Source organism: Natrialba aegyptia DSM 13077, assembly GCF_000337535.1.
Lineage (GTDB): Archaea > Halobacteriota > Halobacteria > Halobacteriales > Natrialbaceae > Natrialba > Natrialba aegyptia.
Genome location: NZ_AOIP01000015.1, coordinates 339,009 through 394,896 on the forward strand (window position 1 = coordinate 339,009; position 55,888 = coordinate 394,896).

General features: G+C 65.4%; 55 protein-coding genes, 1 tRNA gene and 1 pseudogene (2 of these 57 only partly in view). 37 read left to right on the plus strand and 20 right to left on the minus strand.

The genetic code is table 11. The features are described from left to right. Window positions 1–687, minus strand: partial view of a bifunctional phosphoribosylaminoimidazolecarboxamide formyltransferase/IMP cyclohydrolase gene (gene purH / locus C480_RS05690; protein ID WP_006664667.1) — the 5' portion only. It extends 957 nt beyond the left edge of the window; the window shows 687 of its 1,644 coding nt (coding positions 1–687); it begins with the start codon at window positions 685–687; its stop codon lies beyond the left edge, outside the window. Window positions 688–863: 176 nt separating this feature from the next. On the opposite strand from purH, the gene purB reads away from it, so the two are divergent. The 3 genes from purB to C480_RS05705 all read left to right on the plus strand — a co-directional run bounded on the left by purB (window position 864) and on the right by C480_RS05705 (window position 4,482). Continuing rightward, on the plus strand, window positions 864–2,276 hold the full coding sequence (gene purB / locus C480_RS05695; RefSeq protein ID WP_049903264.1) for an adenylosuccinate lyase: 1,413 nt from the start codon (window positions 864–866) through the stop codon (window positions 2,274–2,276). 188 nt (window positions 2,277–2,464) lie between these two features. Further along, window positions 2,465–3,652: a hypothetical protein gene (locus C480_RS05700; protein ID WP_006664669.1), complete on the plus strand. Its 1,188-nt coding sequence runs from the start codon at window positions 2,465–2,467 to the stop codon at window positions 3,650–3,652. A 173-nt stretch (window positions 3,653–3,825) separates the two neighbouring features. Continuing rightward, the gene (locus tag C480_RS05705; RefSeq protein ID WP_006664670.1) at window positions 3,826–4,482 is read left to right on the plus strand and encodes an ArsR/SmtB family transcription factor; all 657 of its coding nucleotides are present in this window, start codon (window positions 3,826–3,828) and stop codon (window positions 4,480–4,482) included. Window positions 4,483–4,591: 109 nt separating this feature from the next. On the opposite strand, the gene C480_RS05710 is transcribed toward C480_RS05705, so the two are convergent. Next, window positions 4,592–5,230 carry a hypothetical protein gene (locus C480_RS05710; protein ID WP_006664671.1) on the minus strand — a complete coding sequence of 213 codons (639 nt, stop codon included), beginning with the start codon at window positions 5,228–5,230 and terminating at the stop codon, window positions 4,592–4,594. A 142-nt stretch (window positions 5,231–5,372) separates the two neighbouring features. Here C480_RS05710 and C480_RS05715 point away from each other — a divergent pair, with 142 nt between their 5' ends. The 3 genes from C480_RS05715 to C480_RS05725 all read left to right on the plus strand — a co-directional run bounded on the left by C480_RS05715 (window position 5,373) and on the right by C480_RS05725 (window position 7,870). Beyond that, complete coding sequence (locus C480_RS05715; protein ID WP_006826573.1) at window positions 5,373–5,591, plus strand: hypothetical protein; 219 nt, start codon at window positions 5,373–5,375, stop codon at window positions 5,589–5,591. Between the two features lie 80 nt (window positions 5,592–5,671). Beyond that, the gene (gene gatD / locus C480_RS05720) at window positions 5,672–6,934 is read left to right on the plus strand and encodes a Glu-tRNA(Gln) amidotransferase subunit GatD (protein ID WP_006664673.1); all 1,263 of its coding nucleotides are present in this window, start codon (window positions 5,672–5,674) and stop codon (window positions 6,932–6,934) included. Between the two features lie 6 nt (window positions 6,935–6,940). Continuing rightward, complete coding sequence (locus C480_RS05725) at window positions 6,941–7,870, plus strand: GNAT family N-acetyltransferase (protein ID WP_006664674.1); 930 nt, start codon at window positions 6,941–6,943, stop codon at window positions 7,868–7,870. 16 nt (window positions 7,871–7,886) lie between these two features. Here C480_RS05725 and C480_RS05730 read toward each other — a convergent pair whose 3' ends face one another. Then, window positions 7,887–8,171: a ubiquitin-like small modifier protein 1 gene (locus C480_RS05730; protein WP_006664675.1), complete on the minus strand. Its 285-nt coding sequence runs from the start codon at window positions 8,169–8,171 to the stop codon at window positions 7,887–7,889. Window positions 8,172–8,311: 140 nt separating this feature from the next. Here C480_RS05730 and C480_RS05735 point away from each other — a divergent pair, with 140 nt between their 5' ends. The 3 genes and pseudogenes from C480_RS05735 (at window position 8,312) to C480_RS05745 (ending at window position 13,594) form a co-directional block, all read left to right on the plus strand. Continuing rightward, a complete protein-coding gene (locus tag C480_RS05735) occupies window positions 8,312–9,493 on the plus strand; it encodes an NAD-binding protein (protein WP_006664676.1) in 1,182 nt (393 codons plus the stop codon). Between the two features lie 367 nt (window positions 9,494–9,860). Next, window positions 9,861–12,131, plus strand: coding sequence for a cation:proton antiporter domain-containing protein (locus C480_RS05740; RefSeq protein ID WP_006664677.1), 2,271 nt, complete (start codon window positions 9,861–9,863; stop codon window positions 12,129–12,131). Window positions 12,132–12,313: 182 nt separating this feature from the next. Further along, window positions 12,314–13,594: pseudogene (locus tag C480_RS05745) on the plus strand (sodium:calcium antiporter). Window positions 13,595–13,674: 80 nt separating this feature from the next. On the opposite strand, the gene deoC reads toward C480_RS05745, so the two are convergent. Continuing rightward, window positions 13,675–14,334: a deoxyribose-phosphate aldolase gene (gene deoC, locus C480_RS05750; protein WP_006664678.1), complete on the minus strand. Its 660-nt coding sequence runs from the start codon at window positions 14,332–14,334 to the stop codon at window positions 13,675–13,677. Window positions 14,335–14,405: 71 nt separating this feature from the next. On the opposite strand from deoC, the gene C480_RS05755 reads away from it, so the two are divergent. From C480_RS05755 to C480_RS05775, 5 genes are all read left to right on the plus strand, one after another. Then, window positions 14,406–15,386, plus strand: coding sequence for a ribose 1,5-bisphosphate isomerase (locus tag C480_RS05755; protein WP_006664679.1), 981 nt, complete (start codon window positions 14,406–14,408; stop codon window positions 15,384–15,386). A 201-nt stretch (window positions 15,387–15,587) separates the two neighbouring features. Beyond that, window positions 15,588–16,409, plus strand: coding sequence for a DUF63 family protein (locus C480_RS05760; RefSeq protein ID WP_006664680.1), 822 nt, complete (start codon window positions 15,588–15,590; stop codon window positions 16,407–16,409). 32 nt (window positions 16,410–16,441) lie between these two features. Continuing rightward, window positions 16,442–17,377, plus strand: coding sequence for a carbohydrate kinase family protein (locus C480_RS05765; protein WP_006664681.1), 936 nt, complete (start codon window positions 16,442–16,444; stop codon window positions 17,375–17,377). Window positions 17,378–17,515: 138 nt separating this feature from the next. After that, entirely contained in the window at window positions 17,516–17,815 is a 300-nt protein-coding gene (locus C480_RS05770; protein ID WP_006664682.1) for a HalOD1 output domain-containing protein, read from the plus strand. 56 nt (window positions 17,816–17,871) lie between these two features. Then, window positions 17,872–18,600, plus strand: coding sequence for a nucleoside phosphorylase (locus C480_RS05775; protein WP_006664683.1), 729 nt, complete (start codon window positions 17,872–17,874; stop codon window positions 18,598–18,600). A 38-nt stretch (window positions 18,601–18,638) separates the two neighbouring features. Here C480_RS05775 and C480_RS05780 read toward each other — a convergent pair whose 3' ends face one another. The 3 genes from C480_RS05780 to C480_RS23425 form a co-directional block, all read right to left on the minus strand. Then, a complete protein-coding gene (locus C480_RS05780) occupies window positions 18,639–19,652 on the minus strand; it encodes an HNH endonuclease (RefSeq protein ID WP_006664684.1) in 1,014 nt (337 codons plus the stop codon). 115 nt (window positions 19,653–19,767) lie between these two features. Further along, on the minus strand, window positions 19,768–19,959 hold the full coding sequence (locus C480_RS05785; protein WP_006664685.1) for a hypothetical protein: 192 nt from the start codon (window positions 19,957–19,959) through the stop codon (window positions 19,768–19,770). Between the two features lie 110 nt (window positions 19,960–20,069). After that, window positions 20,070–20,231 (minus strand): hypothetical protein, encoded by a 162-nt coding sequence (locus C480_RS23425; RefSeq protein WP_161606996.1) that lies wholly within the window; start codon window positions 20,229–20,231, stop codon window positions 20,070–20,072. On the opposite strand from C480_RS23425, the gene C480_RS05790 reads away from it, so the two are divergent. From C480_RS05790 to C480_RS05810, 5 genes are all read left to right on the plus strand, one after another. Then, on the plus strand, window positions 20,230–20,925 hold the full coding sequence (locus C480_RS05790; RefSeq protein ID WP_006664686.1) for an amphi-Trp domain-containing protein: 696 nt from the start codon (window positions 20,230–20,232) through the stop codon (window positions 20,923–20,925). The two genes, C480_RS23425 and C480_RS05790, sit on opposite strands and share 2 nt — an antisense overlap. Before the next feature lie 311 nt (window positions 20,926–21,236). Beyond that, window positions 21,237–22,256: an AI-2E family transporter gene (locus tag C480_RS05795; protein ID WP_049903349.1), complete on the plus strand. Its 1,020-nt coding sequence runs from the start codon at window positions 21,237–21,239 to the stop codon at window positions 22,254–22,256. 68 nt (window positions 22,257–22,324) lie between these two features. Beyond that, entirely contained in the window at window positions 22,325–23,578 is a 1,254-nt protein-coding gene (locus tag C480_RS05800) for a tRNA (N(6)-L-threonylcarbamoyladenosine(37)-C(2))-methylthiotransferase (protein WP_006664688.1), read from the plus strand. A 249-nt stretch (window positions 23,579–23,827) separates the two neighbouring features. Further along, entirely contained in the window at window positions 23,828–24,817 is a 990-nt protein-coding gene (locus C480_RS05805; protein WP_006664689.1) for a S1C family serine protease, read from the plus strand. Between the two features lie 91 nt (window positions 24,818–24,908). Continuing rightward, complete coding sequence (locus C480_RS05810) at window positions 24,909–25,151, plus strand: glutathione S-transferase N-terminal domain-containing protein (protein WP_006664690.1); 243 nt, start codon at window positions 24,909–24,911, stop codon at window positions 25,149–25,151. 30 nt (window positions 25,152–25,181) lie between these two features. Here C480_RS05810 and C480_RS05815 read toward each other — a convergent pair whose 3' ends face one another. Then, window positions 25,182–25,721 (minus strand): HIT family protein, encoded by a 540-nt coding sequence (locus C480_RS05815; RefSeq protein ID WP_006664691.1) that lies wholly within the window; start codon window positions 25,719–25,721, stop codon window positions 25,182–25,184. A gap of 327 nt (window positions 25,722–26,048) precedes the next feature. Between C480_RS05815 and C480_RS05820 the strand changes: the two genes are divergently transcribed. Then, window positions 26,049–26,249 (plus strand): DUF7835 family putative zinc beta-ribbon protein, encoded by a 201-nt coding sequence (locus tag C480_RS05820; RefSeq protein ID WP_006664692.1) that lies wholly within the window; start codon window positions 26,049–26,051, stop codon window positions 26,247–26,249. Window positions 26,250–26,645: 396 nt separating this feature from the next. On the opposite strand, the gene map is transcribed toward C480_RS05820, so the two are convergent. Beyond that, window positions 26,646–27,548 (minus strand): type II methionyl aminopeptidase, encoded by a 903-nt coding sequence (gene map, locus C480_RS05825; RefSeq protein ID WP_006664693.1) that lies wholly within the window; start codon window positions 27,546–27,548, stop codon window positions 26,646–26,648. Between the two features lie 60 nt (window positions 27,549–27,608). Next, a complete protein-coding gene (locus C480_RS05830) occupies window positions 27,609–28,604 on the minus strand; it encodes an isoaspartyl peptidase/L-asparaginase (RefSeq protein ID WP_006664694.1) in 996 nt (331 codons plus the stop codon). Window positions 28,605–28,722: 118 nt separating this feature from the next. On the opposite strand from C480_RS05830, the gene C480_RS05835 reads away from it, so the two are divergent. From C480_RS05835 to C480_RS05845, 3 genes are all read left to right on the plus strand, one after another. After that, window positions 28,723–29,025, plus strand: a complete 303-nt coding sequence (locus C480_RS05835; RefSeq protein WP_006664695.1) for a hypothetical protein — start codon at window positions 28,723–28,725, stop codon at window positions 29,023–29,025. A 407-nt stretch (window positions 29,026–29,432) separates the two neighbouring features. After that, entirely contained in the window at window positions 29,433–30,695 is a 1,263-nt protein-coding gene (icd, locus tag C480_RS05840) for an isocitrate dehydrogenase (NADP(+)) (RefSeq protein WP_006664696.1), read from the plus strand. Between the two features lie 153 nt (window positions 30,696–30,848). Continuing rightward, window positions 30,849–31,355, plus strand: coding sequence for a GNAT family N-acetyltransferase (locus tag C480_RS05845; RefSeq protein WP_049903270.1), 507 nt, complete (start codon window positions 30,849–30,851; stop codon window positions 31,353–31,355). A gap of 86 nt (window positions 31,356–31,441) precedes the next feature. Here the strand turns inward: C480_RS05845 and C480_RS05850 are convergent, their stop codons facing one another. From C480_RS05850 to C480_RS05865, 4 genes are all read right to left on the minus strand, one after another. Beyond that, window positions 31,442–32,494 (minus strand): SDR family oxidoreductase, encoded by a 1,053-nt coding sequence (locus C480_RS05850; protein ID WP_006664699.1) that lies wholly within the window; start codon window positions 32,492–32,494, stop codon window positions 31,442–31,444. A gap of 259 nt (window positions 32,495–32,753) precedes the next feature. Beyond that, entirely contained in the window at window positions 32,754–33,416 is a 663-nt protein-coding gene (locus tag C480_RS05855) for a sensor domain-containing protein (protein ID WP_006664700.1), read from the minus strand. A 73-nt stretch (window positions 33,417–33,489) separates the two neighbouring features. Further along, window positions 33,490–34,851 carry an NRAMP family divalent metal transporter gene (locus C480_RS05860; protein WP_006664701.1) on the minus strand — a complete coding sequence of 454 codons (1,362 nt, stop codon included), beginning with the start codon at window positions 34,849–34,851 and terminating at the stop codon, window positions 33,490–33,492. 62 nt (window positions 34,852–34,913) lie between these two features. Continuing rightward, window positions 34,914–35,255, minus strand: coding sequence for a cupin domain-containing protein (locus C480_RS05865; protein ID WP_006664702.1), 342 nt, complete (start codon window positions 35,253–35,255; stop codon window positions 34,914–34,916). 151 nt (window positions 35,256–35,406) lie between these two features. Between C480_RS05865 and C480_RS05870 the strand changes: the two genes are divergently transcribed. The 3 genes from C480_RS05870 to C480_RS05880 all read left to right on the plus strand — a co-directional run bounded on the left by C480_RS05870 (window position 35,407) and on the right by C480_RS05880 (window position 37,378). Beyond that, a complete protein-coding gene (locus C480_RS05870) occupies window positions 35,407–36,357 on the plus strand; it encodes a zinc-binding dehydrogenase (protein WP_006664703.1) in 951 nt (316 codons plus the stop codon). A 78-nt stretch (window positions 36,358–36,435) separates the two neighbouring features. After that, a complete protein-coding gene (locus C480_RS05875) occupies window positions 36,436–36,960 on the plus strand; it encodes a DUF5817 domain-containing protein (RefSeq protein WP_006664704.1) in 525 nt (174 codons plus the stop codon). Between the two features lie 70 nt (window positions 36,961–37,030). Next, entirely contained in the window at window positions 37,031–37,378 is a 348-nt protein-coding gene (locus C480_RS05880) for a hypothetical protein (RefSeq protein ID WP_006664705.1), read from the plus strand. 53 nt (window positions 37,379–37,431) lie between these two features. Here the strand turns inward: C480_RS05880 and C480_RS05885 are convergent, their stop codons facing one another. Then, window positions 37,432–38,706: a hydroxymethylglutaryl-CoA reductase gene (locus C480_RS05885; protein ID WP_006664706.1), complete on the minus strand. Its 1,275-nt coding sequence runs from the start codon at window positions 38,704–38,706 to the stop codon at window positions 37,432–37,434. A gap of 174 nt (window positions 38,707–38,880) precedes the next feature. Between C480_RS05885 and C480_RS05890 the strand changes: the two genes are divergently transcribed. The 4 genes from C480_RS05890 (at window position 38,881) to C480_RS05905 (ending at window position 43,811) form a co-directional block, all read left to right on the plus strand. Continuing rightward, window positions 38,881–40,539: an amidohydrolase gene (locus tag C480_RS05890; protein WP_006664707.1), complete on the plus strand. Its 1,659-nt coding sequence runs from the start codon at window positions 38,881–38,883 to the stop codon at window positions 40,537–40,539. A 100-nt stretch (window positions 40,540–40,639) separates the two neighbouring features. Next, window positions 40,640–41,869: an ABC transporter permease gene (locus tag C480_RS05895; RefSeq protein WP_006664708.1), complete on the plus strand. Its 1,230-nt coding sequence runs from the start codon at window positions 40,640–40,642 to the stop codon at window positions 41,867–41,869. Window positions 41,870–41,957: 88 nt separating this feature from the next. Next, a complete protein-coding gene (locus tag C480_RS05900; RefSeq protein WP_006664709.1) occupies window positions 41,958–42,716 on the plus strand; it encodes a GIDE domain-containing protein in 759 nt (252 codons plus the stop codon). 111 nt (window positions 42,717–42,827) lie between these two features. After that, window positions 42,828–43,811: an LLM class flavin-dependent oxidoreductase gene (locus C480_RS05905; protein WP_006664710.1), complete on the plus strand. Its 984-nt coding sequence runs from the start codon at window positions 42,828–42,830 to the stop codon at window positions 43,809–43,811. A gap of 111 nt (window positions 43,812–43,922) precedes the next feature. On the opposite strand, the gene gfo6 is transcribed toward C480_RS05905, so the two are convergent. Continuing rightward, window positions 43,923–45,002: a D-xylose 1-dehydrogenase Gfo6 gene (gene gfo6, locus C480_RS05910; protein ID WP_006664711.1), complete on the minus strand. Its 1,080-nt coding sequence runs from the start codon at window positions 45,000–45,002 to the stop codon at window positions 43,923–43,925. A 209-nt stretch (window positions 45,003–45,211) separates the two neighbouring features. On the opposite strand from gfo6, the gene nadA reads away from it, so the two are divergent. The 6 genes from nadA (at window position 45,212) to C480_RS05940 (ending at window position 52,744) form a co-directional block, all read left to right on the plus strand. After that, on the plus strand, window positions 45,212–46,345 hold the full coding sequence (gene nadA, locus C480_RS05915; RefSeq protein ID WP_006664712.1) for a quinolinate synthase NadA: 1,134 nt from the start codon (window positions 45,212–45,214) through the stop codon (window positions 46,343–46,345). Window positions 46,346–46,356: 11 nt separating this feature from the next. Beyond that, window positions 46,357–47,868: an L-aspartate oxidase gene (locus tag C480_RS05920; protein ID WP_006664713.1), complete on the plus strand. Its 1,512-nt coding sequence runs from the start codon at window positions 46,357–46,359 to the stop codon at window positions 47,866–47,868. A 6-nt stretch (window positions 47,869–47,874) separates the two neighbouring features. Next, window positions 47,875–48,693: a carboxylating nicotinate-nucleotide diphosphorylase gene (nadC, locus tag C480_RS05925; RefSeq protein ID WP_006664714.1), complete on the plus strand. Its 819-nt coding sequence runs from the start codon at window positions 47,875–47,877 to the stop codon at window positions 48,691–48,693. Between the two features lie 260 nt (window positions 48,694–48,953). Continuing rightward, the gene (locus tag C480_RS05930) at window positions 48,954–50,162 is read left to right on the plus strand and encodes an ATP-binding cassette domain-containing protein (protein ID WP_006664715.1); all 1,209 of its coding nucleotides are present in this window, start codon (window positions 48,954–48,956) and stop codon (window positions 50,160–50,162) included. Beyond that, on the plus strand, window positions 50,159–51,037 hold the full coding sequence (locus tag C480_RS05935; RefSeq protein WP_006664716.1) for an ABC transporter permease: 879 nt from the start codon (window positions 50,159–50,161) through the stop codon (window positions 51,035–51,037). The genes C480_RS05930 and C480_RS05935 overlap by 4 nt, the downstream gene beginning before the upstream one ends. A 228-nt stretch (window positions 51,038–51,265) precedes the next feature. After that, window positions 51,266–52,744 carry an aldehyde dehydrogenase family protein gene (locus tag C480_RS05940; RefSeq protein ID WP_006664717.1) on the plus strand — a complete coding sequence of 493 codons (1,479 nt, stop codon included), beginning with the start codon at window positions 51,266–51,268 and terminating at the stop codon, window positions 52,742–52,744. A 159-nt stretch (window positions 52,745–52,903) separates the two neighbouring features. Here C480_RS05940 and C480_RS05945 read toward each other — a convergent pair. From C480_RS05945 to C480_RS05960, 4 genes are all read right to left on the minus strand, one after another. Beyond that, a tRNA-Leu gene (locus tag C480_RS05945) sits at window positions 52,904–52,987 on the minus strand. 88 nt (window positions 52,988–53,075) lie between these two features. Further along, window positions 53,076–53,429, minus strand: a complete 354-nt coding sequence (locus C480_RS05950; RefSeq protein WP_006664718.1) for a ferredoxin — start codon at window positions 53,427–53,429, stop codon at window positions 53,076–53,078. A 191-nt stretch (window positions 53,430–53,620) separates the two neighbouring features. Beyond that, a complete protein-coding gene (locus tag C480_RS05955; RefSeq protein WP_006664719.1) occupies window positions 53,621–54,580 on the minus strand; it encodes an oxidoreductase in 960 nt (319 codons plus the stop codon). 188 nt (window positions 54,581–54,768) lie between these two features. Beyond that, complete coding sequence (locus tag C480_RS05960) at window positions 54,769–55,287, minus strand: peptidylprolyl isomerase (RefSeq protein ID WP_006664720.1); 519 nt, start codon at window positions 55,285–55,287, stop codon at window positions 54,769–54,771. 194 nt (window positions 55,288–55,481) lie between these two features. Between C480_RS05960 and C480_RS05965 the strand changes: the two genes are divergently transcribed. Continuing rightward, window positions 55,482–55,888: the beginning of a sulfatase-like hydrolase/transferase gene (locus C480_RS05965; protein ID WP_006664721.1), read on the plus strand. The gene runs 1,066 nt beyond the window's last position; only the first 407 of its 1,473 coding nucleotides appear in the window; it begins with the start codon at window positions 55,482–55,484; its stop codon lies off the right edge, out of view.

The window sequence follows — 55,888 nt, forward strand, 5'->3', positions numbered from 1 at the left end:
GCGGGCGGGTAGGCCGCTGTGATCATCGGCGTCGCCATCGGTACCCGCCACGTCGGCGTCGACGGATACCGTCCCGGCGTCGCGGTCGACGGTCACGACGCCCTCGGCGACCCACTTCACCGCACGCGAGTACGCGCGGAACTCGCCCTCGTAGAGGACGCGCTCTTTCAGGCTCTCGGCGTCGTCGCCCTCGTAGATCGTCACCGGCTCCTGCGTGACGATCGGTCCGCCGTCGACCTCGCTCTCGACCACGTCGCCCTCCTCGTCGGTCGCGTCCGTGACGACGTGGACCGTACAACCCGTGACCGAGACGCCGGCCTCGAGCGCATCTCCCCAGGCGTCCGTACCGGGGAACGACGGCAGCAGCGAGGGATGGACGTTCAGTGTCATCGGTGCTGCATCGAGGAACGTGTCCGAAAGGATGCGCATGTAGCCGTCCAGACAGACCAGGTCGAACTCGTAGTCCGCGAGCGCTTCGAGCACTGCCTCCTCGTGCTCCCGGCGGGTCATATCGTCCGCGAGCGGGACGACTTCGGTCGGAATCCCGCGCTCGGCGGCGGCTTCGAGCACCGGCGCGTCCTCGGCGGTCGTAAGGACGACCCCGAGTTCAGCGCCGCCCGGTCGTCGGTCGGCGATGTTCAACAGGTTACGCCCTCGGTTGCCGGCCATCCCGGCGATTCGCGTCATGGGTGTAAGCCCGCCCGCGAGAGCCAAAGTGGTTGCGGTCTCTCCCCGGAAGATATTCATATTCGTGTATTGATACCGCCGTAATCTCGCCTGAAATAGAAGAGGTATGCACACCTGTGGACGAACCCGACGATCGTTTCGATACGCTTTTGGACAGGGATAGAAACGCTCACACGATGAGCGACACCGACGCACTGTATGCGGTCTCGCCGCTCGACGGGCGCTACGGCAACCGAACGGAGCGGCTCTCGCCGTACGCCAGCGAGGCCGCCCTCATGCGCGCTCGCGTCCGCGTCGAAGTCGAGTATCTGGTTACGCTCGCCGAACTCGAGGCGACGCCGCTCGAACTCGGCCTCGACGAGCGCGAGGAGCTCCGGGGGCTGTACAAACACTTCGCCGAGGAGGACGCCCGCCTGATCAAGAAACTCGAGACCGAGGGACACGACGAGTTCGAGGCGACGAATCACGACGTGAAAGCCGTCGAGTACTTCATCCGCTACCGGCTGGGCGACGACAGCGACGCGTCGGCGTGGATCCACTTCGGGTTGACGAGCGAGGACGTGAACAACCTCGCCCACCGGCTGCTCGTCCGCGATGCCGTCGACGAAGTCCTGCTGCCGGCGCTGTACGACGTGCAGGACACGCTCGCCGACATGGCTCGTGAGCACCGCGACGTACCGATGCTCGCACGCACGCACGGCCAGCCCGCGACCCCGACGACCTTCGGCAAGGAATTGGCCGTCTACGCGGCCCGCCTCGGTCGCGCGACGGGACAGATCCGCACGGCGACCGACGGGTTGCGCGGGAAACTCGCCGGTGCGTCGGGCACCTACGCGGCCCACGTCGCCGCCTACCCCGATGTCGACTGGCAGGCCGTCGCCGCCGAGTTCATCGAGCGACTCGGCCTCGACGTTGCCCGGCTGACAACGCAGGTCAATCCCTGCGACGACCTCGCGACGCTATTTGACGCGATCAAGCGTGCGAACACCGTGCTCCTCGATCTCGATCTGGACGTGTGGCTGTACGTCTCCGACCGCTATCTCGGGCAGGAGACCGTCGCGGGTGAAACCGGCTCCTCGACGATGCCCCACAAAGTCAATCCGATCGACTTCGAGAACAGCGAGGGGAACCTCTCGAAGGCGAATTCTGACCTCTCGTTCCTCGGCGACTACATCACGACCTCGCGGCTCCAGCGAGACCTCTCGGACTCGACCGTCAAGCGAAACATCGGGGCTGCGTTCGCTCACTGCCTGATCGGCTACTCGAAAACGGCCGCCGGCCTCTCGAAAATCGTCCCGAACGAGCAGGTCATGCGCGAGGACCTCGAATCGACGCCCGAAATCATCGGTGAAGCCGTCCAGACGATCCTCCGCCGCGAGGGCCGAGCGGATGCCTACGAGCAGGTCAAAGCCCTGACCCGCGGAAAAACCGTCACGCTCGAGGACTTCCAGGACCTGTTCGACGACCTCGACGTCGACGCGGACGTGCGCGCTGAACTCGGGGCACTGACGCCGACCGGATACACCGGTATCGCGAGCGACCTGATCGACGACATCGATGCTGACGTGGAGTCACCGCCACCAAACTAACCGTTTCGGTGTACCGTTTACGGGTTTCCTGTTGACTGAAAATCAACGGGAGACCGACTAGCGAGGACAGCGTCGCAGGTGACGAACGAGTTCCGTTTCACGACCGTTCATCACCTACCATCGGTAATGAACGGTTCGAACGAAAGATCGACTTTTTAGGACGGTCCGAGTGAGCCAACGTGAATACGATGAGTGCCACCCGGATCGTCGGTCTCGCCCTCCTGACGGTCGTCGGACTCGCGATCGCGCCGGTCGCAGGGAGCGCCCTCACAATGCCGGCCGCCCACCAGTCGGCTGCCGGCGCGAACGAACCGAGTGGGGGGCTACAGACACAGACACAGACACAGGCACAGGCACAGGTACAGGGACAATCACACGGACAGATACAGCCACAAACGCAAGCACAGACTGCGAATACAACCACAAACACGACCGTCGCAACCTTCCTCCAGACCACGAGCGCAGACGCCCAATCGAGCGTCGACGCCGGCCTCTTCGACGCCACGTACCACGCCGCAGACACCGAGCGTCGCGCCGCACTCGTCACAGATCGCGCCGACGAGTTCGAACAGCGCCTCGCCGAACTCGAGGCCGAACGCGAGGATCTCCGTGAACAGGAGGACTCGCTCTCATCGGCCGCATACGAGGCCCGCCTGACAAGACTCACGGTCACCATCGCGTCGCTGAACCGCTCGATCGAACGGACGAAGTCACAGGGCGTCGCCGCCGGTCTTAACAGTGAGCGCTTCGAAACGCTCCAGCAAAACGCGAGCGATCTCGCTGGGCCAGACATCGCAGCGATGGCACAGAAGGTAGTCGGCGTCGACCGGCATCCGGGCGGCGGCATCGGCGTCGCCAACGGCCCACCCGCAGACCGCGGCCCGCCGAACTCGTCGGCGTCGGCAGGAGCCGCGGAGCCGCCCGGACGGCAGCCGTCGGCGGCTGTCCCGGGTAACAGCCCGGAGAACAACGGACGGGAAGCCGGTCAGGATCGCGGCCAGGAACGCGGCCAAAATCAGAGCCAAACCCGTGGCCAAAATCCGACTCTGACTCCGACCCCCGCACAGAACGCAGGCTCCGAGTCACCCACTGACGAGACGGGAACCGACGACGGACCCGGGCAGGGGAACCAGTCCGATCGGGGCACGGCTCAAGAACAGAGCTCGGGGAATTCGGGTGAGAACTCCGACCCACCGGGAAACGGCTCGCCGGCACAGACCGGCCCGCCGACCGACGCAACGGAACCATCGACGCCGGAGACAGACGCAGACTCAGCTAGCGGCCCGACCACCGACGACACGAGTTCATCGAACGCCGATACTGACGCCGATAGCGACACGGACATACCAACCGCCGAGACGACGACAAACGACTGATACTGCCGAATAGCACGCCAGACGCCGCGAGCGAGTGAGATGTAATCGCTGTCGGTAGTCGGCATCGGATACGATCGAGCATTGACAGACCGGCGTCTGACCGGATGACCGCACGCGTTCAGGGCTCCCCCGAGCAGACACGCTTTTCAGCGGCGACGCCATACGGCCCCACGATGGATTCCGCCGCCTTGTTGGATCTGCTGGGAAACGAGAACCGGAGGCGGATTCTCCGCCTTCTCGCTCGCAAACCCTGCTACGTAACCGAAATCTCCGACTATCTCGGCGTGAGCCCCAAGGCGGTCATCGAACACCTCCGAAAACTCGAGTCGGCCGGACTGGTCGAAAGCCGTGTCGACGACCAACGTCGCAAGTACTTCCACATCGCTCGCAACGTTCGCCTCGAAGTCACCGTCTCTCCCTACGGCTTCGCGAGCAAGAGCGCCTATCCGACCAACAACGGCTTCGATATCACCACCTGCCGGCATCTCTCGCTCGACATCGCCTGTGATGAACTCGACGAACTCGGTGACCTCCTGCAGGCCCTCGAAGAACTCGAACAGCTCGAAAACGAACTCTCGCTCGCCCAGCGATGGGTCCAGAGCCAACTCTACGACGTCCTCGATCAGATCTCCGAAAGCGTCGGCGACGGCCCGGAAAGCCGTATTTACGCCGATCTCCTGGCGACCATCCGGTCGGAACCGAAATCCGTCGGCGAACTGCGTTCAGAACTGGATGTTCCCCGCGAGATCATCGCCGAACTGCTGGAATCGATGGCCGATGACGGACTCGTTCGCCGAACCAAACGCGGTTGGGAACTAACGACGAGCTGAAAGTCAGTCCGTACGGGCGTCGTTTCTGTCTCGGAGAACCGAACGCTACGGGCACGGAACGGGCTCGGAAAGAGGATCTGTTACGGCCCAACGACCGGTTGAACGGCCGCTATGTCACATCTCGCGAGAGGCCGTCCCGGAGGTCCCGACCGAAATAGTAGCCGGCGACCGACGCGACCAGCCCCATTGCGACGCCGATCGCGATGAGCGTCCGGCCGGCCCCGAGCGCCACGTAGACTGGGTCCAACGACGTTATCGCGCCGGCCGAGGCCCCCGCGGCGGTCAGCTCCAGATACCGCCGCTTCGACGTGATGAGTCCGACCAGAAAGGCCGTCGCGAAGATACCGATCATCTGGCCGGCGATCGGGATCACCGCGTCGCCGGCGAACAGGCCGGCCCCGAGCGTCACTACCAGCGCGAGAAACGCCTTCGGCGAGAAGTACTTGCGAGGCGACAGTCGATCCGTGAGTCCGGCGAGGCGAGAGCCGTCCGATCGGCCGGCTGCCGGCTCGGCCGACGTGGCCGGCTGGGCGAACTCGTCGTCCGACTCGGATTCGGATACGGACCCAGCAGTAGCGCCCGATTCGATCGCATCCTGCTCGCGTCCCTGTCGGTCTCCCGAACTCGTACTCGTATCCGGTCCGATGCCAGAACCGGTGTCTGAGAGCAACTGCTCCGTCTCTGAGAGGAGGTCGTCCGTCGAGGGGGACTCTCGACGCTCGGTCACCTCGTCCGAGCGGTCGTTCATATCCGAAGACTGGGTGGCCGGCACCATGGTCTTTTCGCCACGCTGTCAGCTATCCCGTCGAGGGAAACGAGCGGAAGCGCAGTCGCTCGTCCGATCCGGTTTCGGGGGATGACCGTCCGCTTTGGCACGAACGACGTTTATCATGACTCGGCTGCTAGAGTGCAGTGTGAACGTCGATCTGGTTGCTTTCGGGATCGTTGCGATCGCGATCGGGGTGGGAGTGCTCTCCGCAGCCCGTCACTTCTATCCCCGACTCGACCTCACCGACGATGCGCTCGCGACGGTGCGGCTACTGACGGCGCTGATCGCCGCCGTACTCTTACTGACCGGCATCGGCCTCGTCGTCGTCGGAATCGCCTGACTGGCTAGCCCGCCCGACTTCGTACCATAAGCCGGAATCGAAAGCGTGCCTTCAAGTCCGCCGACGCGCAACGCTTTCGCATGAATCCAGGCGATCGCGTTCGCGTCGACCGCGCGGATCGCACGTACGAAGGCGTGTTGCTCCCCTCCAGCACGGACGACAACCTCGTGGTGAAACTCGACGGCGGCTACAACGTCGGCGTCGATCGGGACGACGCCGACATCGAGGTCCTCGACGAAGACGTCTACGAGATCGACGGGAGCGATACCGAAGACGAAGACGAGAACGCCGGTGCGGACTCCGAAATCGAGTTCGACGACGACCTGCCGACCGTCTCGCTGATCTCGACTGGCGGGACCATCGCCTCGACGGTCGACTACCGTACCGGGGCGGTGACCGCCCAGTTCGACGCCGAAGACGTGTTGCGTGCCGTTCCCGACCTCGCCGGCCGCGCGAACTACCGCGGGCGCGTCGTCGCGAATATCCTCTCGGAGAACATGGAGCCGCCGATCTGGCAAGAACTCGCGCAGGCGGTGTCCGAGGAAATCGAAGCCGGCGCGGACGGCGTCGTCGTCATGCACGGCACCGACACGATGCAGTACTCTGCCTCTGCGCTCGCATTCATGCTCGAGACGCCGGTTCCTGTCGTCTTCACGGGCAGCCAGCGCTCCGCCGACCGGCCGTCCTCGGACAACGTGATGAACGCCGTCTCGGCCGTCGAAGCCGCAAAGAGCGACTGCGCGGAGGTGCTCGTCTGCATGCACGGCTCCGAATCCGACGACGCCTGCGCCCTCCACCGCGGGACCCGCGTCCGGAAAAACCACACCTCCCGCCGCGACGCCTTCGAGACGATCGGCGCGGAACCGCTCGGCACCGTCGACTACGATGCCGAAGCGGTGACGTTCCGCCGCGACCACCAGGAACGCGGCGAGGCAGAACTCGAACTCGCCGCTGAACTCGAGGACGACGTGGAACTGCTCAAGTTCACGCCGGGGATGGACCCCGCCTTCCTCGATGTCGTCGAGGGCGCGGAGGGACTGATCATCGAGGGGACCGGCCTCGGACACGTCCACACCGATCTCATCCCGCGGATCGAGGAATTGATCGACGACGGGACGACGGTCGTCATGACCAGTCAGTGTCTCGAGGGACGAGTCTGCGACCGGGTCTACGATACCGGCCGCGACCTCCTCGACGCCGGCGTGATCGAAGCCGGCGACACCCTCCCCGGCACGGCGAAGGTCAAACTGATGTGGGCGCTCGCGAACGAAGAATCCGCCGAAGAAGCGATGCAGACCTCGCTGGCCGGCGAACTACAGGAGCGGTCGGTTCCCTGGGAGTGATCCCAAATGGCTGTTGGAATTGAGATACGGCAAGCGACGCACGACGACTACGAGGGCGTCGCGGCCTTTACCGAGACGCTCTGGGAGGATCGCGGCGGCGACTACATTCCGGAAATCTACCACGACTGGCTCGAAGAACCGGACGAGAGCCACAAGAAGACGTTCGTCGCCGACGCCGGCGACGCCATCGCCGGAATCGTCCAGGCCGTCCTGGTGTCGCCCGACGAAGCCTGGTTTCAGGGCATGCGTGTCAACCCCGACTACCAGCGGCAGGGGCTGAGCGGCCGGCTCAACGATGCCTGCTTCGAGTGGGCCCGCGAGCAGGGTGCGACCGTCGGCCGGATCATGATCTTCTCGTGGAACGCCGCCTCGCTCGGCGCGGCGCGAACGAGCGGCTTCGAGCCGACGACCGAGTTCAGGATGGCACATCCGAAACCGGACCCGGACGCGTCGGGACCGGATCCGGTCTCGAACGATCCCGCCACAGCGTGGCGCTACTGGACGCACAGTGACGCCCGAGAACACCTGCGGGGTCTGGGACTCGCGCCGGAGGAAACGTGGGCCGTGCGCGAACTCACGCGCGAGGATTTCCTGGCGTTCGCGGCCGATCGTGACGATGACACTGCCGTCTTCTCGGTCGAGCGCGACGGAAACGGGGTGGGAGCGGCCTATCGGGTCCGAAGCTACGAGCGGGAAACCGACGACGGCGAGACCGAAACGTGGGCCGAATACGGCGTCAGTGCCTGGGACGACATCGACGCGGCCCGCTCGCTGCTCGCCGCACTCTCCCGTGACGCCGCCGCCCTCGACGCGGACCGAACGCGAGTGCTGATCCCCGAGACGACGGCCGCGGTGAGCGACGCCTCGTATGCCGGTGTCAGCATCGCCGAGGAACCGGACTTCGTCCTCAGCGCTGCACTCGGTGACGGCGAATAGAGATCGCAGGACAGTGTTACCCGCCGCTGACCGGTGGAAACAGCGCCAACTCGTCGTCGGCTTCGAGTTCGGTTGCGAGTCCGTCTTCTTCGACGAGGACGTTCGTGCCGTTTCGCAAGACGTTGATCTGGGATCGGAGATCGCCGTCGTCAGTGAGGATGCGCTCGCCGACGGCGGGACGGTCGTCGACGAGTTCGTCGAGGGCGTCGCCGACGGTGTCGCCGGCGGCGGCGTCGACGGTGACGTGTTTGTCGCCGGCGCGTTCGGCGAGGTCCGCGAACAGTTTCCACTCCGTTGGCATAGGTGGCGGTATCGGTGCCGGAGGCAAGTAGCTACCGCTCCGAAGGTGGGTGCCGATGCTGGTCGGAGCGCTGTGGCGCTTGCGATGTGGGTCTAGATCGACGGAGACGCTTAACTACGCCCGGACTGGAAACGGTATGTATGGTCGGTGAGCGGGTGACGGAGCGGGTACCGGAGAACTGGCGCTGGGCCGTAACGACGCGCGCAGTCGTCGTCCTCGCGCTGGTTATTGCGCTGCTCTCAGTTGCCACCGGCATTCTCAGAATCGATCAGGAGGCGGCCGATTTCGGTCCTATCGCACCGCACGTACCGCTCGCCGTCCAGGAAGCCGTCGGGTTCACCGGTGCACTCACCGGTTTTCTCATGGTCGCCAGCGCGCTCGCGCTCAGGCGCGGCTTGCGCGCCGGCTGGTGGGCGACGCTGCTGTTGTTACCGTTGACGGCGATCCAGGGGCTGCTCCAGGCGAGTCAGTACTCGCTGCCGCTCGTCGTGCTGTCGCTGATCTCGATGCCGACGCTCCTCCTCACCCGCAAGCGCTTCGATCGATCGCTCTCGCTGACGACGACGCAACTCGCCGCGGGCGGCGCGCTCGTCGGCGTCCAGGCCTACGGTACCTTCGGCGCGTACGCGCTCCGGGACGACTTCGACGGCATCGAGCACCTGCTCGACGCCTTTTACTTCACGCTGATCACCTCGAGCACCGTCGGCTACGGCGACATCGGACCCGAAACCGCGGAGGCGCAGCTGTTTACCATGTCCGTCGTCGTCCTCGGCGTCGCCAGTTTCGGTATCGCCATCGGGGCGCTCGTCGGGCCCGCGATCCAGGACCGCATCTCGAAGACACTCGGAATGATGACCGACTCAGAACTCGAACTCCTAGACGACCACGTCCTCGTCCTCGGCTACGGGGACCTGACCGAACCGATCGTGACCGAACTCGACGCGACGGGCGAACAGTTTCTCGTCGTCACCGAAAACGAATCAGCGACGGGTTCGCTCACGGACCGCGACATTCGCGTTCTCGATGCGAACCCGAGCGACGAAGAGCCGCTCCAACGGGCGAAAATAGAAGACGCGCGTGCGGTTCTCGTCGCGACGAACGACGACGCTCGAGACGCCCTGGCGGTTCTCACCGCACGCGAACTCCGACCGGACATTCGTATCGTCGCCGCCGCTACCGACCGCGAGAACACGCCGAAACTCGAACGCGCCGGCGCTGACGATGTCATCAGCCTGGCTGAACTCGGCGGGCACTTGCTGGTCCGCTCGGCGCTCGGGTCGGACGAGTCGCCGGTGGTGTCGCGGTTACTCGAGACGGAATAACGATCCTCGATCGTCTTTGCTTGCTGCGTTGGTGGTTACCAGTCGCGTTCGACCGCCAGCATCAACAGAGCCGGTGCTTCCGTGGAGTCAGGCGTCGAACCCCGGACGGCATTACGCCGCAAACGGCTGGTCCGAATCCTGTCATCACTCCGCCGAGGGGCTGCTCGTTCTGGCCCCGCAATCGAAGCCGCCGATCACCACATAGCTACCAGCACGTGAACACCGACCATCCGTAGTTCGTGCTCGCCGCATGCCAGTGTTGCCGCGCTTGCGATCGTATAAGTCCTCGATTATGTCACAGGAACGCCACATATGAAACGAAGGTTCGCGGTCGTGTACGAGCAATGCGACGGCTACCGAGGAAGGTATGGAAGTAATCGAACCGCTCAGTCACCACGAACTGTTGGTCGTCATCGCCCAGCTCACCGTCTTGCTCTTCGTCGCACGGCTGCTCGGCGAACTGCTCAGTTCGATCGGCCAACCCGCGGTCGTCGGCGAACTCCTTGCGGGGGTCCTGCTCGGGCCCTCCCTGTTCGGCCTCGTCGCGCCGGGTGCGTACGAGGCGCTGTTCGTCGTCTCGGAGAGTCAGTTTCACCTGCTCGAGATCGTCTCCTGGATCGGGCTCATTATGCTGCTGGTCGTTACCGGTCTCGAGACGGATATCGATCTCATTATCGCGAACGGGCGAACGGCGATCGTTCTCTCGCTCGGCGGGATCATCGTCCCGTTTACGACCGGATTTGCGCTAGGATGGGTCCTGCCGGCCGAGTTCATCGCCGCGCCGGCGCAACGACTCGTGTTCAGCCTGTTTATCGCCACCGCAATGAGCATCTCGGCGATCCCGGTTATCGCGAAGGTGCTCATCGAACTCGATGTCGTTCGACGCGACGTGGGGCAGTTGATCCTCGCGGCCGGGATGGTCGACGACACGATCGGGTGGGTCTTGCTGGCCACCGTCGCGGGGCTCGCTCGGACGGGTGTCGTGGATGTCGGGTCGGCCGCAACGACCGTCCTCTCGGTGCTCGCGTTCCTCGGCATTTCGTTTACGATCGGCCGTCGGGTTGTCGCGGAGACGATCACATGGGTGGATAACGCCGTCGGCAGCGATGCCGCATTGCTGTCTACGGCGATGCTCTTCGCGCTCGCCGCGGGGGCGATCACGCAGTACATGGGGCTCGAAGCGATTCTCGGCGCGTTCGTCGTCGGCGTGCTGGTCGGACAGGTAAACCGGTTTGACTACCGGGTTCGACACAGTTTCGAGACGATGACGCTGTCCATCTTCGCGCCGCTTTTCTTCGCTATCGCTGGACTGCGGATGGATATCGCGGCGCTGGCCGATCCGACCGTGTTCACCGTCGGGCTCGTCGTCTTCGCCGTCGCCTGCGTCGGAAAGTTCGGCGGGATCCTCGGCGTTTCCCGCCCGGCCGGGCTCTCGGTCTGGGAGGGGATTACGATCGGCGGCGGAATGAACGCGCGCGGGGCGATGGAGATCATCGTGGCCACGATCGGACTCGGGTTGGGGATCCTAACGACGAGCACGTACAGCATCATCGTGGCGGTCGCTATCGGCACGTCGCTGATGGCCCCCGCGATCATGCGCTGGTCGATTCCGAAGATCGAAATGAGCGAGCAAGAGCGCACGCGGATCGAGCGCGAGCGATACTTACAAGAGAGCTTCGTCAACAACCTCACTCGGGTGCTGCTGCCGACGCGGGGCTCCGTCGACACCCAGTACGCCGCCCGACTGGTCAGTTCCCTGTTTCGCGATCGCCAGACGGATATCGATCTCCTCTGTATCGACGAGTTCGCGTCGTCGAGTCGACGGGGCGGCGGACTCCGCGAGCGCCTCACGCGACTCGGGCGGTTTCTCGCCGGAGGCGGCGTCGGGTCATCGGAGACGGGGCCAAACCGGCGAGCGGATATCGAGGCGACCGATCGTCGCTTCGCACGGATCGAAGCGCGACTCAGCGAGCAGGCGGGCTCGACGCGGCGTCTCGTCCGAGGACTCGACGGGAGCGCGTCGGACACGATCCTCGAGCAGGCAAACGCGGGATACGACTTGGTCGTGCTCGGCGAACGAACGCTCGGGAGCGATTCGGAGACGCCGTTGTTTAGCAGGACGATCGACCGCGTTATTCAACGGACGCCATGTCCGACCATGGTCGTCAGCACGTCCGATGCCGTGAAACGAACGCCGGCGCTGATAGACGACCCGATACGGCGCATTCTCCTGCCGACGGTCGGCACCCGATCCAGTCGCCACGCCGCCGAGGCGGCGTTCGCCATCGCGACCGCCGAGAACGCCCTGGTCGAAATCGCCCACGTGGTCGCCGATCCGCAACCGAGCGACCGATTCGCCGGCGGAGCCGATCTCTCGGACGCGCGGGACATCGGCGGTCAGATCGTCGATCGAGAGGCGGAACTCGGGAGGCAACTCGGTGCGAAGGTCGTAACCACGGTTACGGCGGCGGACAACCCCGGTGCAGCGCTCGTCGCGCTCGCCGATCGGAACGACGCCGATCTGATCGTGATGGGATCGAACACGCGTCCAATCTCCCGACGGGCGTTCTTCGGTCCTAACGTCGAGTACGTCGTTACCAACGCCCCCTGTCCCGTCGCGGTACTGAACTCGGTGTGAGGTCCTCCCGGCCGTATTCGGGCGATCGACCGCGTTTCCGGCCGGTCACGGACGACGTGACCGACGATACCGAGGAAAGAATAGATAGCCGATAGATGGGTGTCAGACAGCAGCAGCTTCCCCGAACGGACAGGTGACGTTGACGGCAGAACACATACGGGCGGTATCGGCGTATCGAAGATATGAACGAACGTGGGGTTAGACCGCTCTTTCCCGTCCTCGTTGCGCTGTTGCTCACGGCTCCGTGGCTCACCGTCGCAGCAACCGGACTGACACCGGATCTGGTGGCGACGGTCGCCCTCTCGGGAACTTCGATCCTCGGTACGGCGTTCTTGCTCGCCTGGGCCGCTGAAACCGCCGAAAAAGACGTTTCTCGTTCGTTCGCTATCGCGGTGCTAGCGGTGTTGGCGGTCGCCCCGGAGTACGCGGTCGATGCGCTTTACGCGTGGGAAGCGGGTATCGCTCCGGCGACGACCGCCTCGCGGGAAGCGGCCGACCTCGCGGTCGCGAACATGACCGGAGCCAACCGCATCCTCATCGGCATCGGCTGGTCGGGGATCGTGCTGTTTACCATCGCCCGGACAAAGAGGGTCCGCGATAGAAACGTCGAACACGTCGACGGCTTTCTCGCCGACCGCGTTCACCTCGATCGCGAACTCTCGCTCGAGATCGTCTTCCTGTTCGTCGCGACGGTCTACGCCTTCTTTATCCCGATAACGGGATCGATCGCGATACACGACATGGTCGTTCTCGTCGGTCTCTACGGTGTGTACATCCTCGCCGCGATCCGGACGCCGCCCACGGAGGAGGAGTACGTCGGCGTTCCGGCCTACCTGCAGTCGTTTCGAAAACCGTACCGGATCTCGACCGTCATCGCGCTGTTTGTCTTCTCCGGCGCGACGATCCTCATCGCGGTCGAACCGTTCGCCCACGGCCTGGAAGCACTCGGGCTCCAGTACGGAATCCAGCCGTTTCTGATGATCTAGTGGGTCGCCCCGCTCGCGAGCGAAACCCCCGAGTTCATCATCGTCGTCTTGCTCGTGACGGAGGCCCGCTCGAGCGCCTCGTTCAACGCGTTGATCTCCTCGAAGCTCAACCAGTGGACGCTGCTGATCGGGACGCTCGTGCTCGTCTACAGCGTCTCGCTCGGGAATTACGGTTCATTGCCGTTAGGGACGCGACAGGCCGGCGAGATCTGGCTCACCGCCGCCCAGAGTTACTTCGCGATTTCGCTGCTCATCGATCTGCAAATCAGCGCCCGCGAAGCGCTCGCCTTGCTCTCGCTCTTTCTCGTGCAGTTGCACCCGACGTTTCACCGGCACGAGTGGCTCCTCGCGTTCACCGCGCTGTATCTCGTGCTCGGAACGATGCTGCTCGTCCGTCGGTTCGAGGACGTTCGCAGGGTGATGGAACTCGCCCGCAAGCGGGTACACGGAGCGTCCGTAAAGCGGGAGCGGGAGTAACACCGCGGTGAGCACGATTCGAGCCACCGACCGCGATACGGACGACGCTGACGAACCGCCGACGCTCGAACGGTGGGCCGCTACTCCGACTCGGGTGCTCCCTCTAAAATTGCCACCCCGCTCGAGGCTCCGATCCGCTCCGCGCCGGCGTCGATCATCGCCATCGCCTCGTCGTAGCTGCCGATCCCGCCGCTTGCCTTCACGGGGAGGTACTCGCTCATGAGTGCGACGTCTTCGACGGTCGCTCCACCATCGGCGAACCCGGTCGACGTCTTGACCATCGCCGCGTCCGCCGCGACGGCGGCCTCGCAGGCCCGCCGCTTCTCTTCGTCAGTGAGCAGCGCCGTCTCGATGATCACCTTGACCGGAATCGGCACCGCGGCGACGAGTTCAGCCAGTTCGGCGCGAACGGCGTCGTCCTCGCCGGCCTTCAGGCGGCCGACGTTGATGACGACGTCGAGTTCGTCCGCGCCGGCCTGCCAGGCCGCCACGCCCTCGCGGCGTTTGACCTCGTGGTCGTGCTGGCCGTGGGGAAAGCCGACGACCGTCGCGATGGTCACGTCGGGAGCGTACTCGAACTCGACGGCCTCGGCGACGGCGTAGGGTGGAATACAGGCGTTCATGCCGTGGTCGCCGGCCGCCGCGAGGACGGCTTCGACGTCGGCGGGCGTCGTTTCGGGGCCGAGCACCGTGTGATCGATCAGCGGTGCGAGCTCGCTTCGAGTGAGTTCCGTGGCCATAGCGGACCGACTCGGCGGACGTGCAAAAACCCGCCCGATTACTTTTGGCCTGTGGCGTGTAACCGGATGGCATGGATTCGGACCAGCCTGTCGTCGATCCGGCCGTCACGGCAACTGCCGACGATATCGCGGCGATGCGGATTCGCGGGGCGGCGACGATCGCGGACGCGGCCGCAGCGGCGCTTGCGACGCAGGCGGAACGCTCCGACGCGGCGACCCCGGCGGCGTTCGAACGCGATCTGCGGGCCAGTGCACGCGAACTCTACGAGACGCGCCCGACGGCGGTCAGTCTGCCGAACGCACTCCGGTACGTGCTCCGCGGAACGGAGGGCGATACCGTCTCGGCACTGCAATCGTCGACCGTCGAGTCCGCCGAGACGTTCCGCGCTGAACTCGAGCAGGCCCAGTCAAAACTGGGGGACATCGGCGCGAATCGGTTGCGTGACGGCGATATCGTGATGACTCACTGCCATTCGACCGACGCGCTCGCGTGCATCGAGGCGGCGCTCGAGTCGGGGACGGCCGTCGAGGCGATCGTCAAGGAAACGCGTCCCAGAAAGCAAGGTCACATCACGGCCCAGCGGTTGCGGGAGTTGGGCGTGCCGGTGACGCTGATCGTCGACAACGCGGCGCGTCGGTATCTGGACGAGACGGATCACGTCCTCGTCGGGGCGGACAGCATCGCTGCGGACGGGAGCGTCATCAACAAGATCGGCACCAGCGGACTGGCGGTCAACGCGCGCGAACGCGGCGTTCCCGTGATGGTTGCGGCCCAGACGATCAAACTGCATCCGGACACGATGACGGGACAGACGGTCGCGATCGAGATGCGCGAGGAGACGGAAGTGCTCTCGGCGGACGAGCGGACGGCGATCGATGGGAACGCCGACGGGATGCCGCCCTTGCGCGTCGAAAACCCCGCGTTCGACGTTACCCCGCCGCGCTACGTCGATGCGATCGTCACCGAACGCGGCCAGTTCCCGCCCGAGAGCATCGTCACGCTCATGCGCGAACTGTTCGGCGAAACGACTGCCGAACCCTGGGACGGCTAACACCCACCACCCCGGCGACACGCTACTCCGTCCCCTGTCCGGTTCTCTGCGCTTCCATTCGGCTCCGAATCTCGCTCCGTGCTTTGCGCTTTCCGGTGCCCGCGTCTCGCTTGCCCCGTGTCCGCGCTCGAGACCATCTTCCGCCCCGAAGTGTCACCGCTGATCGGAAAGTGTTAGTTACTGGTGTCGACAGTAGGGGGTATGGTATTGCCTGAAGGATTCGTGCTGCCACCGTGGTACCTGTTGGTGCCGCTGCTCGCCGTGCTGGGGGGTGTCGTCGCACTGCTGTGGGCGCTGGATCCGCCGGTCACCGACCGGACCGTTCTCGCGTTGACCCCGTGGATGATGTTCGGGGCGACGTTACACGTCCTGCACCGGTTCGAGGCCTATCCGGATTCGATCGAAGTCCTGTTTGCCACGCCAACGGTCTATCTCATCACGGCGACCGGGGCCGGACTCGTCTGGATTCTCTCGATTTTCATCTATACGGGCGGGCTCCAGCCCTCGATCGAACGCGTTCTCGGGACCGTCGGCACCGGCTTCTTCGTCGTCTTTACGATGTTCGCACTCCTCCAGAGTCTCGAGTCGGGAACGTTCGAGCCGTTCTGGTCCGTTATCGCCGTCGTCGCCGCGGGTATCGCGACCGCCGTCGCCTGGCTCGTCCTCGGACTCTGGTTTACCGATGTCGCCGCAGTCACGGCCACGACCGGCGTGCTCGTTATTTTCGGCCACGCACTCGACGCCGTCTCGACGGCCATCGGCTACGACGTGCTCAACGCCGGCGAGGAAGTCCCCCTCTCGGCGCTCATCCTTACTGTCGGCGACGAACTGCCGACCGCCGAGTTCATCGGCGCGGGTTGGCTGTTCGTCGTCGTCAAGGTCGCCCTCGTGATGGGCGTCCTCGGACTGTTCCGCGAGTACGTCGAGGACGCGCCGCGCCAGGCCCGACTACTGCTTGCGTTCATCGCGGCCGTCGGCTTCGGACCGGGGATTCACAACGTCATCCTATTCGCAGTTGCCTAGACTTTTCTCGTCGGCGGTCGTCGGTTCGGTGCATGGTCAGGGTGCTCACTGCCGGTCACGTCAACTGGGACGTGACCCTGCGCGTCGACAGGCTCCCCGAGGCCGACTGCGAGGCTGCGATCCGCTCCCAGCACCAGTCCGGCGGCGGGAGCGCCGGAAACGTCGCGGCCGCACTCGCAACGCTCGCCGTCGACACCGGCCTTATCGGCAGCGTCGGTGACGACGACAACGGACTGCTCGCCAGCCGCGAACTCGAGGCTGCCGGGGTCTCCCTCGATGGGCTCCGCGTTGTCGACGGTGCCGAAACGGCCGTCAAGTACCTGCTCGTCGACGACGACGGCGAGGTTGCCGTCCTCGGCAACGACGGCATCAACGAGGCGGTGACGCCGGCCGATCTCGATCGAGAACGGATTCGAACCGCCGATCACGTCCACCTGACGAGTCAGCGCCCGGATACCGCCGCGGCTATCGCCCGAACGGCGACCGAGGCCGGCCTCTCCGTCAGTTTCGACCCCGGCCGCCGACTCGGTGACCGCGACTACACCGACGCGCTCGGTGCTGCCGATATCGTCTTCGCAAACGACCGCGAAATCGCAGCCCTCCTCGAAGACGAGTACGTCGGCTCCGATTTCGACGACCGCATCGTCGCCGTCAAATACGGCGGCGACGGCGCGGAAGTTCACACCCCCGCCGGCTCGTACGTCCACCCGGGATTCGACGTCGAAACCGTCGACACGGCCGGTGCCGGCGATGCCTTCGCCGCCGGCTTCATCGCGACACTCCTCGACCGAGTCGACACGCTGGCGACACTCACAGCCGACTCGACACCCGAACTCGAGGCCGAGGCGGATATCGAACGCGCTCTCGAGTTCGCAAACGCTTGCGGGGCCCTGACGGCGAGCCAGGAGGGGGCTCGAAGCGCGCCGACGAGACCGGCAGTCGAAGGGTTTCTCAGAACGCGATTCTAACCGAAAAATACGTCATACGCTCGAGTGGGGCGATGTCGACGCCGTCCGGCGTTCTCACCCCATGTTGTCTGACGGTAGCTATATGGGCGATCCCGTTGGCAATTAGCATAGAAAGTCACGGAGACGTGACGGAGAGACATGACAGATCAAAGGCCACGCAAGTCCTACGGATGCGAACTCGGGCGGCGCGTCCGGTACGATCGAACAGCATCGGAACCGCCGAGTATCGCGGCTGCGACAGCACTGGCGCGCTTCCGGGACGAAGACGTGACAGCAGCCAGTACCCGTCTATACGACTACGTCGACCCCGAGGCCCTCGACGCCCTCTTCGAGGACACGAACACGGGGATGCCGCGGGCGGTTGAGGAGGTGACGTTCCACGTCGACGACGCCGCAGTCACCGTCTATCCGGAGGAGGTCGTCGTCTCGGCTGAGTGACGGTCGACTCCGTCGCTCTCGAATCTTTTTTCTCGCCACCCCCGGAAGGCGACGGTATGGGTACACAACCGCATCTACTGGTTGAGGAGGGTGACCTGACCGATATCGCGCTCGTCCCCGGGGACCCCGGTCGCGTCGACCGGATCGCAGACCACTGCGACGAGTCCGAGACGGTCGCTCAGAACCGCGAATACAAGGTCGTCAACGCCACCTACGAGGGCCGCGAGCTGACGATCTGTTCGACCGGGATCGGCTGCCCCTCGGCCGCCATCGCCGTCGAAGAACTCGCGAACGTCGGGGTCGAGACCTTCGTGCGCGTCGGAACGACCGGCGCGCTCCAGTCGGGCATCGAGATCGGCGACATGATCGTCGCCAACGGGGCGGCGAAGAACGAGGGCACGTCCAAGCGCTACGAGGACGTATCCTATCCGGCCGTCCCGTCCTACGACGTGCTCTCGTCGCTCGTCGACTCGGCGGAAGCGAACGACGAGGCGGTCCACGTCGGCCCGATCGCCTCGGACGACGCGTACTACGCCGAGACCGACGCGTACATCACCGACTGGGAGGACGCAGGGCTGCTCGCCGTCGAGATGGAAGCCGCATCCATCTTTACGCTCGCCCGCCGGAAGGGGCTACGCGCCGGCGCGATCTGTACTGTCGACGGCAACCTCGTCGAGGGAACCCAGAAGGGAACCGACACGGAGGACGACGAACTCCCCGAAAAGGCGAAGAACAACGTCGGCCGCGCGATCGATATCGCACTCGAAGCGGCGACCGACCTGTAACACGCGACGCCGACCCACGACGGCCCACCGCTTTTGCGCTATTTTTCGACGAGTTCAGTTGCGAGTGCCGTCGTTCGCTCGGTGAGCGTCTCGGTCGTGGCCGCGGCGTCGCGGAGGGTGTCGTTCGTCGCCGAAAAGAGGCGTTCGAAGTCGACGGCGTTCGAGTCGGCGCGGTGCCACGCTTCGGTATCGCGGGGGGACTGGGCACAGGTCGGACAGGGCTGTGACGGAGTCGGTCCGTTGGGAGCAGCGACGGCCAGCGGCTCGAAGCAGTTGTGGCACCGACCGATCGATGCGGCCACGAGTTCGGCCAGCGAGACGAGTTCGTGGAGTTCCGACTGTAGTTTCGTTGCCGTGTCGACGAAGTCGAGTAGCAGCGGCGCTGCTGCCGACTCGGTCGCGTCGCCCTCGAACTGATCGAGTCGGGCGAGTCGGCGGTCGACGACCGAGAGCGCGAGTAAGAGCGTCCGCCGAGCGGTGACGAACTCGCGTGAGAGGTCGTCGACGCTCGATTCAGGGGCTGTATCCGCAGTTTCACTGTCAGTCTCGTCTCCAGTTGCAGGAGTAGTGCTCTCGGGGCTCTCGGCGCTCTCGGCGCGATTAGCGCGATCAACGCTATCAGTGCAACCAGCACTCGCGTCGCCGTCGCCGTCGGAGCCCGCAAGCGCGGACGGGAGCGTCGTCGCGAACGAGGCGAACGCGGCGGCATCGGAGACTGCCGTTCCCTGCTCGCGGGTCGTCTCGTGGACGAGCGCGAACAGTTCGTCGGAAGCGATAGCCGCCAGCGCTGCTGGGCCGTCCGCGTCGATCGAAGCGGCCGAGTCGACGGCGCTCCGCTCGCGCGCAGGTCGGGCGTCGTCTCGGAGGACAGCCGCACACGTCGAACAGACCGTCACGAGTGAACTCTCGTGGACCGGGCCGTCGGTCGGGACGGTGCCGACTGGATACAGCCGAAGCGTCTCCTCGTCACCCGCGCGCTCGCAGTGCTGGCAGGTGAACTCGTCTCGATCGAATACGACGCGCCGGTCGATGTCCCACTCGCGGGAAGTCACGAGCGAGCGAAGACAGCGCGCCGACAAAAACACACCGGCCCCGGTCGCCCCTTCTCGGCGACCAGCGGGGTGTGACCCGATCCGCCGCGCGATCCGTGTCGCGGCCCGTTCGCCGTTATTCGTTCGGATCCTGCGTCGCGTCCGAGTATCCTCGTAACGCGTATTTCGCAATCCAGAACAGCAGGGCAGATCCGGTGATCAACAGCACAGCGATCGCCTGCGTAGTACCCAAGACATCTAACGCGGAGAGGGTGACGGAGACGACGATTAGGATGGCGACGGTATAATCAAACGACCAGTCGATCATAGGCGTTACTCGACTGCTCGGGTAATAGGCCTCCCGTCGGCGAGTTCGCACACGTAGTCGCCGAACAGCCGAGTCACTTTCAATCCGAGTTCCGAACGAAGAACTCGCCACTACTGGAACAACGCGTCATCGCCGTCGAGTCGGTCGCTGATTCGGGTCTCGACTGGAGCCAGATTCGAATCCGAAATCGAGTTTGAATCCGAATCCGTACCCGAACCCGAACCGTAATCGTCAGCAACCATTACACCCTCGCGTGCCGTACCCTCCGCCATGGACGACGACCACCCCCCGGAGTTCGAACTGGAACGAGAGACGGCCGTCGACCGAGACGAACTCGGAGCGCTGTTTCGAGACCTCGCCGTCGCTATCGAGGACGAGCGTCCGATCCACCTGCTCGGTGACGAGAACGACGACCGAACCGTCTCCGTGACCATCCCATCACAGGTCGACCTCGAACTCGAAGCCGAACGCGAGCCGGCTGACGGGGACGAGGGCGATGAAGACGACGAGGACGAAGCTACGGACACAGCAGACGCCGACCGTCCCGCCACCGTCGAGTTCGAAATCGAACTCGAGTGGGACGAGGAAAACGAAACTGCCCGAATCGTCGACGGCACCGATGTCGACGCGTCTGGACCCGATCCCGTGGTGCTCTCCCCGAGAGTCGAGACCGGAACTGACGCGGTGAACGATGCGGAAGAAGTAGACGGTTCTACTGCGGAGAGCGTGGAGGAAACGGGCGAAATGGAACCGGAAACAGAAACGGACGCCCAATTCGGCCGCACCAGCCGCTTCGAAGTCTACCAGGACCGCGCCGACGAGTGGCGCTGGCGGCTGGTCCACTGGAACGGCAACATCCTCGCCGACAGCGGCGAGGGCTACACCAGTCGAGCCAACGCCGAGCGCGCCGTCCGCAGCGTCCGGCGGGCCGTCCCCGCCGCAACGGTCGCCGACCGAGAGGACTAGGTCCGAATTAGCGACGAGGTGAACTCGACGAAGCGATCTCCGGTAGTCCGACGGACCGGTATCTGGGGACGAGATACACAACGGAGACGACCCGGGAAACGATGAATCCGTAGACGGCCTCGGCGGACGGATGCGTCGACCCTCGACCGACTGCTGTGGCGTACACGAGTGCGGCCGCTCCAAGGGAGACGGCGACGTGTATCCGCCAGTCGACTCGCTCTTTCCCAGGTGAGGGCGCGCAGCCGGTTGAACGGCGTAGATTGATCGATGCCGGTAGCAATTTTATCCCGGCGAGCGTGGTCGGTTCACTCGTGAACATCAGCAAGGGCTATCTCCTCACGCTCGTCGCGATCTTCGCATACCTCTCCTGGCAGCTCGTCGTGCCGTTTCTCCAGTACATACTGATGGCGATTTTGCTCGCCTTCGTCCTGTATCCGCTCCAGCGCCGTCTCGAACGGCGGTTTTCGCCGACAGTTTCGGCGTTTGCCCTCCTGGCGTTCGCGATCACCGTGTTTATCGTTCCGTTCGTTATCGTCCTCGCTGCGGTCGCCGACGACGCGGCGCGGATGCTCCAGAATCTCGATTCAGAAACGCTCCAGGTCGCAGAAATCGAGCGCTACATTGCGGCCGAAACCGGGTACGAGGTCGACCTGGCGGCCACGCTTTCGGATTCGGCACAGCAGATCGGCTCCGTCCTCGTCGAACAGACGACGGCCTGGATCGGCGTCCTCACGCACGCCCTGGTCGGGTTCGGCGTCGCCCTGTTTCTGCTCTACTACCTCCTCCGAGACGGGGACAAGCTCCTGGCCTGGATTCGCGACGTCACGCCGCTTCCGTCGGACGTGCAAGACGAGTTCTACACTGAACTCGACGAGGTCATGTGGGCCGTCCTCGCGGGTCACGTCCTGATCGCGCTCATCCAGGGGATCATCGCCGGACTCGGGCTCTTTGCGACCGGCATTCCGAACGCCGGTTTCTGGACGGTCATCATGATCGTGCTCGCGCTCATCCCGCTGGTCGGGGCGTTTCTGGTCTGGGGACCCGCGGTCGTCTATCTCCTGGCGATGAACCAGCCGATCCTGGCCGTCGCGTTGTTCGCTTACAGCGCGGTCATCGTCGGCATCTCCGACGATTACCTGCGGCCGATCGTCGTCGATCGATACGCCCAGCTCAACCCCGCCGTCATCATCCTCGGCGTCCTCGGCGGCGTGTACGCGTTCGGCGTGATGGGGTTGTTCTTCGGTCCGGTCGTCCTCGGCGCGCTGATCGCGACGATCAACGTCCTCGACGACAACTACGAGCGGCTCGCGGAGGAGTACGGGATGACGTGAGCGGACGAGTTCGAGAGCCCCGATCCGTCGGGCTTTTGCCTTCCCGACCCTGAACCGAATCACAACGGATGGCCCGCTATCACATCGAAACGTACGGTTGCACGTCGAATCGCGGCGAGAGCCGCGAGATCGAGCGACGGCTCCGCGACGCCGGCCACCACCGGGTCGACGGCCCCGACGAGGCCGACGTCGCCATCCTCAACACCTGCACCGTCGTCGAGAAAACCGAGCGCAACATGCTCCGGCGGGCCGAAGAACTCTCCGAGGAGACGGCCGACCTCTTTATCACCGGTTGCATGGCCCTCGCACAGGGCGAAGAGTTCGCTCAGGCCGATGTCGACAGCCAGGTGCTTCACTGGGACGAGGTCCCCGAGGCCGTAACCAACGGCGAATGTCCGACGACGACGCCCGACGCCGAACCGATTCTGGACGGCGTCGTCGGCATCCTCCCGATCGCTCGGGGGTGTATGTCGAACTGCTCGTACTGCATCACCAAGCACGCGACGGGCAAGATCGACTCCCCGTCGATCGAGGAGAACGTCGAGAAGGCCCGCGCGCTGATCCACGCCGGCGCGAAGGAAATTCGAATTACGGGCCAGGACACCGGCGTCTACGGCTGGGACGAGGGCGAGCGCAAACTCCACCGCCTGCTCGCCGAAATCTGTGAACTCGAGGGCGACTTCCGCGTTCGCGTCGGGATGGCCAACCCGAAGGGGGTCCACGGCATCCGCGAGGAACTGGCCGACGTCTTCGCCGAGTACGACGAACTCTACGGGTTCCTGCACGCGCCCGTCCAGTCGGGTAGCGACGACGTACTCGGCGACATGCGCCGCCAGCACCAGGTCGAGGAGTACGTCGAGGTCGTCGAGACCTTCGACGAGGCGCTCGAGTACTGGACGCTCTCGACGGACTTCATCGTCGGCTTCCCGACGGAAACGGACCACGATCACGAGCAGTCGATGGCGCTGCTCCGCGAAACCCGCCCCGAGAAGATCAACGTGACCCGCTTTTCCAAGCGGCCGGGAACCGACGCCGCCGACATGAAAGGCCTCGGCGGCACGATCAAGAAGGAGCGCTCGAAGGAGATGAGCGAAGTCAAGCGCGACATCGTCGCCGACGCCTACGCGGACATGGTCGGCGAGCGTCGCGAGGACGTGCTCGTCGTCGAGGAGGGAACCGCCGACTCCGTGAAGTGTCGGGACTCCGCGTACAGACAGATCATCGTTCAAAACGCGAGCGAGCACGGGATCGAACCCGGCGACTTCATCGATCTCGACGTGACGGCCTACGAGACGATGTACGCCTTCGGCGAGCCGGTGTGACGCTTCGCGCCGATCGATCGACGCAACTACTCCGTCTCCGTTCCGCTGAACTCGCCAGCGGTCGTAACGGACTCGGTACGAGTGTACGGAACGGACGGGAAGGGGGACGATCGGCTACTGACGACTGACGACCGGCGTTTAATGACTTATAACTGACGTGTTCAGGGCACCGATTGGCTTATGCTATCACACCCCCTAACCGATGGTGAACCTGGCGGCAGCACGGCGGTGTGCTGTCCCGGGAGATAAATGAGTACGCCAACTACGTTCGAACAGTTGTACCGTGAAACGATCCCGTCGGTCGTCTCGGTGTACGTCGATCCGGAGCGCCGTCGACCGGGCGGGACGGGATCCGGGTTCGTCTACGACGCCGACCACGTGATCACGAACCGACACGTCGTTGGCGACATTGAAGCGGTCGATCTCCGGTTCAGCGACGCGTCCTGGGAAACCGGGCACGTGATCGGAACCGACGCCCACACGGACCTCGCGGTGATCCGTACCGAGGCGCTGCCGTCGGACGCTGACCCCCTGCCGATCGCGGACCGGCCGCCGACGCCCGGCGAACCGGTCGCGGCGCTCGGTAATCCGATGGGCCTGGACGGAACGATCACGACGGGGATCGTCAGCGGCGTGAACCGGTCGTCGCCGACCGGAAGCGGGTTCACCATCCCGGACACCGTCCAGACGGACGCGCCGATCAATCCGGGTAACAGCGGCGGCCCGCTCGTCACGCTCGACGGGACCGTCGTCGGCGTCAATCGGGCGAAAACCGGCGAGAACATCGGGTTCGCGATCTCCGCTGCCGTCGTCTCCAGGGTCGTTCCTGACCTCGTCGAACGCGGCCGATTCCGCCATCCGTACCTGCGAGTTCGGACGGTGGACGTCTCGCCCACCGTCGCCGAGGCCAACGACCTGGCGACTCCGGAGGGTGTGCTCGTCGTGGACGCGCCGCTCGGCCCCGCGAGCGCCGCACTGCGCGGCTGTCGAAGCGTCCGCCGGGTACGCGGTCGCGACGTTCCCGTCGGCGGCGACGTGATCGTCGGCATCGACGGCCACGAGATCGACTCCCACGAGGAACTCCAGCGCTACCTGTTGACCGAAACGCGGCCGGGACAGCCCATCGAGATCGAGGTGCAACGGCAGGGACGGCGGACGACCGAGGAGGTCGTGCTCGCCGAACGTCCCGGTCGCGCCACCGACCCGGCCGAAACCCGAGCCCACGTCCCGATCGAGTGAGTCTCGAGTTCACCGCGTCCCGCACCGCCGTCGATTTCGATCCGCGTCGACCGTCGCGTACGCTTTTACCGCCGCAGCGCGAACGCCCGCCATGGGTGCGATTACGCTCTACCAGCTCGAGGGCTGTCCGTACTGCGAACGCGTCGCCGACCGGCTCGATGAACTCGACGTTGATTACGAGAGCAACTGGGTCGAGAGCTTACATTCCGAACGCGACGAGGTCAAGCGCGTCTCCGGCCAGCGTCAGGTCCCCGTCATCGTCGACGAAGACGCCGGCGTGACGATGGCCGAGTCCGAACGGATCGTCGACTTCCTCGACGCGAGTTACGCCTGACGAGCGATTCGACGGCGAGTTCTCGCACGATTAGTCGAAGGTGACGGCAGTCTCCGCATCGACAACGCGTGCGCCGTCCTGGGCTGCAAACGCTTCGTGGAGCTGATCGTACGTTTCCTCGAGCGCCTGCACGATCACGTTCGTATCGCTGATAACGGGCATGAAGTTGGTATCGCCCTGCCAGCGCGGCACGATGTGCGTATGGAGATGATCGTCGATCGAGCCGCCGGCGCCGTCGCCGAGGTTCAGCCCCGCGTTGAAGCCGTCGGGTCCGAGCCCCGTCTCCAGCGCATCGAACGTTCGCTGCTTGAGTCGCGCGTGATCGAGCAGTTCCGCTTCGGTCAGGTCGCTGTACTCTCCCGTATGAGCGTATGGAATTACCATCACGTGTCCCGGACTGTACGGATAGTTGTTCAACAGGACGAACGCGTGCTCGCTCCGCGCGACGATCCGGTTTTCCCGGTCAGCATCCATCTCCGGGAACTCGCAGAAGACACACTCCTCGATATCGGGGTTTTGCTCGTCGCGTTTGATCCACTCGATCCGCCACGGGGCAAACACCTGGTCCATACGCGATACCACTTGCGGCGACCCTATACTGATTGTGTCTCCGGACAGGCGACCCGCAATCGATCCGGATTCGTTTCCCCCACTCGAGTCCTGATCGGAAATAGCATAAAATGTGTGCCAGTTACGAGCGTCCCCATCTCGACCCGAGCGTAGCTGTGCCTTTCACTACCGTGATATTGAATACCTATGCTATAGAGACAATCGCTCTCTTCGTTCGAGAATAACTATTGAAAGATCTAGTGGGATCCAAGAACATATCAGATCTTATGACTCAGCGTTCGAAATGAGACGCGCCTTTAAGAGTTCACTATTGCAACTACTCCAGTAATGGCAACGACTGACGACTCTGTAAACGGCCTTACTGAATACTGCGATGACTGCGACTTGCAAACGCTCCACGAAGTGTCGGTCCAGATTCGAACCGAGAGTGTCAAACAGGAAAACGCTCAGTTTTCCCGCGAACCCTACCGCGTAAGCGAGTGCCAGCGCTGCGGGAATCGGACGAGTCAGCGGATGAACAACGCCTGATCTGTCGTACTGCTGCCGCCCTCTCTGCTATTTCCGCGCGTTAATCGCTCTCCGAGGTATCATCCTCACTGTCACCCCTCAACACGGATAGTGCGCTCTACTGTCCGCCCCTGTCGAGTGCATTCGGACCGTCTCTAGAATCGTCGCCGTCGCGTTCTCCTCGCGGCCGGCGGATTCTCGTCGACTCGCGGCCGGCGAATCCGTTATTCACCGCGCCCGAGAGCGAGACGGCGGACCGACGGGACCGAGCGGGGCTGTGGGCTGTGAACGAGAACGGGCACGGGAACGGGAACGAGAACAAGAGCGGAAACTGATCGCGGAAAAGACAGACGAAAACCGACAGACGAAAACCGACAGACGAAAACCGACAGACGAAAACCGACGGCGGCGAACGCCCTACTGCGTCGTCACTTCACACCCGTCTTCGGTCACGATCACGGTATGCTCCTTCTGACTGACGAGGAAGCCGTCGTCCTCCTGTAACACCGGATAGCCGTGGACGATATCGTTTCGCTTGAGCCGTCGCAGGGCCATCTCCGCCCGATCCGTCTCGAGCCATCGCGTCGCGAACGGCAACGTCTTGAACTCGTCGGTGATCTGTGCGAGCGCCTCGCGGGCCTGTCGGTTCCGGACGGTGCCCTCGCGTTCGAGCCCGAAAATCTCCTCGGTCGCGCCCTCCGTGACCTTGCCGCCGCCGTCGGTCGCGAAGGGTTCGATCGCAACGACATCGCCGACCTCGAGCGTCGTTCCCTGGGAAACGGCACGGTTCGGGATGTTTGGGCTGGTGTGTTGCTCCCAGTGGTCCAACCCGTGCCCGGTGAGGTTAACGACCGGGTTGTAGCCGTAGCCGTCGATCACGTCTTCGATTTCGGCTCCGATCTCGCCCGTCTCGACGCCGGGTTCGACGATTTCGAGAGCGGCTTCGAGCGCCTGTTCGGAGGCCTCCGCGAGTTCGGGAGTGCCCGAGAGGTCGACGGTGATGGCGGTGTCCGCGAGCCAGCCGTCGACGTGGACGCCGATGTCTAAGTTGACCATCTCTTCGCCGAAGGTCGAGTCGTCGTCGATCGACGGGGTTGCGTGGGCGGCCTCTTCGTCGATCGAAATATTGACGGGGAACGCCGGTTTGCCGCCGAGTTCGCGGATTCGGTCCTCGGCGTATTCCGCGATCTCGAGGTGGCTGACGCCGACCTCGACGCGTTCGGCTGTCTCCTCGCGAACCTGCGCGAGGATGTCGCCCGCTTCGCGGTGCTTCTCGTACTTCTCGGACTGGAGGTCCACCTGATCCTCGGAGTCGGCCATGCACTGGAGTTGCACCGGTCGGCAAAAAGAGGTTGCGTCTCCGATCGTTGCGGGATGGTCTCAGCGGTCCGTCGCCCGCGCCGTCTGCATCGCGGCGCTGTTGTACGCCGAGCCGAGCGTCCCGGTTGCATCGACGGCGATCACGCCGGCGGTCGAGCCGGTGAGTTCGGCGAACTCGTCGATCGCGAGCGCAGCAGCGGTATCGGCGTCGCGGCCCCGTTCGACGTGTCGGGCGACGCGTCGCGAGAGCGTGACGCGGGCGATGTCCTCCCCGGCACCGGTTGCGCTGACGGCGGCGGCGGGTGCACAGTAAAAGCCGGAGCCGACCTGCGGGACGTCGCCGACGCGGCCGGCGAGTGCGAGCCAGCGCCCGCCCGTGGAGGTCGCGGCGGCGAGGCGGCCGCTGTCGTCATCGAGGGCGACGGCACCGACGGTGTCGTGATCCGTCGGATCGCTGCTCGTTGGGCGTTGTCCGGCGGCGTCGTGATCGAGGGTGCTCTCGTGCGGGTCGGTCGCTCTCTGTGCTGGCTGATCCATCTCACCGTTATCCTCGCCGTCGCGCCCGCCCGGGTCCGTTCGCCCGTACCGGTCTTCGATCCACGCGAGTTCACTCTGTACGCCGTCCGCCGGTCGATCGAGTTCGGCCCACCGCTCGCGCGTTCGATCGGACCAGAGATCGACGCCGGTTTCGATGCCGAACGCGTCGGCGAGCGAGACGGCGTGATCGCCGGAGACGAAGCCGTGCGGCGTCGCTTCCATGACGATGCGGGCGACGCTGACCGCGTGTTCGACGCCCGGCATCGAGCAGGCGGCACCGACCGCCCGGGAATCGGTCATGATCCCCGCATCCGTGCGGATCTCGCCGTCGCTCTGAACGGCGCTGCCGACCCCGGCGTTGAACCGCGGCGAGGATTCGAGGACGTGCAGCGCCGATTCGACTGCACCGACTGGGTCGGATGTCGCTGCACCGGTTGCGGCAGCCTCGTCGAGGACTGCCTGTCGCGGGGCCGGGTCGTCGGGGGCGCTACCGGCGCCGCCGTGGACGAGTACCTGCATACCCTGACTGACGGGGACCGGTCATAACGGGTTTTGGATTCGACCGACGGCCGGCGACGGGGGAAGACGCATCGAAACAGACATACTTACCACGGCAGCGCGAGAACCGCCACCGACGATGACGACGCCAGCCGCATTGCTCGGGGTCTTCTGTACGGCGATGGCACTGCTCGCGGTCGTGCGGCTGGGAATCGAGGCGGACTGGGATCGGGTCGACCTCGGCTCGACGGCCCTGGTCGTCGGGATCGCGCTGCTTTCGATACTGTGGACCGTTCGCACCCACTCGCGGCTTTCGGGCGGCGCACAGCTCCTGCTCGCGCTGGCTGGCGGGGCCAGTTGCTGTGTCGGCGGCTGGTTGCTCGTGCGCCACTGGGACGGGACGGGGAGCGACGATGTCGGTCCGAAGGGGCCCCGTTCCTGAAACCGGGGCGACGCACCGGAGAGACAGACGCGATCCGAACACCGGGAATGACACACCGGTAACGACACTGCCAGCCGTCCCCCGAAGAGAAGTAATACTAAACAGGACTCCGGAGGTGAAGAACAGCCGTTGTCCAACAGTCTCGACCGAGAGCGAATCTGCCACAGAGCACGCCCGTGAAAGACAACGCTCCGCCGGATCGCGTTCTCATCGGCGTTTCCCCATAGACGGGAGTTTACGGGCAACGTTCGGCGTCTCGCCGACGATTTCGATATCCGAACTCGGTCCGGCTCCCGTCTCACGCTGCTCCCTCGGTGGAAACACCGCGTCGGGCCCAGGTGCAATATTCGCCGGTCGCAATAGAAATGGTAGCCCTTTTACCACAGTCGGAGAACCCTCTAGACGAGATGAGCTACGACAAGATCGAGGTCCCCGAGGACGGGGAAAAGATTACGCTGAAAGAGGGAACTGAGGACGAACTCGAGGTCCCCGACAACCCGATCATTCCGATCATCCACGGCGACGGCGTCGGCAGCGACGTCGGCCCGGCCGCACAGAAAGTGCTCGAGGCCGCAGCGGATGCGACCGGCCGCGAGATCAACTGGATGCGCGTCTACGCCGGCGAGTCCGCCCGCGAGAAGTACGACGAGAACCTGCCCGACGAGACCGTCGAAGCGATCAAGGAACACCGCGTTGCGATCAAGGGCCCGCTCACGACGCCCGTCGGCGCCGGATTCCGATCGCTGAACGTCGGGCTGCGAAAGCTGTTGGATCTCTACGCGAACGTTCGTCCGACCTATCACCTAGACGGCGTTCCGTCTCCCGTCTCCGAACCGGAACAGATGGACATGATCACCTTCCGCGAGAACACGGAAGACGTCTACGCCGGCATCGAGTGGGAGGCCGGCACCGACGAAGTCGAGCAGGTCAAGGAGTTCGTCGAGGACGAGATGGGCGAGGACGACGTCATCCACGACGGCCCCGTCGGCATCGGCGTCAAGCCGATCACGGAGTTCGGGACCAAGCGGCTGGTTCGGCGCGCCATCGACTACGCCCTCGAACACGACCGGGACTCGGTCACGCTGGTCCACAAGGGCAACATCATGAAGTTCACCGAGGGTCAGTTCCGCGACTGGGGCTACGAGGTCGCCGAAGAAGAGTACGGTGACGAGGTCATCACCGAGGACACCCTCTGGGAGGAAAACGACGGCGAAGCGCCCGAAGACGCCGTCGTCGTCAACGACCGCATCGCGGACAACATGCTCCAGCAGCTGTTGACCCGCACCGACCAGTACGACGTCATCGCGACGATGAACCTGAACGGCGACTACATGTCCGACGCCGCCGGTGCACAGATCGGCGGCCTCGGCATCGCTCCCGGGTCCAACTTCGGCGACGGTCGCCTGCTTGCCGAACCCGTCCACGGCTCCGCACCGAAGTACGAGGGCCAGGACAAGGTCAACCCGACCGCCATGATCCTCTCGGGCCGCATGATGCTCGAGTACCTCGGCTGGACCGACGCTGCAGACCTCGTCCGCGACGCCGTCGAAGAGACGATTTCTTCGGGCAAGGTCACCTACGACCTCGAACGCCAGCTCGACGACGCCGAGAAACTCGCCACCAGCGAGTTCGCCGACGAAGTCGTCAGCAATATCGAGAAACTCTCGTAAGCTCGAGCGCGGTCGAACGCGAATTTCTACTCTTCTTTCGTACTGCTGGTACGGTGGCGATCGTTATCGGATGACTCACTCGATCGAGTTCGGGTTTCGCCCGGTCGCGTCGGAGTCGTAACGTTCTCGAGAGCCGAGGCTGAAGAACACACGATGGTCGACGTACGTGTCGCCGACGCGGATGCCGCGCGCGAGGACGCCTTCGACGTTCGCCACGAGGTGTTCGTCGACGAACAGGGCGTCGACGAAGCGCTCGAGTACGACGAATACGACGCCCCCGAGGCCGACGCCGTGCACTTCGTCGCGTACGGCGACGAATACGACGCCTCCGACGCTTCTGATGCTCCCGACGCTTCTGACTCCCCCGATGCGGACCCGATCGGCGCTGCACGGCTCCGAACGGCGGATACCGACGAAACCGGGAAGGTCGAACGCGTCGCCGTCCGCGAACCCTGGCGCAAGACCGGAGTCGGTCGCGCACTCATGCTCGCCATCGAAGCGCAGGCCGACGAGCAGGGACTCGACGCGCTCACGCTTCACTCTCAGACGCACGCGGCCGGTTTCTATCGTGAACTCGGCTACGAATCCGTCGGCGACGAGTTCACGGAGGCGGGTATCCCGCACGTCAAAATGCGAAAGCGACTGGGAGACGAACACTGAGGATCCATCGGAGTCGAATCGGTAGCTGACGACCGGGGTACCGGTCACCGGACATCGATCATCAGTCACCGGACACCGATCACCGATCACTGGTCACCGGGATCGGTGCCGCGGAGCACCCTGTAGAGAACGTACGCGCCGAGCGCAGCAGCGCCGGCACCGAGCGTCGTCGGAAGCGAACTTCGCTGGACGAGCCTGGTGTATGAACTCGTCTCGGCGACGTGGCCCTCGTAGTCGCCCCGTTCGTCGAGCGTCCCGGACGGGGTGTCGAGATCCCGCTCCGGTTCGGGACCGGACGAGCGGTCCGTTCGCTGGCGATCGACGAACACCACCTCCATAATTCGATCCAGCAGCCCCGGTGCGTAGCGGTCGAGTACCGTGAGGCCCTTGCCGCCTCCGCCGACGGTCACCTCCCGCTGTGGGTGCGCTGCCGCGTGGAGAATCGCCCGCGCGACCGTCTCCGGTGCGTACACGGGCGGCGGGAGCGTCGGGTCGTCGTCCATGTAGTTTTTCGCGTGATCCGGGTACGGGGTATCGATCGAACTCGGTTTGACGAGCGTCACGGAGACGGGAGCGCCCTCCTCCTCGAGTTCCATTCGCAGGGCGTCGGTGAATCCCTTGACCGCGTGTTTGGACGCCGAGTAGCTACCCTGCAGTACGATGGCGCGCTCGGAGGCGATGCTTCCGATATTGATGAGTGCGCCGCCGTAATCCAGGTCTTGCTCCTGCGCTCGCTCTCGGAACTGTTCGGCGGCTTCGAACGATCCGTACAGGAGCCCCCAGACGTTGACGTCGAACTGCTCGTGGAGGTCCTCGATCGGAATCTCTCTGAGTTTGCCGTAGATCGGGACGGCGGCACCGTTTACCCACGTATCGAATCCGCCGTAGGCCTCCCGTGCGACCCGCGAGATTTCGCGGATGTCGTCGGGCTCCGAGACGTCGGCGACGACGTATTCCGCGTCACCGCCCTCGCGTCTGATCTCCTCGGTCAACTCCGCGAGGGCCGTCTCGCTCCGGGCCGCGAGAACCAATCGCGCCCCGCGGTCGGCTGCCATCCGCGCGGTGGTCAGCCCGATGCCCGAGGATGCGCCGGTGATGACGATCACCTGCTCGTCGAGCGGCTTGAGTGCTACGGTCATGGTACGGTAGCGTCGACATCGATATGGTGAGTCGAGTTCAGAAACGGAACCGAACGCTGACCGACCAGCAGGGAACGTGAACTCGCACGCTCGATACGACGACGCGGGCGACCGTCCCGTCTCGCTATCTCGGGTAGCTGCATTCGACGTTCCTACGGCAATGATACCCTTGCGACCGCCGCCTGTATTCGCATGGTCGACGATCCGAAGACACAGCGCGAACGTGAAGGCGGCCGTCCGTGGCCGCGTTCAGGTGGCGCTATGCCGGATCGATCGGGTCGCGTTCGGACGATTCCCCCTGATCCCCGAGCAACGCGACCGCCAGCGTTTCCATAATTTCGGCGATCCAGTTAGCGAGGTGTAAGGTGACGAGTCCGAGGCCGACGCCCAGGGGAACCGCGACGACGGATTCCGCGACCGTGTCGATCTCCCAGTCGAACACGACCGTCGACGAAGAGATCGGCGCAAGGACGAGCGCGAGCGAGCCGATACCACCGAGGAGGAGGAGAAACGCCACGATGAAACTGAAGACCGATTTCAGGACGAGAAAGCCCACGCCCTTCCAGGTCGCCTGCGAGCGGACGAGTTCAACGAGCCTCGAGACGAGTCCGTCGTCGGCGACCGTTCGCCGGTCGGCCGGCCGCCGAATGTCGGTCGTCAGCAGTCGGTTGGCGAGTCGCCGCTCGAACGCGGCGAGGTAGCGAGCGCCGACGATGGTACACAGCAGGATCGGGATTCCGACGAGAACAACGGCGAAAATAGCGCCCAGGAAGCCGAGCGTGAGTCCGAACTGGTAGACGATCCCGATCGGAATCGCCAGGAGCAGGTAACAGAGGTTCCGGTAGGTCTGACGCTCGGCGGCGACGCCGACGAACGACCGGACCGAGCCGGGAACGCTCCGGGAGGGGGTGCGCTCGCTCATATCGGACGATTCGACCGCGGCCCCTAAAATATCCTCGATCGAACACGTTCCAGCGAAACGGGTTACGGCTCCGTCACCAGTAGCGCTCGCGAACGTATCGCCCCGCGAGTCCGCAAATCGCAAGCGCCATCGCGGCCGCGAAGGCGACGACGAACACCGACACCGGGTCGCCCGCCGTCGCTCCCGTCAGTTCGTCCAGCACGAACTCGCCGGCGAGCACCGTCGCGACCGCAAAGAGCGCGATGCCGCCGAGGTTTTCGAGCGCCGAGTTCGGCTCCGAAACGACGGCGGGGTCGTTGAGCAGGTAGAGGATCACGGCGAGCGCAAAGGGCGTGCCGACCAGCCCGAACGCGAGGACGAGCACCAACAGTTGGACGAACGCCCCCTCGAGGACGACCCCGAGCGCGGAGCCGAGCGCGACGACGACGAGCGCCGCCCGGTAGCGCGGGTCGGCGACCGACTGCTCCCAGCCGAGTTTGTCGGCGACGAGATAGGGCGGCACGATCGTGTTGCCGCCGAGCGTCGAGACCGCGGCCCCGAGGAGCCCGACCAGGAACACCCACATCGCGTGCTCGCCCGCGATCGGCCCGAGCGCCTCCGCGGCCTGAATCTCCGTGATCGTCGCCGGGTCGAGCCCGGTCGCCGGCAACACGCTCGCCGCCACGAGGAAGACGGCGAGGCTAAAGCCCCCGAAGGCGACGAGCAGTGAACTCGCGACGTCGAAGGTCGCGATGTCCCGGTCCCGTTCGGTCCAGCCGCGGGCGCGCATCGTGTAGCTCTGCATCGTCAGCAGCGTGATGTGAACCGCGCCGCCGAGGACGCCCGCGGCGACGATCGCGCCGCCGGCCGGCAGTTCGGGAACGAGCCCGGTCGTCGCAGCGGCGGGATCGATCGGAACGACGACCAGCGAGGCGACGAACGCGAGGACGACCAGCGAGACGAGCACTTTGGCACCGATCTCGGCGATCCGGTAGCCGCCGCCGGCGAGACCCAGCGCGAGCAGCGCCGCCCAGGTGAGCCCCCAGAGTCGGGGATCTGCAAGCGCGGTGAGTCCGGCGTTGCCGACGATCGTCGCGCTGACGTCCGCGAGCGTCTTCATGATCGCCAGTTGTGCGAGCCCGGCGGCGAGGACGGCGTCGACGACGAGGACCCAGGCCCAGACCGAGCCGAGGTGTTCCTCGACGACGGCGACGATACCGGCTTCAGTGAGCAATCCAAGCCGCATCGCGAGGTACTGGCCGACGGTACCGAGGACGGCCGAGAGGACGACGACCCACAGCAGCGAGTAGCCGAAACTCGCTCCCGCGACCAGGAGGCTGACCATCGTCGCCGGGCCGGCCGCGATCGCGCCGGCGAGCCACGTCGGCCCTAATCGTCTCACGAACGCCCCGATTCGTCCGAGCGACCGTTCGGTCGAGCGCGTCTCGGCTGCCATTGGACTCCCTTGCCAAGCCCGTCATATAACTCCGTGGTATTCTACCGTGGTATCGGGGCCGGCTACTTCGACTGCCAGGTCGGATTCTCGCGCGGCGGACTGAAGATGTCGACGCCGCGAACCGTCACCTCGCCCCGGTTCTCGGCGGCGTGTGGCTGGTCGCCGGGCAACGCGTAGGAGTCGCCCGGGCCGCAGACGAGTTCGTCGCCGTCGGTGCGGAAGGTGAGTTCGCCCTCGTAGATGAATCCCGTCTGTTCGTGGGGGTGGCTGTGCTCTTCGACGGTCGCGCCGGGTTCGATCTCGAAGTGCTGGACGTTCATCGAGTCGGATCCGGCCATGAGCGCCAGGTGCACGCCCTCGGCGGCTTCCGTGCTGTCAACGTCGGCGAGTGAGCGCCGTTCCATGGGTGGCGAGACGAGCGGAGCCACCAATAATGTACGGACTGGCCCTGATTTCGGCAGTTCTCACGGCCGGAGCGTGCGTTCCGACGCGACTGTCACGACGCGGCGAACGAAGGTCGAACCTATATCCAGTCACTCGACGACAGCGGTCCGTATGGACGCGATGGTAATCACCGAGTTCGGCGAGACCGATGTCTTCGAACGGCGCGACGTGGACCGCCCGGAACCCGGGCCGACGGAACTGCTCGTCCGCGTCCACGCGTCGTCGGTCAATCCCGTCGATTGCAAGATCCGGCAGGCCGGCTCGTGGGCCGGCATCTCCCCGCCGACGATCATCGGCTACGACGTGTCGGGCGTCGTCGAGGACGTTGGCGAGGCCGTCACCGACTTCGGAGTCGGCGACGAAGTCTTTTATACCCCCGAAATATTCGGCGAACAGGGGAGCTACGCCGAGTTCCAGACGGCGGACGAGTCGATCGTCGCGCCCAAGCCTGAGTCGCTGTCCCACGAGGAGGCCGCGGCGCTGCCCCTCGCCGCGGCGACCGCCTGGGAGGCGATCGTCGCGCGGGGCGACGTGACGGCCGGCGAGACGGCCCTGATCCACGGCGCGGGCGGCGTCGGGGCGCACGCGGTCCAGATCGCCGACGAGAGCGGCGCGACGGTGGTCGCCGTGACCAGCCCCGAAACGGTCGATCAGACCGAAGAACTCGGTGCCGTGCGAGCCATCGATTACGAGTCCGAGGACTTCGCGGACGTGATCGACTCGGAGTTCGACGAGGGCGTCGACCTCGTCTTCGACACCGTCGGCGGCGAGACGCTGGTCGACAGCACCGCGGTCACGAATCCGCACGGCCGACTCGTCACGATCCTCGAACCCGAGGGGGAGTGGGGGAGCGCGTACCAGCAAAACTACACGCTCGAGATGTGCTTCTTGGAGCGCGACCGCCGGCCGCTCGACGCGCTCCGCCGACTCGTCGAGGCGGGGCGACTCGAACCCGTCATCGACTCGGTGCGTCCGGTCACGGAGGTCGCACAGGCCCACGAACTGGTCGAGGGGAGCGGTCTGACGGGCAAGGTCGTCCTCGACGTCGACGGCGCGTGGTAGCCGGTGCGCCCTCGTCCGGCGCTTCACTTTCGCCCCGGTTGCCCAACCTTCAACTACGACGCCGCCCCACGCACCAGCATGTACGCCGTCGTCGGCTGTAGCGAGTGTTCGAACCTCTGGATCATCGAGGGCCGCTCCGAGACGACCCAGTGCCCCCGCTGTGGCACCCGCCGCGCCTACGAAAAGCGCAAGAAGTTCGTCGAAACCGACGACGCGAACCACGCCCGCGAGGTCCGCGCCTCGATGCTCGCCACCCGCCAGGGCCAGGGCGAAGCCTTCGCCGAACTCGACTCCTTCGACGCGCTCGAGGACGACGTTGCAGGCGGCGTCGTCGACGACGCCGAGTACATCGAACAAGCGGGCCTCGACGCCGCTGAAGTCGAGGCGGCCGGCGACCGCGACCCGCGCGGCTCCTCCCGAAGCGGAAGCAAGAAAGAGATCGTCGAACGGGCGCTCGCCGAACTCGAGCGGCCGACCGAGGACGATATTATTTCGTTCGCCGGCGAACACGGCGTTTCCCCCGAGTTCACTCGAGACGCGCTCGAAAAACTCGCCAGGCAGGGGACGGTGAGCGAAAGTCGAGGGCGGTATCGGCTGCTCTGAGCCGGCGTTCGCGCTCGTTGTGCGGCCGGCGGAACGGCACGGCTTTACATCCGCTCTCGAAATGACGGCTATGGTCGAAACGGTGGATGCGCAGCGAGAGGTGATCGGGATCGGGTCGGCAATTGCGGTGCTTCTCGTCGGCTACGGGACGGCCATCAACGAGACGATCGGCGGCGTTCGAACGACGATTCTCGCGACCTGGGTCTTCGCTGCCACGTTCGCCCTTCTGGCCCTCTTACACGGTTCCTACGGTCGACGAGACTTCGCCGCGGCTCACGGCGGTGCAGCCGTTGGACTGCTGGCCTTCTTGCTCGCGACGGCCGGCCCGCAGGCGCTCGCGGGACTCCTCGTGTTCGTCGGCAGCGGTGCGTACATCGGGATCGCGACGCTGCGCGCTCGTCCGACGGCCACGTCGTGAGCTGAACTCGATAGGAGATCAAACCGCTCGGGAGAGGTACTGCTGGTTGTCCGTTATCGACCGAGATCCTCGTGAGCGCTCGCCAGGTGGCGCGAGGAAAGCGCCGCGAGCAGGGAGAGTTCACCTGCGAGCGCGCCGACGGCGATGATCTCGGCGAGGGCGTCGGCGTTCGAGCCGGCGGGGTCGCCGCCGCCGCGGAGGCCGAGAACGTCGAGGGCTTCGGCCTGCGTCGGGAGTTTCGTCCCGCCGCCGACGGTGCCGACTTCGAGGGAGGCGAGCGAGACGGCGGCGTAGAGGTCGGTGGTGCCGTCCTCGCGTTCGCGGCTTCGCCCTTCGTCGGACCGAGGCGACGCTGTCGCCTCGCGGGCCTCCATCGTCGTGATCGCGTTCGCGGCTTCGACGACCTGGGCCACGTCCTGGCCGGTCGCGAGGAAGGCGGCGGCGACGACGTTGGCCGCGTGGGCGTTGAAGCCGAGGCTGCCGGCCTTGGCGCTGCCGGTCAGGTTCTTGCGCGTGTTCGCCTCGGCGATGGCCTCGGCGGTCGTGTGCAGGCGTTCTTCGACGAGTTCACCCGGAATGACGACGTCGGCGGTGACGGAGCGGCCGCGGCCCTCGACGGCGTTGATGGCGGCGGGCTTTTTGTCGGAACAGAGGTTTCCTGAGACCGCGACGAGCGAGGCGGGCGTTTCGGCCTCGACGAGTTCGCAGGCCTCGCGGGTGGCGATGGTGACCATGTTCATCCCCATCGCGTCTTTGGTGTCGTAGGCGAACCGGAGGTAGACGGAATCGCCGACGACGTAGGTGTCGACCGCGAGGAGTTCGCCGTGGCTAGTGGTCGATTCGGCGGCCTCCCGGAGCGCGTCGACGTTGTCGTCGACCCACTCGACCGTCTCGGCGGCCTCGGCGACGCCGTCGACGCGGAACACGGGGGCGCGGGTCATGCCGTTTTTCGTTACGCGGGCGTCCGCGCCGTCGGCGTCGCGGATGACCGAGAGGCCGCGGTTGACCGACGCCAGGAGCGCGCCCTCGGTCGTCGCCATGGGGAGGTAGTGCTCGCCGTCGGCCGCGCCGCCCGAGACGGGGACGGGACCGACGATGCCCATCGGAATCTGGGCTGCGCCGATCATGTTCTCGATGGTTGACTCGGCCTGCTCGGCGGGGAAGGCGTAGTCGCCGACAGTACTGAGGTCGGCGTCGGTTTCGCGTTCGACGAGCGTGCGGCGGGCCTCGGCTGCGGTGTCGGGGTCGGCGTGGTCCTTGAGTTCGTGGATGCGGAGGTCGCCGTCCTGCACGCGGTCGGCGAGGGCGTCCGGATCGGTTGTGGTCATGCGTTGGTGGAGACGGCGATGCGTCCTAAGGGTTGCTGATTGTCTGCGCGGCGGTCCGGGGAACGAGCAGGGATCGGAGAACGGGAAGCGGCACTGGTCATCGAGCGGACGACGGACACCTCGTCGGACCGACAACCACCGAGTTCTTTGTCGGCGTGGCCCCTCAGGACGACCATGACCGAAGCCGCCGATCTCCTGCTCACGAACGGGGAGATTCACAGCCTGACCGACCCCGATACCGTCACGGAGGCCGTCGCGATCCGCGACGGTGAACTCGTCCGTCTCGGCGACGCGTACGAAATCGAGTTCCTCGAGGGCGTCGAGACGACGGTGATCGACTGCGAGGGCCGCACCGTCCTGCCGGGGTTCATCGACGCGCACACGCACCTGGACCACCTGGGCGAGCGGCTGGTCCACGCCGATCTCTCGGCCGTCGAGAGCCGGGCGGCGGCCCTGGACGCGCTCGCCGCGCAGGCGGACGGCCCGCGGACCGGCGGCGGTGCCGGGAGCGACGGCGAAAGCGGTGCCGAACCCGATGACTGGCACCTCGGCTTCGGTTACGACGAGAGCACGTGGGCGGACGCGACGGACTACCTCACGCGCGAGGATCTGGACCGGGTGAGCGAGACGCGACCCGTGGCCGCGTTCCGGGTCGACGTGCATACGGCCTCGCTGAACTCGGTCGCCCTCGACCGACTCCGGGACGACCTCCCCGAGGGCGACGTTCGCTTCGCGGACGGCGAGCCGACCGGTGTCGTCGTCGAGGATGCGGTTGGCGTTCTCAGAGACGCGGTCGCCGCCGGCCCCGCAGCAATGAGAGAGGTTATCGCGGCCGCCGCCGAGGACGCCGTTTCCCGCGGCGTCACCGGCGTCCACGACATGGTCCAGCGCTCGACGGCCGCCCACGCCTACCGCGACTTGGCGGCCGCGGGCGAGCTTCCGCTGCGCGTTCGAATCAACTACTGGAGCGACTACCTCGACGATCTCGCGGCCGTCGGCCTCCCGACGAACGCGGGCGACGAGTTCGTCCGCGTGGGTGCGATCAAGTCCTTCTCCGACGGGAGTTTCGGCGGGGAGACGGCGAAGGTGTTCGAGCCGTACGTCGGCGCGAATGAGGACGCGGCAGCCGTTGATGCCGACGAGAGTGAGGACGGCGCGAGCGACAACGCCAATCGCGGCCAGTGGGTCGTCGACCCCGACGACCTCGCGGCCATCGTCGACCGCGCCGACGCCGCGGACCGCCAGCTCTCGATCCACGCCATCGGCGACGAAGCCATCGAGGAAACCCTCTCGCTGCTCGAAACCACCGCCGATCCGGACGGCGCGCGCCACCGCATCGAACACGCCGAACTCGCGACCGACGACCAACTCGCTCGCATGGCCGACGCGGGGATCGTCGCCTCGATGCAGCCGAACTTCCACCGCTGGGCGGACGAGGGCGGCCTCTACGAGCAGCGACTCGGCGAGGAGCGCCGGACGCGGACCAACCGGTTCCGCCGAGTTCTCGAGGCGGACGTCCCGCTCGCGTTCGGGTCGGACTGCATGCCGCTCGACCCGCTGCTGGGGATTCACCACGCCGTTACCGCGCCGACGGAGTCACAGCGGCTCTCGGTCACCGAGGCGATTCGGGCCTACACTCGCGGCGGTGCCTACGCCGGCTTCGACGAGGATCGCCTCGGCACCGTCGCGGTCGGCAAGCGGGCAGATTTCGTCGTGCTCGAGGACTCCCCGTGGGAGCACCCGGAGCGGATCGACGAAATCGACGTGGCGATGACGATCGTCGACGGTGAACTCGTCTTCGACGGCCGCGAAGAGGCGACCGGACTCCAGTAGTACGCTCGCGAGACAGACACCGTCGGCAACCGGTTGAAACCACTAACTGGCTCGTGGCCGTAGCGAGGCGGGATGCGCTCACACAAGCGCCCGTCCGAACATGAACCTCCGTGAGAGTCTGCGGATTAGCTGGCGGTCGATCACGTCCCACAAACTTCGGTCGACGCTGACGACCCTCGGCGTGATCATCGGCATCGCGGCGGTGATCACGTTCATGGTCCTGGGCTCCGGGTTCTCCGAGAGTATCGTCGGGGACATCGAGGCCGATCAGGAACCGGTGATGGTCGTCCAGACTCAATCCGAACCGGAGAACGGGTTCGGCATTCTGACGGTACAGACGCCGATATACACCGAGAGCGACATCGAGGCGCTCGAGGAAATCGACGGCGTCGAGTTCGTCGCGCCGCAGGGGCCGCTCGACGTGATCCAGACGGGGACCGACGACGAGCAGGTGACCGGCGTCGTCGACGTACAAGCGACGACGGCCGACTCGTTCGAGTTCTCGACGTTCGTCGACGGCGAGGCCTTCGACGGCGCGGCCGCAAACGAGGCGGTAATCAACGAACAGGCGAGTCAGGCGTTCGAGGAGAACCTCTCGGCCGGCGACGAGCTGACGCTCACGTTCGAGGACGGCGAAACGACGACGGTCACGGTGACGGGCGTCACCGAAAGTGAACTCGGCGGCCAGACGCCGCCGCAGCTGTATCTCCCCGCGGAGGCGCATTACACGACGACGATAGAGACGCCCGACGGGGAGACCGAACGCGCGTATCCGTCGCTGCAGGTGGGTGCGGAGAGCCTCGAACAACTCGATCCGACGCAGGAGGCCGTGACCGACTACCTCCAGGACGACTCCCACGCGGCCGAGTTGAAGCAGGACGATGAGGACATCGCGGTCCAGACGATAGAGGATACGATCGACCAGTTCATGGACCTCGTCAATCAGCTGACCGGCTTCGTCGCCGCCGTCGCCGCGATCGCGCTCGTCGTCGGCTCGATCGGCATCGCGAACATCATGATCGTCAGCGTCACCGAACGAACGCGCGAGATCGGCGTCATGAAATCCGTCGGCGCGACGAGGCGCGACATCATGCAGTTGTTCCTCGTCGAGGCGGTCGTGCTCGGGTTGATCGGGGCCGTCTTCGGGATCGCCCTCGGACTCGGCGTCGGCTACCTCGGCGTCCAACTGGTCGACTGGCCGATGGTCTACCCGGTCGACTGGATCGCCATCGCCGCCGCCGTCGGGATCGGCGTCGGCGTCGTCTCCGGCCTCTATCCGGCCTGGCGAGCCGCCAGGGTCGACCCGATCGAGGCGCTTCGGCGCGAATAGGACCGAGCGTTCGGGCGCGAAACTCGAACCCGACACGCGCCCGGAACCGCTACCGTTATTGTGTCAAGTTGAGAGATCCAACTGAGAGATGCTCGGACCCGCCCTCTTCCTCGTCGGCGTCATCGCCCTCGCATACACCGGGCTGCAGTTGCGCCCCGCCTACCACGTCTACCGCGGCGATACCACCGACGTGATCGCCGTCGAACGCGCCGAGGAACCGATCGAAATCGAGGGCACCGCAACCGAACTCGACGGAACCGTGACCGCCCCGCTGAGCGAGACGCCGTGTCTCGCCTACGAGTTCGAAGTCGAAGAACTCCAGTCCAGCGGGAAGAACTCGTCGTGGAACACCGTCGACGAGGGAGCCGCTGCCGTCCCGTTCAGACTCGAAGATCGCACGGCGAGCGTCCGCGTCGATCCCGCCGGTGCCGACCTGGCGCTTTCGACCGCGGTCACCGCCGACGTCGACGGCGGCGATCCCGAACCGGAGCCGATCCGCCGGTTCCTCGAAACCGAATCCGACCTCGAATCCGAGAACACCTCCCTCGACCTCGGCGTCGTCGAACTCGCGACGGGCAACGACCGGAAGTACCACGAGCGGCGGCTCGAACCGGGTGACGACGCCTACGTCTTCGGGCAGTCGCGATACGACGTTGAGGCGCGAGAGACGATGCGCGATATCAGCGCCGTCATCGAGGAGAGTCCGGAGTCGCCGGCGTTCGTCGTCTCCGATTCGTCGCAGGACGGGGCGGCTCGCCTGCTCGCGAAGCAGTACCTCTCCTGGCTCGCCATTAGCGCATTCTTGCTCCTCATCGGCGGGTGGATGACCGTCGCGATGGTTGTCTGAACGCCGGCGGTGTCTCACATCTGTTTCGCGGCAGTGATACTCGCAACAGAGTGATACGGTCGACTCGTGCGACCGGGGACTCTTTTATCAATACGCGTGTATCCACCGACCATGGACGTTGGACTCATGGTAACGTCGTTCGGGGAGGTCGATCAGGCGGACGTCGCCGTCCGCGCGGAAGAACGCGAGTACGACGCCGTCTGGGTCGGCGAGCTCTGGGGAGCGAGCGGCGTCGTCCAACTCACGGAGATGGCCTGCCGAACCGAAGAGATCGAACTCGGCAGCGCGATTTTGAACGTCTACTCCCGAACGCCGGCCGTCCTCGCGATGACCGCCACCTCGCTCTCGCGAGCGTCGAACGGCCGATTCACGCTCGGGCTGGGGACGAGCACGCCGAAGGCCGTCGAGGACCTGCACGGGCGCTCGTTCGATCGGCCCGTTCGGCGCGCCCACGAGACGATCGAGCTGATCCGGCGGTTTACCGCCGGCGACGGCGACCCCGTCTCCTACGAGGGCGAACTCCTGTCGGCCGCGGACTTTCCCTCGCTCGACGCGCCGGTGCCGATCTACCACGCCGGTCTCGGCCCGGCGAACCGCCGCGTCGTCGGCCGCCTCTGCGACGGCTGGATCCCGCACAACATTCCGTTTTCGCACCTCGACGAGGCGTTCGAGGAAGTCGCGGACGCCGCGCGCGAGCGCGACCGAGACCCGGACGAGATCACGATCGCCCCGTACGTCCCGTCCGCCGTCAGCGAGGACCCCAAGGAAGCACGCGACACCCTCCGCCAGCACATCGCCTACTACGTCGGCAGCGGAGACGGGTATCGGCGCGCGGTCTCCATGACGTTCCCCGACGAGGCGGAGCGAATCGCCGAAGCGTGGCGGCGAGGCGACACCGGCGAGGCGACGGCGGCGGTGACCGACGAGATGCTCGCCGACCTCGGCGTCGCCGGAACGCCCGAGCAAGCCCGCGACCACCTCCGGACGCTCCTCGCGGAGACCGGTATCGACCGTCCGATCATCGTCGTGCCGGAGCCGGCGTCGAGTTCGGTGACCGAGACGACGATCGATGAACTCGCGCCGGCGCGGTTGTAGCGAGCAGGTGCTGGCGATATCGTCCCGTTGTGTTTTGCTATCCGCCGTTCTATTCGTCCCCCATCTAGTAACGTGCCGGAGATCCTGTTCGGATGGCGTCCGGCAGCCGCCTCACTCGAGGTCGACGCGACAGCCGGTCTCTGCCGATTCGTAGGCCGCCTCGATCACACGGGTGTCGATGAGACCGTCCGCGCCGTCGGGTTCTGGCGTCGCGCCAGTGAGCACGCAATAGCCGAAGTAATCGAACTCTTCGCGGACCTCGTCGACCGGCGGCCCGGTGTGTTCCATGCGAACATCACCGCTCTCGACGACGATTTCCTGGGGGACGACCCCGCCAAACGGAGATCTGATCGAAATCACGCCGCCGCTTCCGATCAGTTCGAGCCAACTGTTCGCGTGCGCGTCGAAACTCGCGGTACAGGACGCGGTCGCGTCGGTCGGGAACTCGAGTTGGAAGGTGACGTGTTCGTCGACTGCAACGGAGTCGGTGTTCGAGGCCGTCGTCGCGTACACGCCCGTCGGATCGCGGCCGAGGACGAACCGCGTCGTGTTCAGCGGGTAGATGCCGAGGTCGACGAGCGCGCCGCCGCCGGCGAGTTCAGGATCGAGCCGCCAGGTATCAGGGCCAGTCGCGGCCAACAGCGGGTGAGAGAATCCGGCGTGAACCTGGACGACGTCGCCGATAACGCCCGCGGAGACGAGTTCGCGCGTGCGGCGGACGGCGGGCTCGGTCTGGAGGCGATAGGCCGTCATCAGCGTCACGCCGGCGTCGTCGCAGGCATCGATGATCGTCTCGACGCGGTCGGGCGTCGTTTCGAGCGGCTTCTCGCAGATGACGTGTTTGCCGGTGCCGAGGTCAGCCGCAGCCGTCGCGTAGCGCCCGTGAAGCGCGTTCGGCGTTGCGACGTAGACCGCGTCGTACGCCTCGGTGTGGGCACCCGCGAGGAAGGCGTCGTAGGTGATGACGTGACCGATCTCGAACGTTTCGGCCACCAACCGGCGCTGATCGGGCGAGCCGGTGACCAGCAGCGTCGGCTCGCAGTACTCGCTCTCGGCGATGGCCGGAATCGCCCGATTACGCGCGAAATCGCCGATGCCGACGATCGCGAGCCGAACCGTTCCCTCGACCGGCTCGCGCTCCCAGTCGCGCCGGGTGAACTCGTCGAGGATCGTCTCGAGTTCGAGTTCCATCGTTCGGTCGACCTACGACGGCTGGTGCCGAAAAGAATCGTGCCGTCGGACGGGAGAGTCTGCATCCCGAACGTGTTACCGCTCGTGATGGACGACGAGAGGATCCGCAATCGCCTCATCAAACGTCGATCGGACACCAATATAGGATATTGAAGGAAAAACTTATTCAATAGCTCGGTATGTGGCTAGTATACCTACTGGGAGACACAATGGTCACGATGGAAACAACGGAGCTGGAAACCGATCTGAGTCTGTTCAAATACGACTCGCTCGAACAGCTTCCACCACGGTACCGGAATCTAGAAGAGAGCGAACGAACGGAGCGCATCGACGCCGCGCTCGCTGAACTCGGCGACGACGTCGTCATTCTCGGGCACAACTACCAGCGGCGCGAAATCGTCGAGCACGCGGACTTCGTCGGGGATTCCTACCAGCTTTCGAAGGAAGCCGCCGAGGCCGACGCCGAGTACGTGATCTTCGGCGGCGTGACGTTCATGGCTGAGAGCGCGGACATCATCACCGACGACGACCAGACGGTGATCCTCCCGAGCATGGAGGCATCCTGTCCGATGGCCGGGATGGCCGAAGCGCTGCAGGTCGACGCCGCCTGGGCGGAAATCGCGGCGGCCGCGCCGGACGACGACATCATCCCGATCACGTACATGAACTCCTACGCCGATCTGAAGGCCTTCTGTGCGAGTCAGGGCGGCCTCGTCTGCACCTCCTCGAACGCCCACCGCGCCTTCGAGTGGGCGTTCGAACGCGGCGACAAAGTGCTGTTCCTACCCGACAAGCACCTCGGGGAGAACACCGCCCACCGGCTGGGCATGGAAGACGACATCGCGGAGTGGGACCCCTGGGATCCCGACGGCAAGGACGCCGAGGAAGTCGCAGACAGCGACATCATCCTCTGGGACGGCTACTGTCAGGTCCACGAGCGGTTCCGCACGGATCACATCGACCGGGTTCGCGACGAGCATCCGAACGCGCGGGTCGTCGTCCACCCCGAGTGCCGACGCGAAGTCGTCGCGGCCGCCGACCGCGTCGGTTCGACGGCAACCATCTGCGAGACCGTCGCCACCGCCGACCCCGGCGAGACGTGGGCCATCGGCACCGAAATCCACCTGACGAACCACCTCCAGCGCTGGCATCCCGAGGTGAACGTCCTCCCGCTCTGTGGCGACGCCTGCATGGACTGCAACGCCATGCGCCAGATCGACCCCAACTACCTCACCTGGGTGCTCGAAGAACTCGTCGCCGGCCGCGAACGAAACGTGATCGAAGTCGCGCCCGACGAAAAAGAACTCGCGACGGTCGCACTCGACCGAATGCTCGACATCTAACGACTGTACCAATGACAGCTACCGACAATCCCGAAACCGCGGACGTGCTCGTCGTCGGCAGCGGCATCGCCGGCTGTTCGGCCGCCCTCGCAGCGGCCCGCGCGGGTGCCGAAGTCCTGCTCCTGACCAAAGCCGAGCGACCCGACGACGCCAGCACCGACTGGGCGCAAGGCGGCATCTCGACCACCCGCGGCGACCCCGCCGCGCTCGCGGACGACATCATCGCAGCCAGCGACGACACCGCCGACCCCGACGCCGTCGACGTCCTCGTCGAAACCGCCGATGAGGCAGTCGAGGACGTGCTCATCGACACCCTCGGCATCGAGTTCGACGAGACGGCCGCCGGTGAACTCGACTACACCCGCGAGGCGGCCCACTCCGAGCGGCGTATCCTCCACGTCGACGCGGCGACGGGAACCCACATCCTGCGCCCGTTCCTGAATCACGTCGACGATCACGAGCGCATCGAGGTGCGACAGGACACGGCCGCGCTCGAACTGATCACTCACGAAGGCCGCGTTCACGGCGTCGTCAGCGACGAAAAAGCAACTGGTACGCCGATCTACGCCGGGACGACGATCCTCGCAACCGGCGGCATCGGCGCGCTCTACGGTCAGTCGACCAACCCCGACGACGCCACCGGCGACGGCATCGCCATGGCCGCGCTGGCCGGCGCGGACGTAGCCGACCTCGAGTTCGTCCAGTTCCACCCAACCGCGTACGCGGGCAAAGAGCCGTTCCTGCTCTCCGAAGCGCTGCGCGGCGAGGGCGCGCTCCTCCGGAACGCCCACGGCGAGCGATTCATGCCCGACTACCATCCCGACGCTGAACTCGGGCCGCGGGATGTCGTCGCCCGCGCGGTCGAAACTGAGCGCGAGGCGACCGGCGAGGTCGTCCTCGACGTGAGCCCGCTCGAGTTCGGCGACGAGTTCCCGGGCATCGCCCAGAAGTGTCGCGACCGGGGGATTGACGGCAACGAAATTCCCGTCGCGCCTTGCGAGCACTTCCTCTGTGGCGGCGTTGCGGTCGACGACCGCGGGCGCACGTCGCTCGACCGGCTCTACGCCGTTGGCGAGTGCGCGCGGACGGGTGTCCACGGCGCGAACCGACTGGCGAGTACGAGCCTGCTGGAGGGGCTGGTCTGGGGGCTGCGGGCCGGCGAGGATGCGGCCGGAGCCGAACCCGAGGTCGTCGAAGCGCCCGACCTGCGCAATCGCGACCCCGACCTCCCCGAGCGCTTCGCCGCCGAGAAGTTCGCACGCCTCCAGCGGACGATGGACGAGTTCCTCGGGCTGGAACGCGACCCCGGCGAACTCGCTCGCGCGGGTGCCGTCCTTCGGCGGCTCAAGGGCGAGGTGGACGCCTACATCCGCACCCGGACGGCGCGGGACCTGTACGAACTTCGCAACGCCTGCGTCGTGGCGCTGCTGATCGCGCGCGCCGCGGGCGAGAATCCGGAGTCGGTGGGGTGTCACTCCGTCGTCGAAGACGAGCCAGCGCCGGAACAGACGGCGAACGATTGAGCACCGATGATCACCGACGCACAAATCGAACGCTGGCTCCGCGAGGACGTCGGCCACCACGACGTGACGAACCAGGTCCCCGGCGAGACGACCGGTGAACTCGTTGCCAAAGAAGCCGGCACTGTTGCGGGACTCGAAGCCGCGGCGGCCGTCTTCGCGTTCATCGGCGCGACCGTGACGGACCGACTCGAGGCGGGTACACGGGTCGATACCGGCGACGAACTCCTCGCCGTCGAGGGCGAGGCGCGCGACGTGCTCCGCGGCGAGCGCGTCGCCGTCAACCTCGCCGGCCACGCCTCGGGCATCGCGACGCGAACGAACCGAGCCGTCGCGGAAGCGCGGACCGAATCCGACGACGTACGAATCGCCGCGACCAGGAAGACCACGCCCGGCCTGCGCGGACTCGAGAAGCGCGCCGTGGTGGCCGGCGGCGGCGACACCCACCGGCTCGACCTCTCGCACATGGTCATGGTGAAGGACAACCACATTGCGGAGATGGGGCTCGAGGGTGCCGTCGAGCACTTCCGCGAGCGGGCCTCGTTCGCGACGAAACTCGACGTGGAAGTCGAAACGGTCGAGGACGTGCCCCGGGCCGCCGAAGCCGGGGCGGATATCGTCCTGCTCGATAACATGTCCCCCGCGGAGACACGCGAGGCCGTCTCGCTGCTCGCGGAGTACGAGGGCGTTCTCGCGGAGGCGAGCGGCGGAATCACGCTCGAAACCGTCGCCGACTACGCCGCCGTGGGCGTCGACGTGATCTCCATGGGGTCACTTACCCACTCCGCGCCGTCGCTCGACCTGTCGTTTCGGACGGCGAGTGACTGAACTCGATCGGTCGGGAACCGTCTCCGGCCGGCGATTTTGTCGGGGGAGCGAAAGTGAACAGACAGGGGCCGTGCCACCCGAATGTGGCGGATTGCAGCGCCTCGTTTTATCACTTTCACTCCGCCTGGCGCAGGTTCATACGTGTGCGAACTGTACCCACATTGAGGAGCGCGTATGAATCGTTCTACCCATCCCAAAACGACGACAGCGGAGTGCTTCGCCCGAAATCGGCCCCGACTCGTGGAAACGGAGGGGGTCGGATGACCGAACGCACGTCACCGACGAACGCCGCCGATCGCAAGCGTCACTCGAGTGCCGGCACGACCTCGACGGTCTCAACCCGCAACGGAGCCGCGTCGGTAACTGACGACCGGCAACGAGATCGAGGGACTCGTAGCACGACCGATGGAACCGATCCGACCGATACTGCGGCGACAGCGCAGACCGCGACCGAAACGGAACCGGAACGCGAGCACCCTCTCGCCATCGAAACGACGGGCCTCGTCAAACACTTCGGCGAGACGAAAGCCGTCGACGGCATCGACCTGGCCATCCCGGCCGGCGGCATCTACGGGCTTCTCGGTCCCAACGGGGCCGGCAAGACGACCGTGATTCGCATGCTCGCGACGCTGTTACAACCCGATGCGGGCACGGCGCGGGTGTTCGGTCACGACGTTGCGACCGACGGCGACGCAGTCCGTCGTCGCGTGAGCATGACCGGCCAGTTCGCCTCGGTAGACGAGGATCTCACCGGCCGCGAGAACCTCGTCCTCCTGGCTCGCCTGCTCGGCTACTCCCGAGCGCAGGCCGCCGAGCGCACGCGTGAACTCATCGACGCCTTCGGGCTGACCGAGGCGGCGACGCGACAGGTGAAGACCTACTCCGGCGGGATGCGCCGCCGTCTCGACATCGTAGCGAGCATCGTCGTCACGCCGGAGCTCCTGTTTCTCGACGAACCGACCACCGGACTCGACCCGCGGAACCGAAACCAGGTCTGGGACATCATCCGCGCGCTGGTCGCCAACGGAACCACCGTTTTGCTGACCACGCAGTACCTGGACGAAGCCGACCAGTTAGCCGACCGGATCGCCGTCATCGACGAGGGACGGATCATCGCCGAGGGTACGCCCGGCGAGCTCAAGGCATCCGTCGGTTCCGGCGTCCTGTCGGTCCGGTTGCGTGACCCCGAGTGCCGCGACGCAGCCAGGGACGTGCTGACCTCAGTCCTCGACGCGCCAGTTGAACTCGAGTCCGATCCGGCGGCCCTCTCCGCTCGGATCGAAGACCCCGATCGCGTCACCCAGGCGCTCGACGCGCTCGCAGAATCGCGCATCGAAGTCACCGAGTTCACGCTCGGCCAGCCGAGTCTGGACGAGTTCTTCCTCGAAGTGACCGATCGGCCGACGCGCGGTGGTGCGGATCGGGACGCGACGACGGACGACGGGATGCGCCAGGAGGGAGTCGAATGACCGCCGAACGGTCGCCAACGGCCGCGGAGACGGAACTGAACTCGGATCCGGCTCGGCAGCCGGATCCCGACGTTGACACCCTTCACGCGGCGGTGTCGGACAGTCCGCGGCCGCCGCGGCCGAGTGCGGTGTCGGCCTCGCTCACGTTCGGCTGGCGGGCGCTCCTGAAGATCAAGCACGTCCCCGAGCAACTGTTCGACGTGACGGTCTTCCCGATCATGTTCCTCCTTCTGTTCACCTACCTGTTCGGCGGCGCGCTCGCCGGTTCGACGAGCGCGTACCTCCAGGAACTCTTGCCGGGAATCCTGGCCATGACGGTCGTGTTCATCACGATCTACACCGGCGTCACGCTGAACGACGACATCGACGAGGGCGTCTTCGATCGCTTCCGAACGATGCCGGTCTGGCAGCCGTCGGTCATCGTCGGTGCCCTGCTCGGGGACGCCGTTCGGTACACGATCGCCTCGACGATGGTCATCGGACTCGGCCTGCTGCTCGGGTTCCGTCCGGAGGGCGGCGCAATCGGCGTGATTTCGGCAGTCGCGCTCTTGCTGGTGTTCTCGTTTAGCCTGTCGTGGATCTGGACGGCGCTCGGATTCATCATGCGGACGCCGGAGTCGCTCATGGGCGTGAGCATGCTGATCCTGTTCCCGCTTACGTTCATCAGCAACGTCTTCGTCGATCCGCGGACGATGCCCGGGTGGCTCGAGGCGTTCGTCTCGATCAACCCCGTCAGTCACCTGGTCACGGCGATGCGCGGGCTGATGCACGGTACCGCCACGGCTGGGGATGTTATCATCGTTCTCGGCCTCTCTGCGGTGTTTGTCGTCGTCTTCGGTCCCGCGACGATGTACCTCTTTCACGCTCAGCAGTAGCGGTCGCCATCCGTTCGGCTGTGAACGGTGGTGACTGCGATTACCGGTTCGCTCGTGACTGTTGCTGTCCGCTATGGGCCGCTCGCGCGGCAGTCACCGAACGCGAGTTCGTATCGGGTCTCGACTCTCTGCAGGTCGAACGGATCGAGTGTTCGCCGTCCCCGAACGGAGTGCACGGTTGCAGTTGCTGGTTGCTCGCTTTTCGTGTCTGGTAGCAAATCACACCCCATGACGGAACGACCACTGCGTCCCGATTCCGAACTCGGCTGGAACGCGCTGTACCTCGCCAGCGAGTGGACAGCACCGGGCGACCGCGATTCGATCACAGTTGAGAACCCCTATACGCGCGAGGAGTTCGCGTCCGTTCCCGCCGGGACGCCGGATGACGTCGACCGGGCCTACGAAGCCGCCGCCGAGGCCCAGGAGTCGTGGGCCGAACAGCCGCCACAGGGACGTGCACAGGTCGTAACCGCAGCCCTCGAGTTCATTCGCGAGAACCGCGAGGAGATCCTGGCGTTGCTCGCCCGCGAGTCCGGGAGCACGCGGGTCAAGGGCAACGCCGAACTCCAGACGGCCCGCGGGATGATGCAGGAGGCGGCGAGTTACCCGTTCCGGATGGCGGGACAGCACTCGGAGTCGATCGTCCCCGGCAAGGAGAACACCGCCGTTCGCGTGCCGGTCGGCGTCGTCGGCGTCATCTCGCCGTGGAACTTCCCGCTGCACCTCTCGATGCGCGCCGTCGCGCCCGCCATCGCAGCCGGGAACGCCGTCGTCCTCAAACCCGCCTCGAACACGCCGATCACGGGCGGCCTGCTGCTCGCGCGCATCTTCGAAGCCGCCGGGCTTCCCGAGGGCGTGCTCAGCGTTGTTCCCGGCTCCGGTTCCGACATCGGCGACGCGGTCGCCGGCCACGAAATCCCCCGCGTGCTCGCGTTCACGGGGTCGACGGAAGTCGGCCAGCACGTCGCCAGCCAGGCCGCCGAAACCTGTGCGCTGCCCGCCCTCGAACTCGGCGGCAACAACGTCCACGTCGTCACCGAGCACGCCGACCTGGACCGGGCCGTCGACGGCGGCGTCTTCGGCTCGTTCCTCCACCAGGGCCAGGCCTGCATCTCGATCAACCGCCACCTCGTCCACGAGGATCTGTACGACGAGTACGTCGAGCGCCTGGCCGACCGCGCGGCGAGTCTCCCCGCCGGCGATCCGACCGACGACGACACCGTCATCGGCCCGATCATCGACGAGAGCCAGCGCGACCAGATCGTCGCGTACATCGACGACTCGATCGAGGCGGGAGCCGCGCTCGAAACCGGCGGCGATCACGACGAACTCGTCGTCGAGCCGACGGTGCTTTCTGCCGCCGATAACGATATGGCTGCAGCGGAAAACGAGCACTTCGGCCCCGTCGCTCCCGTGATTTCCTACTCGAGCGACGAGGAGGCGATCGAACTGGCGAACGACACGATCCACGGCCTCTCGGGCTCGGTCCACAGCGAGGATCTCGAGCAGGCCCGCACGATCGCGGACGAGATCGAAACCGGCATGGTCCACATCAACGATCAGCCGCTCAACGACGAACCCCACGTCCCCTTCGGCGGCATGAAACAGTCCGGCGTCGGCCGCTACAACGGCGACTCGATCCTCGACGAACTCACGACGACGAAGTGGATATCGGTCCAGCGCGAGCCGCGAGAGTACCCGTTCTAGCGGCGCTCCCGCGTTCTAGCGCGCTATGGCCGAGTACTCGAGCACAGTTCACCGTTTGGTGACTCCCAACTGGGAACGGATCTGGACTCGTGAGCTCATAACCAGTCACGGACTCATCTCCGTTTCGCATACGCGGCCCTCACTGGTTTCGAGTCAGCATGCGAGGGAAGGGATTTGAACCCTCGGACCCCTACGGGAGCGGGTCTTAAGCCCACCGCCGTTGGCCTGCTTGGCTACCCTCGCGCAAAAGCGCACTCGGGGATATCCGCCCCGCTACAATGTGCGTTTCGGTGTGCGTCGACCGAATCGCCCGATCGAAACCCGGTCTCGGTTACCAGTCGACGCTCAACGTCCCGTCCCCGTGCGGGTCCGGCGCGATCTCCTCGTCTGTCCGGCGGTCGATGACGTGAATGCACCCCTCGTCTTTCTTCGCCGGACAGACCTCCGCGGCGCGGACGTTGTGATCCAGGTCCGCCTCGTCGATGAAGTAGGTGTTCGGTTTGGCGATCCCCGAAGCGAGCGACATCTCCCAGTTGTCGCTGACTTCGGCGCACTTGCCGGCCCCGAAGCACTTGTTGGCCTCGAAGATGATCTTGTAGGGCTTTTCCTCGATCGATGGCGCATCGGCCGAGCCGACATCGCTCGCGCGCTGGATCTCGCCGCCGTTCTCATCGCCGTCGGTCATTATACGACTGTTCGACTGCGTCACCTTTCGCGTTACGGTTGGGTGCCGAACGCGCTTCCGAAGCGAGTTCTCGAGCCGCGTCAGGTTCGATCCTGAACTCGTCGCGAGCCGTCCGGGGCGGTTCACCGAGGCCGGGTTGCGCGGTACCCGGCGACCGATTCGGTCGCGAGGTGAACGCTCACCGCGGGTTCTCAGGATGAGACGCGCTCGGCCGCCGGCCGCGGGAGGTCGTACGTCACACCGGTCAACTCGCGGGAGACATCCCAGAGACGGCGGGCCATTTCACGGTCGTAGGACCGGTCCGAAGAGGCCTGACGTTCGGGCGTGCCGCGCATGTTCGCGAGCCCGCCGGGACCGTAGTACGCGCCGCCCTCGGCGTCCGGCGCAGTCCCGGCGTACAACAGCGGAAGCGCGCCCCGTTCGGCCGACTGCGCCACCAGCGTATTCGCGATGCGACTCGCGAGCTTTCGGAGCCGGTCCCCGCTTTGCTCGGGGCCGCGAATCTGGAGTTGCGTGGCCGCATACCCCGGATGGACGGCGATACTCTTCGCGTTCAGGTCTGCGGTAAGCAGCCGGCGCTCGAGTTCATATGCGAACAATACGTTGGCCAGTTTCGCCTGGCCGTAGGCCTCCCAGCGGTCGTAGGACTCCTCGTGGTGCAGGTCGTCGAAGTCGATGTCACCGCTCTCGTGAACGGCGCTGGAGACGGTGACGATGCGCGAATCCGCCTCGTCGTCGAGATGGAGGTTGTCCAGCAGCAAGCCGGTGAGTGCGAAGTGTCCGAGGTGATCGACGCCGAACTGCGTCTCGAAGCCGTCCTCGGTCTCCGTGCGCGGAACCGCCATGACGCCGGCGTTATTAACGAGCACGTCGAGTCGCTCGTCGCCGAGTCGCGTTGTGAACTCGCGGATGGAGTCGAGGCTCGCGAGGTCGCACTGTTCGACGCGGAGGTCGCCCTCGAGGCGCGAGAGGTCGTCGCGAACGTCGTCGGCCGCCTCCTCGCCGCGCTCGACGCTTCGACAGGCCATGATCACGGTTGCACCCTTGCGGGCGAGTTCACGCGTGGTCTCGAGACCGAGGCCGCTGTTTGCGCCGGTGACGACGAACGTCCGGCCGTACTGGTCGGGAATATCGGCGGCTGTCCAGCCCATAGTATCGGTACGGGTCGAACCATCCTAAAACCGTCTCCGCTCCGAGGGTGGTGTGTGTCGGGAGCCGAGCGACGGATTCGGTATTCACGCTCGATGTCGAACGCAACTCTCGCCGAGATATCGGCTCCAAGCGTGCTGTCAAGCGGTGACCTGTAGAACGGAAGATCGTCTTTCGAGTGCAGCGCAGGTTACTCGTAGTCGATCGACACCGACTCGAGCACGACGTCTTCCTGGGGCTGATCGTTTCGGTCCGTGTCGACGCTGCCGATCTCCCGGACGACGTCCATCCCGTCGGTGACCTTGCCGAAGACGGAGTGGCGGTCGTCGAGGTGGGGCTGGGCGTCGAGCGTGATGAAGAACTGCGAGCCGTTCGTGTCCGGGCCGGAGTTCGCCATGCTCAAAACCCCCTCGTCGTCGTGACGGAGTTCGTCGTGGAACTCGTCGTCGAACTGGTAGCCGGGACCGCCGCGGCCGGTTTCGGTCGGGTCGCCGCCCTGAATCATGAAGTCCTCGATGACGCGGTGGAAGGCCACGTCGTCGTACAGCGGTTCGCCCTCGATTTCCTCGCCCGTCTCGGGATCGGTCCAGGTCTTGCCGCCGGTTGCGAGGCCGACGAAATTGTCCACGGTGCGCGGGGCACGGTCGTCGTAGAGTTCAGCCTCGATGTCGCCGCGGTTCGTGTGCAGGGTCGCAGTAACGTTGCCCATACGTCGGCGACGATGGGACGCGTGAAAACGGTAGTGGTCTTCGCCAGTGTGATCCGGGATATTTCGGGAAGCGGTCGGTCGTCTCTAGTAGCCATTGAAAGCCGACAGCCGCTTATTATCGTGGTGTAGTTCTATAAATAGCACACAAGGGAAGAATTTATTCGGTTCCGTTGCGATGCTGAGGAATATCAAAGATGGAATCGGACAGCGACAAACCCAATATTCTACTTGTTATCTTAGACACAGTCCGGGCAAAGAATACGAGTCTTCACGGCCATTACAACCGTACAACTCCCGCGCTAGAACAGTTCGCTGCGCAGGCGACAGTCTACCGACAGGCGCGTGCGCCGAGCATTCATAGCGTCGCAAGTCACGCGAGTATCTGGACGGGGCTTCACGTTCCGGAGCACAACGTCACAGAACACGAGGGGCGACTCTCCCCCGAAGCAACAATTTGGACCAGACTGCAACGGGAGTACGAGTATCAGACGGGGTTGTTCACCCCGAATTACGTTATCGCAAACGCGTCTAACTTATTCGAACCGTTCGAAACCGTTGAGACTCCCGATTTCGGAAACATAGAAAATGCTCGCTTGTTCGA

What these genes read in the sequence shown, in the direction of transcription:
- purB (WP_049903264.1), top strand. Translation starts at nt 864, where the DNA reads ATGAGCGACACCGACGCACTGTATGCGGTCTCGCCGCTCGACGGGCGC.
- C480_RS05700 (WP_006664669.1), top strand. Translation starts at nt 2,465, where the DNA reads ATGAGTGCCACCCGGATCGTCGGTCTCGCCCTCCTGACGGTCGTCGGA.
- C480_RS05705 (WP_006664670.1), top strand. Translation starts at nt 3,826, where the DNA reads ATGGATTCCGCCGCCTTGTTGGATCTGCTGGGAAACGAGAACCGGAGG.
- C480_RS05710 (WP_006664671.1), bottom strand. Translation starts at nt 5,230, where the DNA reads ATGAACGACCGCTCGGACGAGGTGACCGAGCGTCGAGAGTCCCCCTCG.
- C480_RS05715 (WP_006826573.1), top strand. Translation starts at nt 5,373, where the DNA reads ATGACTCGGCTGCTAGAGTGCAGTGTGAACGTCGATCTGGTTGCTTTC.
- gatD (WP_006664673.1), top strand. Translation starts at nt 5,672, where the DNA reads ATGAATCCAGGCGATCGCGTTCGCGTCGACCGCGCGGATCGCACGTAC.
- C480_RS05725 (WP_006664674.1), top strand. Translation starts at nt 6,941, where the DNA reads ATGGCTGTTGGAATTGAGATACGGCAAGCGACGCACGACGACTACGAG.
- C480_RS05730 (WP_006664675.1), bottom strand. Translation starts at nt 8,171, where the DNA reads ATGCCAACGGAGTGGAAACTGTTCGCGGACCTCGCCGAACGCGCCGGC.
- C480_RS05735 (WP_006664676.1), top strand. Translation starts at nt 8,312, where the DNA reads ATGGTCGGTGAGCGGGTGACGGAGCGGGTACCGGAGAACTGGCGCTGG.
- C480_RS05740 (WP_006664677.1), top strand. Translation starts at nt 9,861, where the DNA reads ATGGAAGTAATCGAACCGCTCAGTCACCACGAACTGTTGGTCGTCATC.
- deoC (WP_006664678.1), bottom strand. Translation starts at nt 14,334, where the DNA reads ATGGCCACGGAACTCACTCGAAGCGAGCTCGCACCGCTGATCGATCAC.
- C480_RS05755 (WP_006664679.1), top strand. Translation starts at nt 14,406, where the DNA reads ATGGATTCGGACCAGCCTGTCGTCGATCCGGCCGTCACGGCAACTGCC.
- C480_RS05760 (WP_006664680.1), top strand. Translation starts at nt 15,588, where the DNA reads ATGGTATTGCCTGAAGGATTCGTGCTGCCACCGTGGTACCTGTTGGTG.
- C480_RS05765 (WP_006664681.1), top strand. Translation starts at nt 16,442, where the DNA reads ATGGTCAGGGTGCTCACTGCCGGTCACGTCAACTGGGACGTGACCCTG.
- C480_RS05770 (WP_006664682.1), top strand. Translation starts at nt 17,516, where the DNA reads ATGACAGATCAAAGGCCACGCAAGTCCTACGGATGCGAACTCGGGCGG.
- C480_RS05775 (WP_006664683.1), top strand. Translation starts at nt 17,872, where the DNA reads ATGGGTACACAACCGCATCTACTGGTTGAGGAGGGTGACCTGACCGAT.
- C480_RS05785 (WP_006664685.1), bottom strand. Translation starts at nt 19,959, where the DNA reads ATGATCGACTGGTCGTTTGATTATACCGTCGCCATCCTAATCGTCGTC.
- C480_RS05790 (WP_006664686.1), top strand. Translation starts at nt 20,230, where the DNA reads ATGGACGACGACCACCCCCCGGAGTTCGAACTGGAACGAGAGACGGCC.
- C480_RS23425 (WP_161606996.1), bottom strand. Translation starts at nt 20,231, where the DNA reads ATGGCGGAGGGTACGGCACGCGAGGGTGTAATGGTTGCTGACGATTAC.
- C480_RS05800 (WP_006664688.1), top strand. Translation starts at nt 22,325, where the DNA reads ATGGCCCGCTATCACATCGAAACGTACGGTTGCACGTCGAATCGCGGC.
- C480_RS05805 (WP_006664689.1), top strand. Translation starts at nt 23,828, where the DNA reads ATGAGTACGCCAACTACGTTCGAACAGTTGTACCGTGAAACGATCCCG.
- C480_RS05810 (WP_006664690.1), top strand. Translation starts at nt 24,909, where the DNA reads ATGGGTGCGATTACGCTCTACCAGCTCGAGGGCTGTCCGTACTGCGAA.
- C480_RS05815 (WP_006664691.1), bottom strand. Translation starts at nt 25,721, where the DNA reads ATGGACCAGGTGTTTGCCCCGTGGCGGATCGAGTGGATCAAACGCGAC.
- C480_RS05820 (WP_006664692.1), top strand. Translation starts at nt 26,049, where the DNA reads ATGGCAACGACTGACGACTCTGTAAACGGCCTTACTGAATACTGCGAT.
- map (WP_006664693.1), bottom strand. Translation starts at nt 27,548, where the DNA reads ATGGCCGACTCCGAGGATCAGGTGGACCTCCAGTCCGAGAAGTACGAG.
- C480_RS05830 (WP_006664694.1), bottom strand. Translation starts at nt 28,604, where the DNA reads ATGCAGGTACTCGTCCACGGCGGCGCCGGTAGCGCCCCCGACGACCCG.
- C480_RS05835 (WP_006664695.1), top strand. Translation starts at nt 28,723, where the DNA reads ATGACGACGCCAGCCGCATTGCTCGGGGTCTTCTGTACGGCGATGGCA.
- icd (WP_006664696.1), top strand. Translation starts at nt 29,433, where the DNA reads ATGAGCTACGACAAGATCGAGGTCCCCGAGGACGGGGAAAAGATTACG.
- C480_RS05845 (WP_049903270.1), top strand. Translation starts at nt 30,849, where the DNA reads ATGGTCGACGTACGTGTCGCCGACGCGGATGCCGCGCGCGAGGACGCC.
- C480_RS05850 (WP_006664699.1), bottom strand. Translation starts at nt 32,494, where the DNA reads ATGACCGTAGCACTCAAGCCGCTCGACGAGCAGGTGATCGTCATCACC.
- C480_RS05855 (WP_006664700.1), bottom strand. Translation starts at nt 33,416, where the DNA reads ATGAGCGAGCGCACCCCCTCCCGGAGCGTTCCCGGCTCGGTCCGGTCG.
- C480_RS05860 (WP_006664701.1), bottom strand. Translation starts at nt 34,851, where the DNA reads ATGGCAGCCGAGACGCGCTCGACCGAACGGTCGCTCGGACGAATCGGG.
- C480_RS05865 (WP_006664702.1), bottom strand. Translation starts at nt 35,255, where the DNA reads ATGGAACGGCGCTCACTCGCCGACGTTGACAGCACGGAAGCCGCCGAG.
- C480_RS05870 (WP_006664703.1), top strand. Translation starts at nt 35,407, where the DNA reads ATGGACGCGATGGTAATCACCGAGTTCGGCGAGACCGATGTCTTCGAA.
- C480_RS05875 (WP_006664704.1), top strand. Translation starts at nt 36,436, where the DNA reads ATGTACGCCGTCGTCGGCTGTAGCGAGTGTTCGAACCTCTGGATCATC.
- C480_RS05880 (WP_006664705.1), top strand. Translation starts at nt 37,031, where the DNA reads ATGGTCGAAACGGTGGATGCGCAGCGAGAGGTGATCGGGATCGGGTCG.
- C480_RS05885 (WP_006664706.1), bottom strand. Translation starts at nt 38,706, where the DNA reads ATGACCACAACCGATCCGGACGCCCTCGCCGACCGCGTGCAGGACGGC.
- C480_RS05890 (WP_006664707.1), top strand. Translation starts at nt 38,881, where the DNA reads ATGACCGAAGCCGCCGATCTCCTGCTCACGAACGGGGAGATTCACAGC.
- C480_RS05895 (WP_006664708.1), top strand. Translation starts at nt 40,640, where the DNA reads ATGAACCTCCGTGAGAGTCTGCGGATTAGCTGGCGGTCGATCACGTCC.
- C480_RS05900 (WP_006664709.1), top strand. Translation starts at nt 41,958, where the DNA reads ATGCTCGGACCCGCCCTCTTCCTCGTCGGCGTCATCGCCCTCGCATAC.
- C480_RS05905 (WP_006664710.1), top strand. Translation starts at nt 42,828, where the DNA reads ATGGACGTTGGACTCATGGTAACGTCGTTCGGGGAGGTCGATCAGGCG.
- gfo6 (WP_006664711.1), bottom strand. Translation starts at nt 45,002, where the DNA reads ATGGAACTCGAACTCGAGACGATCCTCGACGAGTTCACCCGGCGCGAC.
- nadA (WP_006664712.1), top strand. Translation starts at nt 45,212, where the DNA reads ATGGTCACGATGGAAACAACGGAGCTGGAAACCGATCTGAGTCTGTTC.
- C480_RS05920 (WP_006664713.1), top strand. Translation starts at nt 46,357, where the DNA reads ATGACAGCTACCGACAATCCCGAAACCGCGGACGTGCTCGTCGTCGGC.
- nadC (WP_006664714.1), top strand. Translation starts at nt 47,875, where the DNA reads ATGATCACCGACGCACAAATCGAACGCTGGCTCCGCGAGGACGTCGGC.
- C480_RS05930 (WP_006664715.1), top strand. Translation starts at nt 48,954, where the DNA reads ATGACCGAACGCACGTCACCGACGAACGCCGCCGATCGCAAGCGTCAC.
- C480_RS05935 (WP_006664716.1), top strand. Translation starts at nt 50,159, where the DNA reads ATGACCGCCGAACGGTCGCCAACGGCCGCGGAGACGGAACTGAACTCG.
- C480_RS05940 (WP_006664717.1), top strand. Translation starts at nt 51,266, where the DNA reads ATGACGGAACGACCACTGCGTCCCGATTCCGAACTCGGCTGGAACGCG.
- C480_RS05950 (WP_006664718.1), bottom strand. Translation starts at nt 53,429, where the DNA reads ATGACCGACGGCGATGAGAACGGCGGCGAGATCCAGCGCGCGAGCGAT.
- C480_RS05955 (WP_006664719.1), bottom strand. Translation starts at nt 54,580, where the DNA reads ATGGGCTGGACAGCCGCCGATATTCCCGACCAGTACGGCCGGACGTTC.
- C480_RS05960 (WP_006664720.1), bottom strand. Translation starts at nt 55,287, where the DNA reads ATGGGCAACGTTACTGCGACCCTGCACACGAACCGCGGCGACATCGAG.